A 57,303-nucleotide genomic window follows, 5' to 3' on the forward strand; every position below is an offset into this window, starting at 1 on the left:
ATTACATCGAGATGTTTTACAACCCTAGGCGTCGACACAGTTTCAATAATGGCCTATCGCCAGTAGAGTATGAAAAGCGTTATTTCGAGGGGCTGGCGACTGTCTAGGATAGTAGGGGCGATTCAAAGAGCAATCGCTTCGTAATAACTCATGCCTGTGCCAACTCTAGTAGAAGTACCAAATTCTTGATCTTGGGTTGGTTTAAATAAAACCCAAGCGGAGTAAGTTGATTCAGATTGGCGGTGTAGATTTGGATTCATTTCTCTCCCCTTATTCAATCCCAAGATCATCTTTTATCCAAGATACTGCTATTTCGATCCTCTCTTTCTGGATATCGTCATTGCTAAGTTTGCTTTCAGGTATCCATCTTTCCATACTTGGCTGGCCTGCTTGTATTTCTGACATAATGTATTCAACTAATGTGGCAATTACACCTGCCGCTTTTGGGGAAATGTCTCCGGATGCTTCGAATGATTTTTGAATGATGTAATCTTTATCGATGAAAGTTTGTTCAAGTGTGGTATGAGAGCCTTGACTTTCAGCAATACCAATAATCAGTTTTAGAAGAGCCATACCGTACTCTCCACCATACATTCGTTCTTCCTCATTGAATTTGGCTAAAACTTGGTTTTTCATTAATGGGCCAATTTTGCTTAGAACAAAATTGCGATCAATTAAATCACCTGCTGTAAAATTAGCAGTAGTCATGGCGTGATACTCCTATTCAGTACTGCGTTGTGGTTAGGCTTCGCTGGTGGCTTTCCTAGGGCGTACCAGCGTTGCCGCTAATGCCTGATACCATCAGGCGGCGGTGTTGCTCCTTAGCCTGCTATTTATCGCCATAGTGATGGCGGCAGGCCACAATATTCAATTCAGTCTCCGTGGCTTCGTAAACCAACCTGTTTACATCATCAATACGTCTGGACCAGAAGCCAGACAAATCCCCACGCAATGGTTCTGGCTTGCCTATGCCTTCAAACGGCTCCCTGGCCGCTGCTTCCAGTAAAGCGTTAATGCGCTTGAGCGTTTTCTTATCCTGGGTCTGCCAGTACAGATAGTCCGCCCAGGCGCTCGGGGTAAAAACAAACTTGAGCGCCATTATTCCTTGACCAACTCTCTGGTCTTGCCTTTACCTGCTCGCAGTTCCGCAATGGACTTCGCCAGGTGGGCGGCATTGGCCGGATTCTGCATCAAGTGCAAGGTCTCCATCAGGCTGTTGTAATGGGCCAGCGACATCACTACGGCATCTTCCGCATCACGGCGGTTGATCACCGTGACATCCACATCATTGGTCACGTCATCCAATACCGACTTGAGCGAATTGCGCGCTTCTGAATAACTCACTACTCTCATGACAACCTCCAATACTTGTTCATCTATTTGTACAAGTATATTCCCGTCCAATGCTGTTGCATAGGGTCTAGGCTTTCAGCTGGATAATCTTTGCTCCGGCCTTCAACTCATCCAAATAGTCAGCCCATGCCTGCATCATTTCTTTACGTTGTTCAATGAAGCGGGTCCGGTTATAAGCATTTCCCAAAGCATCAGGCACCTTATGCGCTAGCTGGTGCTCGATGATATGCGGGTCAATGTTCAGGCGCTCATGCAGTAGGGTACGAGCCATTGCCCGAAAGCCATGACCGGTGATCTGTGTCTGTGTGTCATAGCCCATGCGCTTCAATGCGGCATTGATGGCTGCCTCACTCATTGGTTTCTTGGGATCATGTCCACCCATGAATACCCATTCACCATGGCCTGATAGCGGCTGTATGTCTTTCAACAGAGCTACGGCCTGGCTAGAGAGTGGAACAAGATGATCTGTCTTGGTTTTGCTTACCCGGTAGCGCCACTCAGCGGCATCTAAATCAATATCTGCCCAGCGTGCGGTGCGCAATTCACCAGGGCGCACGAAAAGGAGAGGAGCAAGGCGTAGGGCTGTCTGGACAGTCAATGAGCCCGTAAAGCCATCCATGGCGCGCAGTAGTTCCGCTACATCCTTGGGGTCAGTCAGGGATGCCATGTGGGTAACGGTGGAAGAGGGCAGAGCACCTTTCAGGTCTGCAGTTACATCCCGTACTGCCCTGCCAGTTTGCACGGCATATCGGAATACTTGCCCGGCGATCTGCAATGCCTTGTGCGCTGTCTCGAGCTTGTTCTGGTTTTGGATCAGCTTGATAGGCTGCAACACGTCAGGGGCGCTCATATCAGCAATAGGCTTGCTACCCAGCCAGGGAAACAGAAATAGCTCCAAACGTCGCAGTGTGCGCGTTCTGTGCGTTTCTGACTTGTCAGCCATATGCGAGGTTACCCATTCGCGTGCGATCGCTTCAAAGCTGTTGGTGACAAGCTTTTCTCGTGCTGCCTTGGTTGCTTTTCGATTGGCGCTAGGGTCTATGGGTGGGATCTGTGCCAACAGCTTCCTGGCTTCGTCACGACGTTCGCGAGCATTGGCGAGGGTAACGTCTGGATATGTGCCCAGGGATAGCAGTTTTTCCTTGCCGTCGAAACGGTATTTGAATCGCCACCACTTACCCCCGGCTGGGGTAACTTGAATGAATAACCCTGCCTCGTCATAAAGCTTGTAAGCCTTATCTCGTGGCTTGGCATTGCGTAGCGATACGTCTGTGAGTGCCATTTTGGGGTAACCATTTGTGAGGTAAGTGCTGTTACCCCTAAAGTTACCCCTGTTAAATGCTGGATGTCAATAGACGAGTTTGGACGGTATTAAACAAAAAACCCGAAATCACTAGGAGTTATCGGGGTTTTATAGACTTTATTGGACTGTGTTGGAGCACCTTATGGTGTCCCCGTCAGGACTCGAACCTGAAACTGACCCTTAGGAGGGGCCGGTGATATCCGTTTCACCACGAGGACATCCAAGCCCGCTATTCTACCTTTTAAGCAGCTTGAGCGGTACTGTTTCGCTTGGTTTTTGGCCTTGCGTCACAGTACCGCTGCAGTTTAGTGGCGGATCAGGTGCTCGAAAGCGCCTAACGCGGCTTTTGAACCTTCACCCATTGCGATGATGATCTGCTTGAATGGCACAGTGGTGACGTCGCCCGCGGCAAATACGCCAGGTTCCGAGGTCTGGCCTTTGTCATCCACTTCTATCTCGCCGAATTTGCTCAAGGTGATGGTGTCCTTGATCCAGTCGGTGTTGGGTACCAGGCCGATCTGGATGAATACGGCAGCCAGGTCGATGCGGTGCGATTCGCCGGTTTGCCGGTTGGTGTAGGTCAGGCCATTGACCTTTTCGCCGTCGCCGTTGATCTCGGTGGTTTGCGCGCCGGTAATGACGGTGACGTTGGGCAGGCTGAACAGTTTTTTCTGCAACACGGCGTCGGCACGCAATTCGCCGTTGAATTCGATCAAGGTGACGTCCTTGACGATGCCCGCAAGGTCAATCGCGGCTTCGACGCCCGAATTGCCGCCGCCGATCACGGCGACGCTCCTGCCCTTGAACAAGGGGCCGTCGCAGTGCGGACAGTAGGCCACGCCGCGGCCGCGGTATTCCTTTTCGCCGGGAACGTTGATTTCCCTCCAGCGTGCGCCGGTGGCGATGATGACGGACTTGGCCTTGAGCGTGGCGCCACTTTCGAGCCTGACTTCGGTGAAGCCGTCGTTATGCGCCGGCACCAACGCTGCTGCGCGTTGCAGGTTCATGATGTCCACGTCGTAGCTTTTGACATGTTCTTCCAATGCCGCGGCCAGCTTGGGGCCGTCGGTTTCCTTGACCGAGATGAAGTTCTCGATGGCCATGGTGTCCATGACTTGCCCGCCGAAACGCTCTGCGACCACGCCGGTGCGTATGCCTTTGCGGGCCGAGTAGATGGCGGCAGAAGCGCCGGCAGGGCCGCCGCCGACGATCAATACGTCGAAAGGCTCCTTGGCGGAAAGTTTTTCCGCTTCTTTCTTGATCGCGCCGGTGTCGATCTTGTTGAGTATTTCCTGCACGCCCATGCGTCCGTGGCCGAACTCCTGCCCATTCAGGAAGATGGTGGGCACGGCCATGATCTTGCGCTCGTCCACTTCCTTCTGGAACAAGGCGCCGTCGATCATGACGTGGCGGATGTTCGGGTTGATGGCCGCCATCAGGTTGATGGCTTGTACAACTTCAGGACAGTTGTGGCAGCTCAACGAGATGTAGGTCTCGAAATTGAATTCGCCTTCGAGGTTGCGGATTTGCTCGATGACTTCCGGCTCTGCCTTGGGCGGATGCCCGCCGACCTGCAATAGCGCGAGTACGAGCGATGTGAATTCGTGTCCCATGGGCAGCCCGGCAAAGCGGATGCCGAGGTTTTTCCCTGGGCTGTTCAAGCTGAAGGATGGCTTGCGCTGAGTGTCATCATCACTTTGCTGGACGGTGATGCGGGAAGACAGGCTCTTGAGGTCGTCAAGCAATTCCAGCAGCTCGCGCGATTTGTCGCCGCCATCTACAGAGGCGGTGATTTCGATAGGCTGGGTGAGTTTTTCGAAATAAGCCTTTAATTGTGTCTTGATATTTGCGTCCAACATGATGTGCTCTCAATCTGTATTGATATTGCTGCAAAAAATGCCCGGGCAGAAAGGCAGGGAGTTTGCGGTTGCCCGGGCACGGTCCAGCTTGGCTAGCGTTTAGATCTTGCCGACGAGGTCCAGGGATGGAGCCAATGTGGCTTCGCCCTCTTTCCACTTGGCTGGGCAGACTTCACCAGGGTGGCTGGCAACGTATTGCGCGGCCTTGATCTTGCGCACCAGGTCGGAAGCGTCGCGGCCAATGCCTTCTGCGGTGACTTCAATTGCCTGGATCACGCCATTGGGATCGATGATGAAGGTACCGCGGTCGGCCAGGCCCTGGTCTTCGCGCAATACGCCGAAGTTGCGGGTGATGGCGGCGGTCGGGTCGCCGATCATCGGGAACTTGATCTTGCGGATGGTATCCGAAGTATCGTGCCAGGCCTTGTGCGTGAAGTGGGTGTCGGTAGAGACGGAGTACACTTCAACGCCCAACTTTTGCAATTCATCGTAGTTGTCGGCGATGTCGCCCAACTCTGTGGGGCAGACGAAAGTGAAGTCGGCTGGGTAGAACACGACGGCAGTCCATTTGCCTTTCAAGTCTGCATCGGTGACGGTGACGAATTCGCCGTTGTGGAATGCGGTGGCCTTGAATGGCTTGATTTCGGTATTGATAAGGGATGTGGTCATTGCAATCTCCTAGGGTGGTTGAAATAGTGAGAATGCAGTTTAGGGGATTTGGTTGATTAAATAAAATTGATTGTTTAAATTTATATGATAAGTAAATTTTATTGATTGTCGGCTTCGATGCTGTATTGCAGCATGCAATTCCGGCCTGCGGCCTTGGCGGCATATAAGGCGGTATCGGCACGGTGCAGCATGGCTTCCCAGCTTGCAGCCAGGTCAGTGTTCGGGTTCCAGGTATACAGGCCCAGGCTACAGGTGACCTGGCGATTATCGCAGTGTTGATGGTGCAGGTTGCGCATGGCTTCCAGCAGGCGCTCGCCCAAGGCAGTGGCTTCATCCTTGGTCGTGTGCGGGCAAATGATGCATAGCTCCTCGCCGCCATAGCGGCCGATGATATCGGTATTGCGGCAGGTGTTGCTCAAGGTCAGGGCCACGCTTCTCAATACCTTGTCTCCCGCATCGTGGCCATAGGTATCGTTGATCAGCTTGAAGTGATCCAGGTCCAGCATGAAGATGCTGATCGGGCGCTGATAACGGTGCGCCAAGTCGATCTCGCGCCGCCCGAGGTTGACCAATGCCCGCCGGTTGTAAATCTTGGTAAGCTCGTCGTGTGTCGCCAGGTGTTCTTTTTCGTGGATGATGGATTCAAAATACATCAGCAGCAAGCCGAGGGACCCCAGCAGGTTGCACCACATCGGGATCAGGTAAAGCCCGAATACGTTGATGGGGTCATGGCTTTGCGGCGTGAGGTCGATGCCGCCGCTGATGGCGAGGATGCCGCGCAGGATGAAGTCTGCCGCCGCCAATGTATAGGCGATGATGACCAGGCTGTTGGCGAACGATAGCCTGACCCCCCTGGCTAGGACGACCTCGACCACATTGAGGAACGTCAGCAGCGCCAGCATGAGCGAGAAGAACAGGGTGCGGATGCCGACGGCCAGCTGCAGCAGGACGATCAGGCTGTAGCCAATGAAAAAGCCCAGTACCAAATACCAGCCGACATAAGCCGGTCGCTTGCCGAAGAAAGCCTGGGTGCCCCACCATTTGGCCGTCATGGCCGCGATCATCAGGGTGGAGCCGGTAATGAGGGGCAGATGCCCGAACTTTGAAATGCTGAAGGCGGTGAGCGTGGAGCCGAATACGCTGATCAGGCCGGAGAGCGCCCAATAGCGCGTACAGCGCTCCGTGGGCGCGAGGAAATACATCCCGCCCATGATGATCGCGATGCACAGCTGGCTGATCGAATAGGCGATGTTGGCGGTATATGAATTCCAAAAAGAATCCAAGCTATTGTTCCCTCAGGTATTCACAGTGCAATGAGTCATAAGTATTGCAAGGGAGGCATGAGTGATATAGCGCCCACGCAACCTCTGCTCACTCTACGCTAATTTCTGCTTTCCAGTTCTTCCCAGCGCAACATGGCCTGGTCAATTTCCGTGCCGATCTCGTTCAACCTCTGCTGCAGTGCGCGCGCTTGTTCAGCGTTTTCCCGGTAGATGTCCGGGTTCGCAAGCGCCGTATTGATTGAGGTTTGCTCTGCCTCAAGCGCTTCAATCTTGGCGGGCAGGCTTTCCAGCTCACGGTTTTCCTTGAAACTGAGTTTGGCTGTGGGTTTCTTTGCAGGAGCTTCTTGCCGGGGCTTTTCGGCCGGGGTTTTTGCTGCTGTTTTCTCAGCTGCCCGTGCCTGCGTGTGGCGGGACCAGTCATCGTAGCCTCCGCCGAATTCGCTCAATACGCCATCGCCTTCGAAGGCGATGATCTGGGTGACGGTATTTTCCAGGAAGGCGCGGTCGTGGCTGACCAGGAACAAGGTGCCCTCGAACTCCTGCAGCAGGCTTTCGAGCAGTTCCAGCGTTTCGATGTCCAGGTCGTTGGTGGGTTCGTCCAGCACCAACACATTGGCCGGGCGGGCAAACAAGCGGGCCAGCAGCAAGCGGTTGCGCTCGCCGCCGGAAAGCGACTTCACCGGCGACCTCGAGCGCTGTGGCGGGAACAGGAAGTCTTCCAGGTAGCTGATGACATGCTTGCGCTCATTGCCGATCTGCACGAATTCGGAGCCGGGGCTGATGGTGTCGGCCAGGGTGGCCTCTTCATCCAGCTGCTCGCGCATCTGGTCGAAATACGCCACATTGAGGTTGGTGCCGCGCTGGATGCTGCCGCTGTCAGGCTCGAGTTCACCGAGAATCAGCTTGAGCAGGGTGGACTTTCCTGCACCATTGGGACCAACGAGGCCGATGCGGTCGCCGCGCATGATGCGGGTGCTGAAATTCTGGATCAGGAGTTTTTGATCGTATGCCAGCGAGATACGGTCAAGCTCCGCGACCAGCTTGCCGGAGCGTTCTCCGCTATCCAGCGTGAGCTTGACGTTGCCTTGGCGCTCGCGCCGGGCGGCCCGTTCGAGGCGCAGGGCCTCCAGCCTGCGCACCCGGCCCTCGTTACGGGTGCGCCGCGCCTTGATGCCTTGGCGTATCCAGACTTCTTCCTGCGCGAGGAATTTATCGAACTTCGCGGCATGCGTCGCTTCCACTGCCAGCAGTTCTTCCTTCTTCACCTGGTATTGGCTGTAATTGCCGTGGAAATCCGTCAGGCGCCCACGGTCCAGCTCGACGATGCGCGTGGCAAGCCGGTCGAGAAAGCGGCGGTCGTGCGTGATGAATAGCAGGCTACCCTTGAAGTCCAGCAGCAGGTTCTCCAGCCATTCGATGGCGGCAAAGTCCAGGTGGTTGGTGGGTTCGTCGAGCAGCAATACCTCGGGTTCCGCCACGAGGGCGCGGGCGAGGGCGACCCGCTTGCGCCAGCCGCCTGAGAGCGTGGCAATCTTCGCCTCAGGTTCAAGCTGCAGCCGGCTCAATACGGCCTCGACGCGTGCTTGGGATTGCCAGCCCCCTTGCGCCTCGAGGTCGTGTTGCAGGACTTGCATGCGCGCAATCAGGCCGTCAATGTCGGCTCCGGGCTCCGCCATCTGCTGCGAAACTTGATGGTATTCCACCAAGGCCTCGCGCAAGCCGCCTAGGCCTTCGGCCACGGCCTCGAAAATGGTATGTCTGGGCGACAGGGACGGTTCTTGCGGCACATAGACGATGCGGGACTTGGGCGCGCGCCAGAAGGTGCCGTCATCCAGCTTGCTTTCGCCGGCGATGACCTTGAGCAGGCTGGATTTCCCGGCGCCGTTGCGGCCAATCAAGCCGACCCTTTCTCCGGCATCGAGCTGGAAATCGGCATGGTCGAGCAAGGGATAATGTCCATAAGCCAGGCTGGCTTGATCTAGGGAGATATAAGGCATGGGGCGTATTGTATCAGTAGGACTGAGGCTGCTATATGGCCCGTTTGGGCCTAGAGGCGGCCGCTAAACGGGCTTTGCGTTCAATGTCCGGGAACGGCAGGCACAGGTGCTTGCTGTGGCGGTAAGGTCTTGTCGTCTGCAGGCGCTTTGGCCGGTTTTTGCGATGAGTAGGCGTTGAGCGCCTGGCTGCAATTGTAGGCGTTGCTCTTGGAGCCTGTATCCAGGTAAGGCAGGATGGCAGCTAGCGGATTGACGAAGGCGAGCGCCACGCTGCCGAGCAGGCGCGCGGCGATCGGCACGGCTTCAGGGCGTACCTTGGGCTCGACGAAGCTGCCCTGCACCCTGATCGGCGAACGTACCGTCAATGGCGAGAAATTCTTTGGTTTTGCCGCGAGCAGCAAATCCAGCTTCTCCTGGCCGAGGTCGATATTGCCGTCGATCAGCACCAGCGTGATCGGCGTGTCGATGAGCGCGACTTCCGGGCGCACCACGCCATTGGACGCCTTGAGGTCCATGACTGCGCATTGCAGCCGTTGTGAATGGTCTCCGCCCAGCCAGGCACTCACGCTTTGCGCGATATCCAAGCCCAGCAGCTCCATCACCAGCCGCGATATTTCCCCTTGCTCGACGAACAAAGTGGTCTTGCCGTTGAGAGAGCCCAGCAGTTCGGCAGTAGTCGAGCCCTTGCCGCTGAGGTCGGTGCGTCCGTTGAGGGTGCCGGTGATGTAGGCGGGCGGCACGGGCTTGCCTTGCTTCTTAGCCTCTTCCTGCCGTGCCTTGGACACTTGCAGCCACTTGCCGAGATCGATGTCTTTCCAGCCCAATTTGATTTGCCATTGGGGCGGATATTTTTCCTTATCGGTTTCTTTACTTTCCTGGGCGTCGACCGAGAAGCTGCCCGTCAGGGTGCCGTCCGCAGTTTGCGCGAGGATGTCCCCGACCATGAACTTGCCCTTGTCCAGGCTAAGTTGGGCCTTGAACGGGGAAATCGGCAGGGCGAAAACGCTGCCGAGCTCCATGTAGTCCAGTTTGATGGTGATGTCGGCATCCATGCGGTTGAGCGAGGGCAGGTCCAGCGGCCGGTTGGGAATGGCGCGGCCTTCGACCGGCTGCGGCTTGCTGCCGTCCGCCTGCAAGGTGCCGAACGCGGGCGCCAGGTCGGCCAGGTAGAAGCGGCTGCCGTCGATACGGCCGCTCAATACCGGAATGCCGGTGGTTTTGCTGCGCGGATCGTACTTGAACACGGCTGTGAGGCTGCTCCTGCCGATCTTCGCCGAGTCCACGTTGACATCCCAAACGTCGCTATGCTTGCTCAAGCTGGCGCTGAGGCGGAACGGGTCGGTGGTCGGGAATACGCTGCCGACCAGCTCGCCCAGCACTGAAAGCGAGGGGCCGGTGACCACGGCGTTGCCCTCGATGTCCTGCCGGCCGAAGAGGTCGGCTACTTGGCCGTCAAAATCCACCCTGAGCTTGCCGTATTCGAGCCAGCCCTTGGATTTGATCGGCGGGGAGTCCTTGTCTTGCGTGGCGATGGGGAGGAATCCGGGCGTTTCGAGGAAAGCCTTGAGCGGGCGATGCTGGAACTGGCCGTCGACGCTGACTTCCGAGCGCAGCTCTTCCTGACTGGCGCCTTCCTCGGTCTTGAATTTTGCTTCCAGCGCGGTGCTGCTGATTGCGTCGTCGATATGGCTGCTGCCGCTCTTCACGATCAGCGTTTCAATGACAGGGAAGGGAGTGGCAGGCTTGCTCTCATCTGTGGGAAATTCCCACGTAGCGCTGCCATCGGCATGGCGGACGAGTTGGGCGTCGATGTCATCTACCTTGATTTCACGGATGCGCAACTCGCCATGCTTCTTGTAGTGCCAGAGATCGCTATAGCGCAGTTTGATGCTGATGTTGCCGGCATCCACCAGGTGCGGGACATTGAATTTTTCCGGGGCGGAAATATACAGGTGGCCGAGGTCGAGCTGGACTCCTGCCCACAGGTGCAGCCGGAAAGGCTTGTCCAGCTTGATGTCGCGTTCCAGCTGCTTGCTGAGGAAGGACTGGGCGGGCTCGCGCAAGAACGTCCAGCCTTGGATTTCGCAAATGACCAAAGCCAGGACCAGACCCAGGAGCAGCCAGAGCAAGGCTTTGCCGAATTTGATCAAGCCGCGGGCGGGTTGCCCGGCAAATTGTTGCGCCATTGTTCACCTTTGCTTTTGTCCAGCCCAGGCAAAGCTTGCAGGAGCTGATGGTTATAGGTTCTTTTTTCCGTAGTGCTGCATGCTGTACAACGTCAGTAACGCCCCGCATACGGCGACGGCCGCACTTGCCAAAGCGACGGCAGGCAGCCCGAAGCCGAAGTGGATCACCGCACCGCCGAGAAAGGCGCCGCCCGCATTGCCCAGGTTGAATGCGCTCTGGTTGACGGTAGATGCCATCAATGGCGAGTCGCCGGCCTGCGCCATGGCGTTGGTCTGCAGGCCAGGCCCAACGGCAAAGCTCACCATGCCCCAGATGAACGCTGTCGCGATGGCTGCAAGCGTGAACTGCATGCTCCAGGCGAATACGATACCCAGTAAGGCCATGCCTGTTAGTGAGAGGGTAATTGTCGGCAATAGTTTCCAATCCGCCATTTTTCCGCCGATATTGAGCCCGATGGTGGCCGCGATTCCCATGGCGATCAGCATGAAGCTGACGTGGTGGGGCGAGAGCCCGGACATGTCTTCCAGGATCGGCGTGATATAGGTGAAGATGGTGAATACCCCGGCGAAGCCGATGGCGGTGATCGCCATGGCGAGCAGTACGTTAGGCTGGAATACGGCGTGCATCTCGCGGCGAATGTCTGGCCTGGGCATGGCGCCGAGGTCGGGAATGAAGCGCCAGATGGCATATATGGCAACCGCGCCACAGGCCGACACCGTCCAGAATGGGACGCGCCAGCTGGTTTCCTGGCCTAGCAGCGTGCCTAGCGGCACGCCGAGCACGTTCGCCATGGTAAGGCCGGTGAACATCAGTGCCAGGGCGCGGTTGCCTTGGCCGGGAGGAGCCAGGTAGAGCGCGACCACGGCGGCGATGCCGAAAAACGAGCCATGGCTCAATGCGGTGAAGATACGGGCAGCGGCCAGGGTAAAGTAGTTCGGCGCCAGGGCGCACAGCATGTTGCCGAACGTGAAAATCGCCATCAAGCCCAGCAGCGTGGCCTTGCGCGGGCGGTTGATCGTAAGCGCCACCATCAAGGGCCCGCCGACCACCACGCCAAGGGCATACACAGTAACCAGGTTGCCGGTAGCCGGGATGGATACGTCCAGCCCGTGTGCAATGTCGGGCAACAATCCCATGGGGAGAAATTCGGTCATGCCGATGCAGAACGCACCCGCGGCCAGCGCAATCATCCAACTGCCCATACTTGCCTTAGTCAATGTGTAGAGAAATTAAAGCTTGAAAAGAAAATCCTGTGCTTCCGAATGAGCGGAGCGCACGAAAGGAGGGGTCATCTAAGGGCGCTACTTTACCATGCGGCGATGTACTGGATATGAATTTATGACCCGGTCAATATCAGGAACTACTGCCTGTTCCGCCACCTAGCATGGCGCGGATTTGCGCCATGCGCTGGCGCGCATTCTCCTTGTTGGCGGCCGGATCGCTCTGCGGTTGGCCGGAATGGCGCACGTCGTCTTCCGGCAGCTCGGCGATGAAGCGGCTGGGCTCGCAGGATTCATGTTCCCCGGCACGCTTGCGCTTGCGGCACCAGGAAATATGGAGTGATTTCTGCGCGCGCGTGATGCCGACATACATCAGGCGCCGCTCTTCCTCGATCTTGCCCTGGTCCACACTCTCGCGGTGCGGCAGGATGCCTTCCTCGCAGCCGACCAAGAACACATGCCCGTATTCCAGCCCTTTGGAGGCATGCAGGGTGGAAAGCTTGACGGCATCCGGCTCGGCATCCTCCCGGCCTTCCAGCATGCTCATGAGCGAGATCATCTGCGTCAGCGCGAGCAGGTTCTTTTCGTCCTCGTCTCCTTTGCGCGTGAGCCAAGCAACGAAGTCGAGCACGCTCTTCCATTTGTTTTCCGCACTGCGGGGCTCTTCCGTATCGTAGAGGAAGGCCTCGTAGTTGATGGCGTTGAGCAGGTCGTTCAATACCTCGCCTGCAGGGTCTTTCTCGGCGCGTTCCTGGATACGGTTGATGAATTGGCAGAAGGTCAGCAAGTCTTCCAATTGCCGGTTGGCCATGGTACGTTGGAAATCTCCCTCGAACGCGGCCTCGAACAACGACATCTTGTGTGCGCTGGCATATTCGCCCAGGCGTTCCAGCGTGGTGTTGCCTATGCCTTTCTTCGGCGTGGTCGCGGCGCGGATGAACGCGGGATCGTCATCTTCGTTGGCAATCAGCCGCAGGTAGCTGACGAGGTCCTTGATTTCAGCTTTGTCGAAGAAGGATTGCCCGCCCGATATGGTGTAGGGGATCTTGTGCTGGCGCAGCTGCTGCTCGAAAATGCGCGCCTGGTGGTTGCCGCGGTAGAGGATGGCGTAATCGAGGAACTTGGTACGGTGCTCGAACTTGTGCGCGAGCAGCTTCATCACCACGGATTCTGCCTCATGGTCTTCATCCTTGGCGGCGCTGACCTGGATCAGGTCGCCCGTACCGAGTTCGCTCCAGAGCTTTTTCTCGAACAGCTTGGGATTGTTGGCGATCACCTGGTTGGCGGCGCGTAGGATGCGCACGGTGGAGCGGTAGTTCTGTTCCAGCTTGATGACTTTGAGTCGGCTGAAATCCTCGGTGAGCTGGCGCAGGTTTTCCACATCGGCGCCGCGCCAGCCGTAAATCGCCTGGTCGTCATCGCCCACGGCGGTGAAGCGGCCCTCCACGCCAGTGAGCATCTTCACCAGCTTGTACTGGCAGGCATTGGTGTCCTGGTACTCGTCGATCAACAGGTATTTCAGCTTGTGCTGCCATTTGCGCAATGCATCGGGATGCTGCTCGAACAATTCCACCGGCAGTTTGATCAAGTCGTCGAAATCCACCGCCTGGTAGGCTTTCAGGGTCTGTTGGTAAACCTGGTAGACCTTGGCTGCGGCATGGCTAAGCTCTTCGTCCGCGGTCGCAGCGGCCTGGTCCGGGTTGATGAAGGCATTCTTCCAGCTGGAAATCTGCCATTGCGTCTTGCGCAGCAGCTGTTTGTCCGTGGTGGCCAGCGCATCGGAAAGGATCTTGAAACTGTCGGAGGAGTCGAGGATGGAGAATTGCGGCTTGTAGCCCAGCAGCTCGGCTTCCTGGCGCAGCATCTGCAAGCCGAGCGAGTGGAACGTGGCGATGGTGAGCCCCTTGGTATTGCTGCCTTGCAACAAGTGGCCCACGCGCTCCTGCATTTCGCGCGCGGCCTTGTTGGTGAAGGTGATCGCGGCAATTTCCTTGGGGGAATAGCCGCATTGCTCGATCAGGTAGGTGATTTTCTGTGTGATGACGCGGGTCTTGCCGCTGCCTGCGCCAGCCAGCACCAGCAGGGGGCCATCAAGGTATTTCACAGCTTCGCGCTGCTGCGGGTTCATGGAATTCAGCATGTTGATCTGCCTGCGGCTCTATAGATGAATCTTGGGAAAAGCTGCTACAAGCATGTAACAACATCGGCCCTGATTTTATCTTGAGCCGGGTTTTGAAGCTAGCCAATACAGTTCATGGCAAGCATAAAAAAAAGCCCCGTCATATCGGACGGGGCTATGGAAGTAGTGTGTTGTTATCAGTCGTAAAGCTGGTGGCTGCGGCGGCGCGCGGCAAACCCGACCAGGCCGAGGCCAAGCGCCAGCATAGCATAGGATTCTGGTTCAGGTACTGCAGTAACGCTGTAAAGCGTAAAGTCGGACTTTTCAGCGTGAGAGGTCAGCACGAAGGATTTGACGGCAGCATCGCCAAACGGGTTGTCGATACTCCAAACGCCTCCCAAGCCATTGATTGCTGGACTTATGTTGCTCACGCTGCCGTCGCCAGTCCATAGTGCAATGGTTTCCCCTTGGGCTTGCAGTTTGAACTCTTGGGTGGAGTTGTCAAAGAAAGTTACAGTAAAAAAAGCTTTTTCTTTGCTGTCGTTATATTCTGGACCGTCGAACAACAAACCCAGTGTCACGTTACTGATAACTCGGGCATCATTGAACTCGGCAAAGATCCATTCATTCTTGTCAATTTCCCCCACTGTTGTGTCGCTGCCTTTAACGGGAGAAACACCTACACCTTGATAACCGTCTTGAGCAGGCTTGTAGCTAAATACGCCATCAATCAGTTTGTTTTTGTTGTTGCCAGTCTTGGCGGAAAACGTTACATCAGTGCCATTAATGGAACTGGTATAAGTAGAGCCGTTGCCAAAGTCTTTGCCATACACCGTATCAGTTGCATTGGCTTGCAATGAAGCAGCAAAGGCTAGCCCGGTGGCAGTGGAAGCGACTAATTTGAAGATTCCCATGTGTATGCTCCTCATATTCTGAAAATATTATAAATCTTTGAGTCGGGTGTTTTTTCGACGGTGCAATCTTAACTTCACTATTTGAAGTTGCTCAATAGTCTATTTGGGCTGGTCCATTTGGACTAATTAAATCAAGTTTTACAATAGGTTCTATCGGTATCTAGCTAATCCAATTAGTTATTTTACTTGGAATGAATCCAGTTTTTTGGTCTATCCCTCGGTTGTATCCTGGTGCTCGTCATTCGAATGTTGCTGTTCGAGTGCGCTTGCCGACGCTGCCACCATGGCGGCACGCGACTCAGGAGTTTCCAGGCTGATACGGCCAAGGGTGCCGGAACGGTAATCGACAAGGAACGCCATCGCAGTCTTCTCCATATCCAGTTCGCCGCCCTTGAGCAGGTAGCCGCGGCGTTTGCCGACTGCCTCGAGCAGGTCGATTGCGTCCATATTGCTCACATCGGTCTTGTAGCGCGCCTGCAGCAGGGCAGGGTAGCGTTGCAGCAGGATGCCGGCGAGAAACTCGGCGACTTCTTCGTCAATCACGGCATTGCGGCCGATGGCATGGCTGGCGGCGAGCATGTAGCCGTCCGAGTCGTACTGGATTTTCGGCCACATCATGCCCGGGGTGTCGGTAATTGTGAGCTGGGGGCTGAGCTCGAAACGCTGCTGGCTTTTGGTCACGGCAGGCTCGTCGCCGACCTTGGCGATGCGCCGGTTTAAGAGCGCGTTCATGAGCGTGGATTTCCCGACGTTGGGGATGCCCATGATCATCATGCGCAAAGGTTTGAGGTTGGTGCCCCTATGCGGTGCGAGGCTACGGCAGAGGCCGGGGATTTTTTTCGCATCACCAGGCTTCTTGCACGAAAGCGCTGCGGCCTTGACGCCTTCCTGTCGGTTGAAATGATTGAGCCACGCCTGGGTGACGGCTGGGTCGGCCAGGTCGGCCTTGTTGAGAATTTTGAGACTGGGACGCTGCCGGAAAAGGCGAAGGTCTTTAATCATGGGGTTATGGCTGGCTTCCGGCACGCGCGCATCCAGCACTTCGATCACCACATCGGTGAACTCCATGGTTTCTTCCGCCTTCTTGCGCGCGGAAGTCATGTGTCCGGGGAACCATTGAATTGCCATGATGAACTGCTCTATGTGAATGCGTTGATGAAAAAAGATCGGGCTTTTTGTGTGCTGCTTGCGGCCAAGCCTGTCATGGCTGTCATTTTAGCATCCCGGCTGCTATTCCGGCCCCGTTTTGCATCTTTGTTGCAGAAATGAAGGGCTACGCATGCCATGGACTAGTCCATTAGGACTATTTTGCATCCATATATCTAACACAAGCGCTTCCTAGTATGGCTCCCGAACCGTTTTCTACTCTCACTCTTTTAAAGGGGAATCACCATGAAGTTACAAAAACATGGCGTAGCGCTGGCCTTGGCCGGCTCCGTGCTGTTCGCTGTTCCTGCATTCGCGCAGGAAGTTATCGTCAACGGCGGCTTTGAAGCCGACGCTGCCGAAAGCTACAACCCGCAAGGCTGGCAAGTGGCCGAGCAAGGCATTGCCGGCTCCGTTCTTGCGACAGATGCTACCGAGTCCTACGCCAGCGGCTACAAGACCGTCGGCGCCGCCAGCGGCCAGTTCTACGGCTTCCTGGATTCTTCCTACGCCAGCAGCCAAGTGCTGTACCAGAACTTCTCGATCAGCGCCGTGACTTCCGCCGTGCTGTCTTTCCAGATGTTCGTGAACGACCAGAGCGACAACGGCATCGTCTACATCAACCAGGCTGGCCTGGATGCCACTACCGGCGGCAGCTACGAGGCCAACCAGCACGTCCGCGTCGATATCCTGCGCGCCGATGCCGATCCGTTCTCCATTCATGCTACTGACATCATCGGCACTTATTATCTGGGCGGAGCAAACGGCCGCCGTTTCGATGGCGATGACAACGTGAACAACTATGTAGATTACAGCTTTGACATCAGCGACGTACTCGCTGCAGGCGGGGATTACACCCTGCGCTTCGCCGCAGTGAGTAACCAGGGCGCCTTGCAGGTCGGCCTGGACAACATCAGCCTGAACGTCACGCCTGTGCCTGAAGCCGATACCTACGCCATGCTGCTGGCCGGCCTGGGCGTGCTTGGCCTGGCATTGCGCCGCCGTAAAACAGTTTAACCACAATGGGAGTGCATAAAATGAAAAAGGCAACAATGAAGGTTTCCGCCCTGGCGGTGATGATGGCCCTGTGTGGCCAGGCCATGGCGGAAGACGCCAACACCTGGTACCAGGACGGCCAGGAGGCCTTGGCAGCCGCCAAGAAGCTTTACCCCAACAACCGCAAGGCCAAGAACGTGATCCTGTTCGTGGGCGACGGCATGGGCGTATCCACCGTGACGGCCGCCCGCATCCTCGAAGGCCAATTGCAAGGCCGTGACGGCGAGCGCAACAAGCTGGCATTCGAGAAGCTGCCTTACCTGGCTTTGTCCAAGACTTATTCCGCCAACCAGCAGACTTCCGACTCCGCGCCTACCATGACCGCCATGGTGACCGGCGTGAAGACCAATGACGGCGTCATTTCTGTCGACCAACGCGTATTGAACGGCGACAAGGACAACAGCAAGGTGCAGGCTGCCAAGCTTGCGACCATCCTTGAGCTGGCCGAGCAGAACGGCCGTGCCACCGGCGTGGTTTCCACCGCCCGCATCACGCACGCTACCCCTGCAGCGACCTATGCGCACACTTCCGCGCGTGACTGGGAATCCGACAACAATGTGCCCGCGGATGCGGACGTGAAGGATATCGCTTCCCAGTTGATCGACAACTTCGGCGCCGGTGCGATTGGCGACGGTATTGAAGTGGTATTGGGCGGCGGCCGCAGCCGCTTTCTGCCCAACACCGTGGACGATCCTGAAAACGCAGGCCGCAAGGGCGACCGCCGCGACGGCCGCAACCTGGCGCAGGAATACGTGAACAAGTTCGGCGGCAAGTTCGTCTGGAACCAGGCGCAATTCGATGCCATCAACCCGGCCAACACCAACCGCCTGCTGGGCTTGTTCGAGCGCTCCCACATGCAATACGAGCATGACCGCCCGAACGACACAGGCAAGGAGCCGTCCCTGGCCGACATGACCGGCAAGGCGATCGACATCCTGCAGAAGAACCCCAAGGGCTTCTTCCTGATGGTGGAAGCCGGCCGTATCGACCATGGTCACCACGCCAACAACGCCTACCGTGCGTTGACCGATACCATTGCCTTGTCTGACGCAGTGAAGAAGGCGCTGGAAAAAGTGGACCTCAACGACACCCTGGTGATCGTGACTGCCGACCACAGCCACACCATGACGATTGGCGGCTACCCTGAGCGCGGCAATCCTATCCTCGGCAAAGTGACGGTGGACGGCCAGTTGACCAAGGCGACTGACGGCAATCCATACACCACGATTTCATACGCCAACGGCAAGGGTTACTACCCCAACGTCCCAGGCGAGGATGTCTATGGCTTCCCTGCACGTAGCGGCCGTATCGAGGACATGACCAATGTCGACACCAGCGACCCTGACTTCCACCAGGAAGTGACCGTGCCTCTCGATTCCGAGACCCATGCGGCTGAAGAAGTGGAAATCTTCGCAGGCGGCCCCAAGGCCCACCTGTTCCAGGGCGTGCAAGAGCAGCACTACATCTTCCACGTCATGAAGGATGCCTTCGGCTTCTAATGCAGCGCTTGATGTTGTGTGACTGAGACGGATGGGGTGGCGCAGGCCATCCCATCCATTTTGTTTTTGAGTTTGTGAGAGTATGAACATGCAAAACAACATGAAATATGCCGGAGCATTGTTGCTCGCCCTGTTGCCCAACCTGGCCGCCGCCGAGGCATTGCCCAGTCTGGATGCCCGTTTCGAGACATCGCAATGCGCGGTGCCCTGCCAAAAGCCGGTCAAGCGCGAGTGGCTCATGCTGCGCGGGGCCAACCAGGTCGAATTGCGCGACTTCAACGCCAAGCACAGCGACCTTTGGCAGTGGCAGGACGGCACCCTGGATTACGTTTACCTGATGCATGATGCAAAACGCGCGATCGACTATACCTCCATCGATCTGCGTTTGCTGGGCATTGGCGCCAGTGAAGATAAATGGCAGGCATTGGCGCAATTGGTGAAGACCAGCGAACTCGCCAGCCTGCAGAAGAAGCCGGGCCAGCCCTATGAAAAGATGGCGACCGAGATTTACCAAGGCAAACTGAACGGCGTGGACACCGAGATTACCTGGATTCCTGCATTGCAGATCCCATTGCAGGTGGAATACCGCTACCCCAAGCATCACGTGACCGTGAAGCTGGTGGAGCGCTATCAGGGCAAGCCGCCGGTGGAAAGAACCACCAGCCAGGTGCTGCAGGCATACCAGCATGTGGATTTTGTCGATATCGGCGACATGGAGCATGACAAGCAAGCCGTGGCCTGGCTATCCGCAGCCAAGGGTGCGCCTGGCGTGCATGTGCATCGCCATGACCATGACGAGCCCCACGACCATCAACACCAGCACTGAAGCATGCGTGAATCCTGCTTGCCAGCGCATTTGTTTATTTAGCATGATGCGCTGGTGAATAGGTTGGAAGGGCGATGCTAAAATAGCGGCATGACGCTCATCCCGGAAATCAAGCCCCAGCAATCCGTCGAACTCCTCAAGGAGCTGCACATCCTCACGCGGGAAGGCAAGCTCAACCAGGATACGCGGCGCAAACTCAAGCAGGTATACCACCTCTACCACTTCATCGAGCCGCTGCTGCTCGAAGTGATGGAAAACAATGCCAATCCCATCCTGGTCGACCATGGAGCGGGCAAGTCTTATCTGGGGTTCATCCTCTATGATTTGTTCGTCAAGCAGCAGGCGGCAGGGCGCATCGCCGGGATAGAAACCCGCGGCGAACTGGTGGAAAAATCCAAGTCGCTCGCGGAAAAGCTGGGTTTCGAGCGCATGGATTTCCTGCACTTGAGCGTGGAAGAAGCGATTACTTCGCCTGCCTTGCCCGAGCAGGTGGATATCGTCACCGCATTGCATGCCTGCAACACGGCGACCGACGACGCGATCCGTTTCGGATTGGAGAAAAAAGCCCAGTTCATGGTGCTGGTGCCTTGCTGCCAGGCCGAGGTGGCGGAAGTGCTGCGGCGCCACAAGAGCGATTCGTTCGGCAAGACGCCGTTATCCGAGATCTGGCGCCATCCGATTCACACGCGCGAATTCGGCAGCCAGATCACCAACGTGCTGCGCTGCCTGCAGCTGGAGGCGCATGGCTACCAGGTGACGGTGACGGAGCTGGTGGGTTGGGAGCATTCGATGAAGAACGAACTCATCATCGCCCGCTATAAAAACAGCCCGCGGCGCAACGCCCAATCCAGGCTGGAACAGATCCTCGAGCAGCTTAACCTCCAGGACCTGCATCACCGCTTTGTCTATTGATGCTCGATACTGCAGCCTAGTGCCTTACTTGCGGGGAATCCTGTCCGCCGGAATGTCGCGCAGGCTGCCGAACGTAAGCGCATATTGCCGCGTGATTTCAGCGCCGAAGAAGAAAATCTGCGCGGAGTAATACACCCAGAGCAGCAGGGCGATCAAGGAGCCTGCGGCGCCAAAGCTTGATGCTACCGCGCTGTTGCCCAGGTATATCCCGATCAGGTATTTGCCCAGGCTGAACAGGATGGCGGTGAACGCGGCGCCGACCCAGACATCGGACCACGGCAGCTTGACGTCCGGCAGCATCTTGAAGATGACGGCAAACATCGAGGTGATCACGCCGAAACTCACCAGTGCGGAAATATGCTTGAATATGCCGATCGCAGTGATGAAGCGGCCAACGAATTCCGCGAAGAACTGTTCCACCAGCGCCAGGCCGGCATTTACCAGCAACGAGGTCAGCAGCAGGAAGGCGAGCGAGAGGATAATGCTGAACGAGAGCAGCCGGGTCTTGATCAGGTTGCCGATCGCCTGCCTGCCTCCCTGGGCTTTTTCCTTGGTGGTTTCCCAGACTTCATCGAGGCTGGCTTTCAGCTCGGCGAATACCGTTGTCGCACCGACGAACAGCAGGGCGGAGGCGACCAGTGTCGCAATGATGCCGGACTTGGGATTGCTCGACCTCGCCAGCATGTTCTGGATCACCTGCGCGCCGCTTTCGCCCACCAGGTCCGACATTTGCGCGACGATTTCGCCATGCGCGGCACGCTCGCCGAGGAAGTACCCGGCAATCGCAATCACCAGCACCAGGATGGGCGTGAGCGAGAACATGGTATAGAAGGCCAGCGCGGCTCCCTTGCTGGTGGCGCGGTGGGAAAACCAGGACAGCACCGACTGGATCAACAGCTGGCGCAGGCATTTGAGCCGGTGCAGGGCTTGCTGGCTGAGGCCTTGTATTATTTTTGCAACCAAAGCGTTCTCCTGTTTATGACGGCGGCAGGCGGGATTAATGGGCGTGATGTTCCATGCCCTGGTGGGCGACGGCGCGACCGTTGAACACGACGTCTACGCTCTCACGCGCGGCTTTCTTGTCTTCAAACACCAGGGTGAGCGGAATGGCGTCGCCTGCCTTGACTGCATTCTTGATCCCGACCAGCATCAGGTGCAAGCCGCCGGGCTTCAATTCCACCGGCGTGTTCGCCTTCAGCTCCAGTTGCTTGAGCGGGCGCATCCTCATGATGCCGTCATCCATCTGCATCTCATGGACTTCGACCTTGTCGGCAAAGCTTGAGTTCGCCGAGACCAGGGCGACATCCTTGTCCGATACGATGCGCACATAGCCTGCCGCCACCTTTTGCCCAGGCGCGGTGGTGCGTACCCATGGCTCGACGACGGTGACTCCGGCTTGCGCCTGCAGGCTGCACAGCAATAGCAGGCTTAAGAGCCTATTCATGGTTGTTCTCCTATGGTAAGCGGCTCAGCGTAGGCGCTGATGCCGGGCAGGGCGAATGCGGTTGGCCCCAGCGTCAATGCCTGCGAGACGAGCTGGTGCGAAAGCGCCACGCACGCAATGCATGGCGTGAGGGGCTTGGTGCCGGAAGCAGGGGTAACAATGCAGAGTTCGCCAAAGAAATCCGCATCGGCAGGGCCGTCGCCCATGGTCGCGGTCTGCAGCAATAACCAGCAGCCGAATCCAAACAGCAGGAAAAAAGCGCTCAGCCCGCCTACCAGCTTCAATTGATCAAATTCCATGCCGCTATCTTATCACGCAGGCTGGAACTGCTTATGCGGCATGTTGCCGCGGATGCTCCAACGGTGCTTAAAAGCCTTCCAGTACGATTTTGCCTATCGTATTTCCTGCTTCCAGTTGGGCGTGGGCTTGCCTGAGATTGGCGGCATTGATGGGCGACAGTACCTGGTTGACCGTGGTTTTCAAAATGCCTTGGTCCACCAGTTGCGCGACTTCGTTAAGCAGGTGATGCTGCCTCACCATGTCCTCGGTCTGGTACATCGCGCGCGTGAACATCATCTCCCAGCAGAACCGCGCGCTCTTGTTCTTGAGCGGAGCGATATCGAGCAGGTTCGCATTTTCCACGATGCTGCATATTGCGCCTTGCGGCGCCACCAGTTCCACCGCCGCTGGCAGGTGCTGGTCGGTGTTGTTGAGGATCAGCACATAGTCCACGAACTTGTAGCCAAGCCCTTGTACCTGGCCGGCCAGATCGCCGTTATGGTCTGCAATATCATGGGCGCCCAGCTCCCGGCACCAGGCGGAGGATTCGGGGCGCGAAGCAGTCGCGATGACATGTAAACCAGCTACCTTTGCCGCCAACTGGATCGCGATCGAGCCAACGCCGCCTGCACCGCCAATGATCAGGATCGTCTTACGGCGCCCGGGTTGCGGCGGCATTGCCACCATCAACCGATCAAACAAGGATTCCCACGCCGTGATGGCGGTCAACGGCAGGGCGGCGGCCCCGCTAGGCGTCAGGGATTTCGGCCTGTGGCCGACAATCCGCTCATCTACCACCTGAAATTCGCTGTTGCAACCTTGGCGCGTGATGTCGCCGGCGTAATATACCGAATCGCCGACCTGGAACAGCGATACCTCGCTGCCAATCCCGACCACCGTGCCGGCCGCATCCCAGCCCAGTATGCGCGGTTCCTTCTCGATCTTGTCCTTGGGCGCGCGCACCTTGGTATCGACCGGATTGACCGCGATCGCGTCTATCCTCACCAGCAGGTCGCGCGGTCCGGGAACCGGGACAGGGAGGTTGATATCCTGCAGGGATTCGGGATGGTAAATCGGCAAATAGCGGGTCAGGGCGACGGCTTTCACGGGCAGTCCTTAAATGAATGAGCGAATGATGTGATCATTTTAGCCGCGCATGCAGGACTGGCAAGTACGCACAATTTCTGTATATAGTGCATAAATCGATACTAATGTGACTGGATGTGACCACCATGGCAAAACACCAATCCTTCGACTGCGTGGCAGGGTGCCCGGTCGAGGCTACCCTGGAACTGATTGGCGGAAAATGGAAAGGCCTGTTGCTCTACCACTTGCTTGACGGCACCAAGCGTTTCAATGCGCTGAAGCGGATGCTGCCCAATATCACCCAGCGCATGCTCACCAATCAATTGCGGGAACTCGAGGCCGCAGGGTTGGTGCACAGGCAGGTGTATGCCGAAGTGCCGCCGCGTGTGGAATACAGCCTGACCGAACAGGGAAGGAGCCTGGAGCCGGTGCTGCATGCATTGAAGCAGTGGGGAGAGCGCTATATAGGAAGCCAGCAAGGACTGCACGAGCCGGGCCTTTTGTGAAAGCACGATTGGCACGGGCAGCCATGCTAAAATCCACGCCTATCTATGAGTACACCCAATCCCGTTTCCGAGCGCCAGATGCTGCAGCGATTGCAGGCGCAGCTTCCCGAATGCATGTTGCAGGACCAGTTTCTGTTAAGGCGGCGCTTGCAACAGCTGAATGCCTTGTTGCAGCAGAAAAAGCCTATTGACCAGTCCTTGGCGGATGTGGCTGCCAAGATTCAGGCTTCCGCACAGCGGCGCAAATCCCGCCTCGAGCAGTTGCCCAGGCCCGAATATCCCGCCGAGCTGCCGGTCAGCAACCGTAAGGACGAGATTGCCGAGGCGATCAGCAAGCACCAGGTGGTGATAGTGAGCGGCGAGACCGGCTCAGGCAAGACGACGCAATTGCCCAAAATCTGCTTGGAATTGGGGCGTGGTGTCACTGGATTGATTGGGCATACCCAACCGCGGCGGATTGCGGCGCGCTCGGTGGCGTCGAGGATTGCGCAGGAATTGAAGTCCCCGCTGGGAGAGGCCGTGGGTTACAAGGTGCGCTTCAATGACCGTCTTTCGGAAACAACGTATATCAAGCTGATGACGGACGGCATCCTGCTTGCGGAAACGCAGGGCGACCGCTTCCTCAATGCCTACGACACCATCATCATCGACGAGGCGCACGAGCGCAGCCTGAACATCGACTTCCTGCTCGGCTATCTCAAGCAATTATTGCCGCGCCGGCCCGACCTCAAGGTGATCGTCACCTCGGCGACCATCGATGCCGAGCGCTTCTCGCGCCATTTCAACGGTGCGCCGGTGATCGAGGTTTCCGGGCGGACTTATCCGGTGGAAATCCGCTACCGTCCCTTGGGCAGCCGCCGTATGGCGATCGCGGCGCCGGCGCCAGTCGCTGCACCTGTTCCCGTAGTGAAACGGGGAGAAGAGGCGCCGCAAGAAGATATCATTGACATCGGCATCAAGCGCAAGGCGGGCAACATCGACCCCTCCATCCGCAAATGGCTGGATGACGACGATGATGTGGAGTTGCTCGGCCAGGACATCATGGGCATCCAGCGCAAGCCGCGCGCAGAGGCCAAGTGGCTGGAAGAGGATGATGCCGAGGAGGCGATGGAAGAGGCGATCCTCGATTCAGTGGAGCAGCTTTCCCGGCTCGGCGGCGGCGATATCCTGGTGTTTCTGCCGGGCGAGCGCGAGATTCGCGATACGGCGGATTACCTCAGCAAGCACCTGCGCCATGTCGAGATATTGCCCTTGTTCGCGCGCCTCTCCATAGAAGACCAGCAGAAAGTATTCCGCTCCAGCGGCGGGCGGCGCGTGGTGCTCGCAACCAATGTTGCCGAAACTTCGCTCACCGTGCCGGGTATCAAGTACGTCATTGATACCGGCTTGGCGCGGGTCAACCGCTACAGCGCGCGCGCCAAGGTCGAGCAATTGCAGGTGGAGAAAATCTCTCAGGCGGCGGCACGCCAGCGCGCGGGCCGGTGCGGGCGCGTGTCCAACGGCATCTGCATCCGGCTTTACGACGAGGCGGATTTCAACAACCGGCCCGAGTTCACCGACCCGGAAATCCTCCGTTCCTCGCTGGCCGCCGTGATCCTGCGCATGGCCGCGCTCAAGTTAGGCAACGTGCAGGAGTTCCCCTTCATCGAGGCGCCCAGCTCGCGCTACATTGCCGACGGCTACCAGCTATTGCAGGAGCTGGGCGCGGTGGATGCGGAGCAGAACATCACCGAAACCGGCAGGCAATTGGCCCGGCTGCCGCTGGATCCGCGCGTCTCGCGCATGATCCTGGAAGGCAAGAAGCAGGGCTGCGTGCGTGAAATTCTCATCATCGCCAGCGCGCTGGCGATCCAAGACCCGCGCGAGCGCCCCATGGACAAGCGCGAAGCAGCCGACCAGGCGCATGCCAAGTTTAAGGTCGAGCATTCCGATTTTCTCGGCTTTATCAAGCTGTGGGAGTGGTATGAGGACGCGTTCAAGACCAAGAAGTCGAACAAGGACTTGCTCAACAAGTGCCACAGCAATTTCCTCTCGTTCCTGCGGCTCAAGGAATGGCGTGAGCTGTACCAACAGCTCAGGGAAATCTCTGACGAGCTGGAACTCAAGCTCAATGAGCAGCCCGCTTCCTATGAACAGGTGCATCGCGCCTTGCTTGCCGGGTTGCTAGGCAATATCGGTTTCAAGGATGGCGAGGCGGACAATTATCTCGGCGCGCGCGGTATCCGCTTCCATGTCGCGCCTGGTTCCACCTTGAAGAAAGCCCGCCCGAAATGGGTGATGGCGGCGGAACTGATGGAAACCACCAAGCTGTATGCGCGTTGCGTGGCAAAAATAGAACCGGACTGGATAGAGCCGCTGGCGCGCGGCCTGACGCAGAGCCACTACAGCGACCCGCGCTGGGACCGCAAGCCGGCGCAAGTGGCGGCCTGGGAGCGCGTGAGCTTGTATGGCCTTACCGTGGTGCCGCGTCGCCGCGTGCATTACGGCCCGATCAACCCCAAGGAATCGCGCGAGATTTTCATCCGCGAGGCGCTGGCGAACATGGAGTTCGATACCCGCGCGCCGTTCTTTGCCGCCAACCGCCGCCTCATTGCCGAGATCGAGGAGCTGGAGCACAAGGCGCGGCGGCAGGATGTGCTGGTGGACGAGCATACGCTGTTTGCGTTCTACGACGCGGTTGTTCCCGAAGGCATCGTCAACGGCGCCGGGTTCGAGAAATGGCGCGAGGACGCGGAAAAGGACAATCCGAAAATCCTCTATCTCACGCGCGACCACCTGATGCGCCACGGCGCGGCGGGCATTACCGAGGTACAGTTCCCAGAAAGCCTGGAGCTGGACGGCGTCAAACTGCCGCTCAAGTACCGTTTCGAGCCTGGGCATCCCTTGGATGGCGTGACGGCGACCGTGCCGCTGGCATTGCTCAACCAGCTCAACCCGGTGGAGACAGAATGGCTGGTGCCGGGCATGATTCGCGACAAGGTGACGGCGTTGATCAAGGCGCTGCCCAAGACGCTGCGCCGCGTCTGCGTGCCGGTGCCGGATTTCGTGACCGGCTTCCTGGAAACAGCATCCAAAAAAGACGGGGCATTGCTGCCCGCATTGGCAGGCTATATCCAGCAGCGCACCGGCTTGAAGCTAGGCGCGGGCGAATGGCAGGCCAATGCGCTGGATGCGCACCTTTACATGAATTTCCGCGTGGTGGACGAGAAAAACCGCGAGCTTGGCAGCGGCCGCGACTGGCATGCGCTCAAGGCGCAGCTGGGCCAGGCGGCGCAGCTGACCTTCCGCAGCAGTTCGCCCGGCATCGAGAAGTCCGGACTCAAGCAGTGGGATTTCGGCGACTTGCCGCCGACCCTGAGCTTCAGCCGCGACGGACGCCAGTTGACCGGCTACCCGGCGTTGGAGGACAACGCCGACAGCGTCGCCATCAAGCTGTTCGATACCGAGCTGGCCGCTCGGCTATCGCATCGCGCCGGGGTGCGCCGCCTGATGCGCTTCGAGCTCAAGGAGCAGATGAAGCAACTGGAAAAAGGCCTGCCCGGCTTCAACCAATATGCCTTGCAGTTGCGCAACATCATGAATCCGGACGAGTTGCGCGAGGACATGCTGGTCGCGATCAGCGACCGGGCCTTCATCGGCGAGGATGAGCTGCCGCGCAGCAACCAGGACTTCATGGCATTGAAGACCCGTGCGCGAACGCGCCTGCCGGCGGTGGTCGAGGGTGCGGGCAGGCTGGCGACGGCAATTGCCGCGGAATACACGCAACTCACACAAAAGTTGAACGCTGCTCCTGCCAGCCTGTCCAGAATCAAGAAGGAGCTGGAAGGCCAGCTCGCGCGCTTGCTGCCCAAGCGTTTTTTCAGCGTGACACCGTGGGAAACCCTGCAGCACTTGCCGCGCTATATCAAGGCCATGCGCCTGCGCCTGGAGAAGTATCCAGGCGCGGTAGAGCGCGATACGCGCAGCGGCCAGTCCGTGCAGCAAGTGTGGGAGCGTTGGGAGTCGCACGTGCTGGGCTTGCGCAAGGCCAACCATGAGGTGCCGCCTGCCGTGCTGGATTATCGCTGGCTGATCGAGGAGCTTCGCGTTTCCCTGTTTGCGCAGGAGTTGAAGACACCGTTTCCGGTATCGGTGAAGCGCTTGGATAAGGCCTGGGAAGACATGGTTCGCGCTTAGATCAGCTAACAAAACCCTTTTGGCGTCGTTGCTCTGCCTTGCCGTACTTGGTGTACTGTCTGCGGCAGAACGCCTAGCCGAAATCGCTTCGCTGGGTTTTGTTAGCGGCTCTTAATACGCATTGTCGCCAGCTAGCGCCTAATTTAATGATGCGTTAAAGCATTGCAGCAATATTAAGGAGGAAGCGTTGTTCAAATTGCGCCGTTCGCTAGCTTGTATATTGGCTTGCAGCTTGTTCTACACCATGCTGTCGCATGCAGACGGGCAAAGCTTTGACGAATGGGTGCAGGATTTCAGCCGCGATGCGCAGGCGCAAGGGATTTCAGCTGCGACGTTGCAGGCTGCCCTGGCGGATGCCCAGCCGATAGACCGCGTGGTCGAGTTGGACCACGCGCAGCCTGAGTTCGTGCAAACCTTCCTCGGCTATCTCGGCCGCCGCGTGACGCCGAAGCAGATCGCGCGCGGGCAGGGCTTGCTGCAGGAGCAAGCGCCTGTGCTGCAGGCGGTGGAACAGAAGTACGGCGTGCCCGCCGCTGTATTGCTGGCCTTCTGGGGGCTGGAAACCAATTACGGGCAGACGCTTGGCAGCTTTTCCACACCCAAGGCGTTGGCGACGCTCGCTTACGAGGGGCGGCGCCATGCGTTCTTCCGCAGCCAGCTGCTGGATGCCTTGCGCATCATCGATGCGGGCCATATCGAGGCCGGCAATATGGTGGGGTCATGGGCGGGCGCGGTCGGGCACATGCAATTCATGCCCTCGACTTTCCTGGTCTATGCCGAGGACGGCGACGGGGACGGCAGGATCAACGTCTGGCAATCCATCCCCGATGCCATGGCTTCCGCGGGACATTACTTGAGCTCGATAGGCTGGAAGCGCAACGAGCCTATCGCCGTCGAGGTGGCGCTGCCCGAGGATTTTGCCTGGCAGCAGGCCGCCATCAACCAAAAGCGCAGCGTGGAGCAATGGCAGGCCATTGGCGTGCAGGCGGCGGACCAGACCGCGCTGCCAGCCGGCCTCAATGCGGCGATTGTCCTGCCGCAAGGCTGGCGTGGCCCGGCCTTCATGGTGTTCGATAATTTCAACGTGGTGATGCAATGGAACCGTTCCACCAGCTATGCGCTGACCGTGGCGCACCTAGCCAGCCGACTGCAGGGGGGGCCTGCCTTGGTTGGCGGCGCCGGGGCCGAGCAGGAGGCGGTGAGCGTCGATGCTGTCAAGCGCCTGCAGCGGCAATTGACGGACCTGGGCTTTGATACCGGCGGCAGCGACGGCTTGCCCGGCCCCAAGACCCAGGCGGCAATCCGCGGCTATCAACTGGCCTATGCCCTGCCGGCGGACGGTTACGCATCGCCCAACCTGATGCAGCACGTCGCCACCACGCTTGCCAGCCAGACGGTGGATACCGAATTGATCCCAGGCTTTCCCAGTACGCAGCCTTGACCAAGCTTGCTGACAAAATTTCAAACAGTGAAATATTCAAACAATAGTTAAAGGAGAACCGCACATGAGTCAGGATCGCGTGAGTCAAGATCGAAAGCTGCGCTGGGGCATACTGGGCGCGGCCCGCGTCAACGAGCGCCTGTTGCCCGCCATCGTCGATGCGGCCAATGCCGAGCTGGTGGCGATTGCCAGCCGCCGTCCGGGTGCCGCCGCTGCAACCGTGCAAAAGCATGCGCCCCAGGCGGCAAGCGCGGTGAAAAGTTATGACGAGCCGGAAGCGCTGCTCGACGACGACAATGTCGAGGCCGTCTACCTGCCGATGTCCAACCACGAGCATACGGAATGGGCGTTGAAGGCGATCGCGAAAGGCAAGCACGTGCTGATCGAGAAACCGCTGGCGCTGACCGTGGCCGACGTGGATGCCATTGCCAGCGCGGCAAAGCAGCAGGGCGTGACCGTCATGGAAGGCTTCATGTACGTTTTCCACCCGCAGTTCGCGCGCGTGCAGGAATTGCTGCGTTCCGGCGTCATCGGCGACGTGAAGTTCGTGCGCGCCAGCTACTCCTTCATCATGAAGCCCGCGCGGCTCTACCGCCTGGAAAAAGACGTGGACCATGGCGGCGGCGCGATGTGGGATATCGGGCCCTATGCCATCCATTCGTTGCGCAGTTGTTTCGGCACCGAGCCCAAGAGCGTCGTGACGATAGCGCAATACACTGAAAGCGGGGCGGACATCGCCACCAGCGGCGTATTCGATTTCGGCGAAGGCAGGCAAGGGCAGTTCGATATCGGCTTCGAATGCTCGCGCCGCTCCGAATACCAGGTGACGGGCAGCAAGGGCGGCCTGAAATGCCACACCGTCTGGCAGCAGGCGGGCGACGTGCCGGTCATCACCTGGTGGACCGAGGATGGCCGCTTCTGGGAGGAACGCCTGCCCGCGAGTAGCCATTTCATCCTCGAAATCGAGCATTTCAGCGATTGCGTGCTCAACGGCAAGCCGCCGTTCCTCAGCCTAGCGGATGCGCGTGGCAATGCAAAGGCGATCGTGGCGGCGATGCAGTCCGCCGCGGAAGGCAGGCGCGTGGGGATTTCCCAGGATTGAGCCGGGAACGTCAGGCTGCCAACGGCCCTGCCGTTATACGGTCTACGGGTCTTTCCTGCCGGGTAGCTGAGGCAGGATTGCTCGACCCTGTCCTGCAGCAGGCCCAGGCCGCCTTCCGTGCCGCCGCCTGGCCAGGCTTGCCGGCCGATATAATTCCTGCTCCAATTTTCCAAGTTTGCTTTTTGAAAGGGATGTAATGAATCAGGTAATGCTCGTGGCCTTGGGCGGCGCAATTGGCTCAGTTGCACGCTTCAAGCTTTCAGGCTTGGTTTTGCGCTACAGCCTGGATTGGCGGTTCCCGTTCCCCACTTTCACCGTCAACATCATTGGTTGCCTCGTCATCGGCATCCTGGCCGGGCTTGCCTCGAGGGAGGGATTCATTTCAGCCGATATGCGCGTCCTGCTTTTTACCGGGTTGGTGGGCGGGTTCACCACGTTTTCCGCCTTCGGACTGGAAACCATGGTATTGCTGCGCGAAGGCCATGTCGGCATTGCTGCCGCGTACGTCGTTGCAAGCATCGTCGTTGGGCTGGCGGTGATGTGGCTCGGTTTCGAGCTGGCCAAGATTGCGATGCAGGCTTGAACGCATTGTCCGGCTGAAGCGCGGCTGGCAAGGTTCAAAGCAGCCTGATGTCGCCCAGCCTTTCCGCGCAGGTGTCGCGGATGATGCGTGCAAGGTCGTGCGTGTAGGGCCTTGCCATGACGTCCGGCATGCCGAGCGCATGCAGCTCGGACCAAAGCCCCTTGCGGCCGATGGGCTTCGCAATCACGTACTCATGCTCCACGTAGCTTTGTATGCCCCAGTTGGGCAGAGCGGCAATGCCGCGGCGGCTGGCGACCAGTTGCATGATGGCGATGGTGAGCTCGCTGGTGCGGCGGCTGAATTCGATATTGGCAGGCTTGAGCACCTGGCGGATGACGTCGATGCGCTCTTCCGGCACGGGGTAGGTGATCAGGGTTTGTCCCGCGAAGTCTTCCGCCATCAGGCGCGGCTTGTTGCGCAGCTCGTGCTCGGGCGGCAACACCCCCATGATCTCGAACTTGAATAGCGGAATCGCGCCGAGTTCGCGCTGTTTCTCCGGCAGGCTGCCGATCACGAGATCGGCCTTGCCGTCGTGCAGCAAGTGCCAGGGATCGCTATGGAAACCGGCCACCAAATCCAGCTCGACTTCCGGCCAGGCGCGGCGGAAGGCGTCCATTACCGGGGTGAGCCAGTCGAAGCAGGTGTGGCACTCCAGCACGATCCTCAACTCCCCCGATTGGTCGCTCTTGAGGCGGATCAGGTCGCGCTCGGCCTTTTCCTGTGCCTCCAGCACTTCCCTTGCCAATGCCAGCAACCGTTCCCCTGCGGGCGTGAAGCGGATGCCGTGCGCGGTGCGCTGGAACAGGGTGGTGTCGTAATGTTTCTCCAACACGCGGATCTGGTGCGAGAGCGCGGATTGCGTGAGGAAGACCCGCTCTGCGGCATGGGCCAGTTTTCCAGTGTCGGCAATCGCGATCAAGGATTTCAGGTGGCGGATTTCCAGCATAAGAAGCTTGGATAGATATGAAATGAATTCAATTTTACCAAAAAAACTTTCGCTTTTTTAAATTGCTTGCCTGCCGGAAAATTCGCGGTTTCGTTAAAAATTCAAGCAAGGCATTGGGTATGGCAAGCGCACATATTCTCGGGTATCCGCGCATCGGTGAAAGACGTGCGCTCAAATACGCCCTGGAGGCATTCTGGAAGGGCGACCTGACCGCGGCAGGATTGCAGGAAATAGGCAAGGGCCTGCGGGAGCAGCATTGGAGCAAGCAAAAGCGGCTGGACTTCATTACTGCAGGGGATTTCTCATCCTACGACCACGTGCTCGACCATGCGGTGATGTTCGGCGCTATCCCTAGAAGGTTTGGCTTGCAGGGTGCTTTATCCGAACATGACTATTTCGCGCTGGCGCGCGGCAATGCCGTCCAGCCGGCCATGAAAACCGCCAGATGGTTCGATACCGACTATCACTATATCGTGCCGGAGCTCGATGCGGATACCGGCTTCACGATCAACGCCCATGAGTTCCTGAGCCAGCTCGACGAAGCGCAGGCGCGTTCCAGGCCGGTCAAGGCGGCGTTGCTGGGGCCTGTCAGCCTGCTGTATTTGAGCGGCGCGGATGGCTGCGACCGCTTGCAGCTGCTGGATAGGCTGGCGGAACAGTATGCGCATTTGCTGAAGGAGCTGTACCACCGCAAGATTGCCTGCCTGCAGCTTGAAGAGCCCATTCTAGCCTTGGACCTGGATAATGCATGGCTGGGCGCTTTCGAACGCGCATATGCCTGGTTCCGCACGCAGCGGCCGGCAATATTGCTCGGCACCTATTTCGGCAATGTCGCCCGCTATCAAGGATTCGTCACTCATTTGCCAGTGGACGGCATTCATCTCGACCTGGTCAGTGCGCCTGAGCAATTGGCGCCATGGCTCAATGCCTTGCCTGGGCATTGGATATTGTCCGCCGGCATCGTGGACGGCCGTGGCATTTTGCGCAATGACCTGAGGCAGAGTCTCGGCCTGTTGCAGCCATTGGCGCATAAGCTCGGTGACAGGCTTTGGGTAGCCCCCAGCTGTTCCTTGCTGCATGTGCCGGCGACGCTGGCGCATGAGCAGGCGATGGATGCGGCAACCAAGTCCTGCCTGGCCTTCGCCGATGAAAAGATTGCCGAGGTGGTCGCGCTGGCGCGCGGCCTGAATGAAGGCGAGGCCAGTATTGCCGAAGATTTGCTGGTCTCCGACGCCGCAGTGCGGTTGCGTCACGCTTGTTGCGTGAAGGCCGATGACAATCTGACTGTCCTGGTAGCCCGTAAACCGGTGGCTTGAAAAGGGTGTAGCGCTGGATTGTTAGGATGAAGGCAAGTGCGCCTGCAGCAGTGCCGAGATGTTTTCCCGGCTTTCCGGGCGCACCACGCGCCCGACTTCCGTCCCATCCCGCAACAGGATCAAGGTAGGCCATAACTTCACCTTGAAGCTGCGGCCCAGCCGCCTGCCTCTGCCGTCCTCGATGCGCTCGTGACGCAGGGCGGGGAATTGCCGTAATGCCGCGCTGAGCGAAGGCTGCGCCGCCTGGCAAAAGCCGCACCAATTGGCGCCGAACTCCAGCAACAACCATCCCGGCGTTGCATCGATATCGTCGCGGCTTGGTTCTGGATTCAGGGCTGGTTTCATTATCTGGCTTGGCGGAATTTGCGTTTCATGATAGGGGATTGTGGCATGGTGGCCGTGTCCATGAATGACCAAAATCCGAGTAAAAAATTCGCAAAAAAATTCCCCTTAAAAATCCTGCATATATCTCAAAAAAACAATATCTAGTGTTTTTGAGTGTACACAAGCACATTTTATTGCGCTATAGTCCATCCCATCTACGGTGTTCGACGGTTGTTCGATTGAGTCGGAAAAAGGGAATGCGGTCGCAGGGCAGTGCCTTGCCAAGCCGCAGCTGCCCCCGCAACTGTAACCAGTGAGTGGCATGCCAACAAGGGTCACTGGGCCTGAAAGTGTGAGGCCCGGGAAGACAGGCCGGTCATGTGGACCTGGGAGCCAGGAAACCTGCCGTAGATCATTTTCATAACGTTTGAGGCGGGGTGTCCTCGGCCGGATAGGGATTGCGCTGATGCGTCGGCGCCTTGCCCGTCATGCTGCTTTGTGATTGTTGCTCGGTTGCCTCGGCAATCGATGCGTGGTCATGAGGATGCCTTGCTTCCTGACAGGGAGCCTTAGATGACAAAGTATGAATCCATGAATGCCACCAAGCGGGATGGTCGCCGGGAACCGATCAACCTGGACAAGATCCATCGCGTGATCGATTGGGCGGCGCAGGGACTGGACAACGTATCGGTATCGCAGGTCGAGCTGAAATCGCATATCCAGTTCTACGACGGGATTCGTACCGACGTCATCCATGAAACCATCATCAAGTCCGCCGCGGACTTAATCTCCGAGGATACGCCGGATTACCAGTACCTGGCGGCCCGCTTGTCGATTTTCCACCTGCGCAAGATTGCCTACGGCCAGTTCGAGCCGCCGCACTTGTTCGACCATGTCACCAAGCTCACCGAGATGGGCAAGTATGACCAGCATCTCCTCGCCGACTATAGCCGTGAAGAGTTCAACGAGCTCAACGACCATATCGACCACTGGCGCGACATGAATTTCTCCTACGCCGCCGTGAAGCAGCTGGAAGGCAAATACCTGGTGCAGAACCGGGTGACCAAGAAAATCTACGAGAGCCCGCAGTTCCTCTATATCCTGGTGGCGATGAGCCTGTTCGCCAAGTACGAGGGCAAGGCGCGCCTGGAATACATCAAGCGTTTCTACGATGCGGTGTCCACTTTCAAGATTTCCCTGCCTACGCCCATCATGTCCGGCGTGCGCACGCCGACGCGCCAGTTCAGCTCCTGCGTGCTGATCGAGTGCGACGACAGCCTGGACAGCATCAACGCCACCACCAGCGCGATCGTGAAATACGTCTCGCAACGCGCGGGGATCGGCGTCAACGCGGGCCGCATCCGCGCGCTGGGCAGCGAAATCCGCGGCGGCGAGGCGCAGCATACCGGCTGCCTGCCGTTCTACAAATTGTTCCAGGCGGCGGTGAAATCCTGCTCGCAGGGCGGCGTGCGCGGAGGCGCGGCGACCTTGTTCTATCCCTTGTGGCACCTGGAAGTCGAATCGCTGCTGGTGCTCAAGAACAACCGCGGCGTCGAGGAAAACCGCGTGCGCCACCTCGACTACGGCGTGCAGATCAACCGCCTGCTGTACCAGCGCCTGATCAAGGGTGGCGACATCACGCTGTTCTCGCCGCACGACGTGCCCGGCCTCTATGACGCCTTCTTCGCCGACCAGGACGAGTTCGAGCGCCTGTATACGCAATACGAGGCGGACGACAGCCTCCGCAAGCGCACCCTGCCGGCAGTGGACCTGTTCTCGCTCCTGATGCAGGAGCGGGCAGGCACGGGCCGCATCTACATCCAGAACGTCGACCATTGCAACACGCACAGCCCGTTCAACCCCAAGCTGGCTCCTGTGCGCCAATCCAACCTGTGCATGGAAATCGCGCTGCCGACGCATCCGCTCGAGGATATCAACGACGAGAACGGCGAGATCGCATTGTGCACTTTGTCCGCGTTCAACCTCGGCGCGCTTGAAAGCCTCGACGAACTGGAAGGGCTGGCCGATCTCGTCGTGCGTGCATTGGACGCCTTGCTCGAATACCAGGATTACCCGGTCAAGGCCGCGCTCAACGCTACCGACAAGCGCCGCTCGCTGGGCGTGGGCGTGATCAACTACGCCTATTACCTCGCCAAGAACGGCACCGGCTACACCGACGATGCGGCGCTGGGGCTGACCCACCGCACCTTCGAGGCGATCCAGTACTACCTGTTGAAGGCCTCGGTGCAGCTCGCGCGCGAGTTCGGCCCTTGCGGCGCGTTCAATGAAACCACTTATTCGCAAGGCCTGCTGCCCATCGACACCTACAAGAAGGACCTCGATGCGGTGTGCCAGGAAGCCTTGCAACTGGACTGGGAGCAGCTGCGCAAGGACATCGTCGCGCACGGCCTGCGTAATTCTACCCTGACCGCGCTGATGCCTTCCGAGACTTCCAGCCAGATCGCCAACGCCACCAACGGCATCGAGCCGCCGCGCGGCCTGGTGTCGGTCAAGCAGTCCAAGGACGGCATCCTGCGCCAGGTGGTGCCTGAGATCGAGCGCCTGCGCAACCAGTACCAATTGCTGTGGTCGCTGCCCAACAACGATGGTTACCTCAAGCTGGTGGGCATCATGCAGAAATTCGTCGATCAGTCGATTTCCTCCAACACCAATTACGACCCCAAGCGCTTCGAAGGCGGCAAGGTGCCGATGAAGCAATTGCTCAAGGACCTGCTGCAAGCCTACAAGCTGGGCGTGAAGACCCTGTACTACCACAACACCCGCGACGGCGCGAGCGAAGGCGGCGAGACCGGGGACGACGGCTGCGAAAGCGGCGCGTGCAAGATCTAGGCAACGGGACTAAGAACGGCTAACAAAACCAAGCGAAGCGCTCCTGGCTAGGCTCTCTGCCGCAGGCAGTACAATGAGTACGACAAGGCAGGGCAACAAAGCCAGGAGAGTTTTGGTAGCCATTCTAAATAGAGTAGGGCGGTCATGCGCCGCCCTGACGGGATATATCGGGACAAGTCATGGCATACAGCATTTTTTCCAAGGTCGACAACGAACAACTGAAGGAACCGATGTTCTTCGGGCAGCCGGTCAACGTGGCGCGTTACGACCAGCAGAAATATCCGGTATTCGAGAAACTGATCGAGAAGCAGCTTTCCTTCTTCTGGCGTCCGGAAGAGGTGGATGTATCGCAGGACCGCATCGACTACCAGGGCCTGCCCGACCATGAGAAGCATATTTTCATCAGCAACTTGAAATACCAGACATTGCTGGATTCCATCCAGGGCCGTAGCCCCAACGTGGCCTTGCTGCCGCTGGTGTCGCTGCCCGAGCTGGAAACTTGGGTCGAGACCTGGGCGTTCTCGGAAACCATCCATTCGCGCTCCTACACTCACATCATCCGCAATATCGTTTCCGATCCGGCGCTGATCTTCGACGATATCGTGCGCAACGAGAACATCGTGGCGCGGGCGAGCGATATTTCCGCCTATTACGACGACCTGATTCATTACACCATGCTGTATTCGCAGCTGGGCGAGGGCGACCACGTCATCAACGGCGAGACCAAGACGGTCAACCTGCGTGAGCTGAAGAAGCTGCTGTACCTGTGCCTGATGAGCGTCAATATTCTGGAGGCAATCCGCTTCTATGTCAGCTTTGCCTGCTCTTTTGCATTCGCCGAGCGCAAAGTGATGGAAGGCAATGCCAAGATCATCCGCCTGATCGCGCGCGACGAGGCGCTGCACCTCACCGGCACCCAGCATATGCTCAATATCATGCGCAGCGGGCAGGACGACCCCGAGTTCGCCGGTATCGCCAGCGAACTGCAGGACGAGTGCTTCGAGATGTTCAGGCGCGCGGCGGAGCAGGAGAAGAAATGGGCCGACTACCTGTTCAAGGACGGCTCCATGATCGGCCTCAACCGCGACATCCTCTGCCAGTACGTGGAATACATCACGAACAACCGCATGGCCTCGGTCGGTTTGCCTGCCGCGTTCCCCAATGCCAAGAGCAACCCCATCCCCTGGATCAATACCTGGCTGGCGTCCGATACGGTGCAGGTCGCACCGCAGGAAGTGGAGCTGAGCTCCTACCTCATCGGCCAGATCGATTCCGAGGTTAGCTCCGACGATCTCGGCGACTTCGAGCTTTGAGCACGGTCCGCACTCAGCACACCAGCTTTAGCCTCATCCCCCAAGAAACCCTGCTCGACGGCCTCGAGCGTACCGGCCACGAAGTGGAGTACCAGTGCAGGGGAGGCTATTGCGGCATGTGCCGGGTGCGCCTGCTGGACGGCGAGGTGCAATACCTCGAGCAACCATTGGCATTCGTTGCCGCCGACGAAATCCTGCCGTGCTGTTGCGTGCCCCGGTCGGATGTCAGGGTGGATTGCGAACTCAGGCCCGAACTGCGGGGTTGGCAAGGGCAGGAAGACATGTTCCCCGTGCAGCAGCCGCTTTTCGCCGATGCGTTGCCTCTACCGGAGCAGCCTCCTGCGAAGAAAACGCGTAGAAAAAGAACCACCAAATCCGCTGCATCGGCAAGCAATTTATCTTTATTCTAAAAATTGTTGTTTTTTTGCCGAACTCATCAGTACAAAAGTGTAAATAAAATGTAACAATTATTATTTCCCAATGCTGTTGAGAATTATTTTTAATAAAATCGCTGCTTTTCTTTCGTCAGGGAAAAGCAATGAAGCAAACTCCAATACTGGCAGTCCAGAAGCCAAAGCTTGTGTATCTCATGGTCGGCGCATTGTTCGCAATGCCTGCCATCGCAGCGGATAGCGATAGTTCGGTATTGCCAGAAGTGGCCGTCGTCGGCGCCAAGGCTGGCGATGAAAGCGGCAGCTATGTCGCCAAGAAGACCAAAAGTTCAACCAAGACCGATACGCCCGTCGTAGAAACGCCGCAATCCATTTCGATTGTCGATCGCAAGGAACTGGACGACCGTAATGCGCAGACCTTGAACGAGGCAGTTGCATACACTGCAGGCGTGAGATCCGAGGTCGGCGGTATGGATAGCCGAGCCGACAGTTATTCCATTCGCGGTATCAAGGGCGGTATGGAAGCCGATGCCGGCATTTCCAACCTATTCCAGGACGGCCTCAAAGTACCCGCTGGCGGTATGTGGAACCGCGCTAGCTTCGACAACTTTGGTTTGGAGCGCATAGAGGTGCTGAAGGGGCCTTCTGCAGCAGTGTATGGTCAGATCACCCCTGGCGGTATGATCAACCTTGTCAGCAAACGGCCAACGGCAAACCAGGTCAACGAAGTGCGTTTGCAAGGCGGCAGCTTCGATCAATACAAAGCAGCATTCGATATCGGCGGCAGCCTCGCTGACGATCAGTCGGTTTTGTTCAGGCTGGTGGGTTCGTTCAATGATGGTGGTTCCCAGATCAAACATAACGATTTGCAACGGACCTACTTCGCACCAAGTCTGCTCTGGCAGATTTCGGACAAGACTAGCCTGACATTGTTGGCACAGTATCAACGTGACAAGGGAGGAGCAACTTTCCAGTTCCTGCCATATTACGGCACGGTGGCATTCAACTCTGCGATTGGCGGCCGTCTCGATCGCGATACGTTCTATGGTGACAAGGACTGGAATACCTATGATCGTGAACAGTCTACGGTAGGTTGGGAGTTCGACCACCGTTTCAACGATACATGGCAGTTCCGCCAGAATTTGCGATATACAAGTATTGAGAATACCTATAAGTCGGTAATTGGTGGAAGAAATGATGGCTCTAATGGATTACTTCAGCGTCGGTCTACTTTGGGTGAAGGTAAGTCTGATGGCGTAGCGGTTGATAATCAGTTGCAAGCCGATTTTGCGACCGGAGAATTGCAGCACACGGTGTTACTCGGATTGGATGCGCAACGGTTCAGTTGGAAGAATGAACGTTCTAATGGTACTGCAACTGATATTTCCCTGTTGAATCCAAGATATACCAGTGCGGGTGACTATGCGATGACATTGGGTTGGTCTCAGGATGTAGATCAAAAGCAAACAGGCGCTTATATTCAAGAGCAGGCTGCATTGGGCAACTGGCGCTTCAGTCTGGGCGGTCGCTACGACTACTTCGACAATACGATGTTCAATGCCGTCAATGGTCGTCGATTTGCTTATAACGATCATGCGTTTACATGGCGTACTGGCGCAGTTTATCAATTCGATAATGGTATTGCTCCGTTCATCAGTTACTCCACCTCGTTCGATCCAGGCATGTTAGGCGTTGCCATGCTGAACGATGCAGATGTGAAGCCTGTAAAGGGCAAGCAGTACGAAGCAGGCGTGAAATACCAGCCACCAGGCAGCAATAGCCTGATTACTGCTTCTGTATATGAGTTGACGCAGGATAATCGGGTGGTGACGGCTGGTGTGCCTAATACAATTGTTTGCCCAGACGCTACCGGGAATACGTGTTATACGCAGGTCGATGCGAGGATACGTGGTTTCGAGCTGGAAGGTAAAGCTGCTGTTACCGATAATCTGAGCTTGCTCGCTAGCTATACCTATATGGATAGTGAAATTACCAGTAACAACAGCTTGACCGAAAGCAAAGGCGCGGCTATTCCTCAAGTTGCCAAGCACATGTCTTCATTGTGGGCAAATTACGCTTTTACTACTGGTTATTTGGATGGTTTAAGCGTAGGGCTAGGCGCCCGTTACATTGGTGGGAGTTATGGTGTCGCCCGTGCTGCAGGGCCAGCAGATAATCTTTATCTGCATACCGATGCATATACGACTTATGATGCCGCACTACGATATAACCTGAAGTCATTGGGATATGCTGGCGCCGAGTTTGCAATCAATGCCAGCAACTTGACGGATAGGTTGTATGTGACTACTTGTACAGGCTCAACTGCTTGCTACTACGGTTCAGGCCGTGTAGTCAACGCTACCCTGAAGTACAACTGGTAATGTGATCCAGGGCGATTGTCCGCGATGAGCGGGCAATCGCTTTTTTATGGATGAATAATGTGAAGCTGAATCCGATTTTATTTACAGGCCTCTTGTATTTATGGGCAATGCAGCCTGGTGCCAGTATTGCGGAAGAGAATAGCACCTGGCGGGAAGCGACTTTGCCGATAGCCCAGCAGCAGGATATCCGTTCGGCAGCGACAGGCAAGACTTACCGTATTTTTATTTCCAAGCCCATGTCTGAACCGCCTGCCGGCGGCTTCCCTGTCATTTATGTGCTGGATGGGAATGTATTATTTTATCCGGTTTCCATGCTGGTACATGGGCAGTCTCAACGGCGCGATGCGACCGGCATAGTGCCGGCAGTGGTGGTGGGAATCGGTTACCCGACGCAGGCAATGCTGGATGAGGTATCCCGCGCCGAGGATTTGACGCCGCCAGCACCCGACTTATCCAATACCGGCGACCAGCGTGCTCCCAGGCAGGGAGGGGCAGACCGTTTTCTGGATTTTGTCGAGCACGAGTTGAAGCCTATGATTGCCAAGGAAGTCAATATCGATCCGAAGCAACAGGCCTTGTTTGGACATTCCTACGGCGGCTTGTTTGCCCTGCATGCATTATTCACACGCCCCCAGGCTTTCCAGGTTTACATCGCTTCCAGCCCTTCCATTTGGTGGAACAAGCAATTCATCCTCGAGGAGCAGAAACGATTCTCGACGCATTCGTCTATTGACCTGGGACAATCTCGCTTGCTGCTGATGGTGGGTGGTCTGGAGCAACGGCCGCTGGCCGGCTCCGCTTCACAATCGCCCAGAATGGCGCATATGCAGCAGAGGCGCATGGTGGATGCCACGCGCGAGTTGGCTGAAGAGTTGCAGCATAGCCGTCCGCATGGGTTGAATACTTTCTTCCGGTTGCAGGAAGGTGAGAACCATGGCACCGCCATGCTGACTGGCAGCATCCGGGCAGTGGAGTTTTTCTTGGGCAGGCATGAGCAATTCAATGCGGGAACATTAGGTCAATGAAACCGTCTCGCGATATCGGCTTGAGAGTGCTGGCCGCGTTTGTCGGCGGTTATATCCTGACGGCCTTGTTCAACTTGGTTTGGGTGCTGTGGTGGCCCGGTCATCGTGCGGATGCGGTCTATTACGGCACCTTGTTGCCGTGGACGGTATATTGCGCGGTGATGATATGGGCATTTTCCGCGCGCAGCGCCTGGCGCGCCTGGGGCTGGATTGTCCTGGTCGCGCTTGTGCTTGCTATATTGTGGGGACTGGCCCGGTTCGTAAAATGAAGAAGACGTTTTCCTTATCGATGGCCTGGCTGCACACCTGGTTTGGCTTGTACCTGGGATGGCTGCTGTTTGCGGTATTCCTGACCGGCACCATGGCGGTATTCGAGCACAGCATTACGCACTGGATGCAGCCCGAGGCCAGCATTGACCGCTCTGCTCCGCTGCCTTCCTTTGAAAAGCAGCTTGAGGTAGGCCAGGCTTACCTGGAACAGCATGCGCTGAGGGAGAAAGGCAGCCTTTGGAGAATCATCCCGGCAGGGGAGCGTCATCCCACTTTGGACGTCGGATGGCGTGACAAGGGAAAGAACCATGAAGTGGCCCTTGATCCCTATTCCGGCCAAGAGATTGATATACGTGAAACCGAAGGCGGGGAAATGCTCACCCATTTCCATTACACCCTGTTGGCCGGTATCCCCGGCACCATCATTGTCGGGCTGGCTGCGGTCGTGATGTTGGTAGGGCTGATTAGCGGCATTGTGATCCACAAACGCATATTCAAAGACTTTTTCACATTTCGCAAGCAATCATCTTCACAGCGCTCATGGCTAGACGCCCACAACGTAGCAGGGGTCATGATGCTGCCATTTCTCTTGATGATTACCTATACAGGATTGGTAATGCAGCCGCTGGTTTTCCTGCCTTTGGGTATCAAGGCCGCGTATGAGGACCCTCGGGGACTTCGTGCAGACGCGGTGCAGTCTTTCGACCTGCCTTACGTCGGCGAAGAGGCAGCATTGCTCAATATATCTTCATTGCTACCACGGGCGAGGGAATCACTTGATGTCGTGGAGTGGGTGGTCATCAAGAACGGCGGCGACGCTTCCGCGGTAGTCGAATTCTACGAGAGCATCAATCACAAGATTTCGGCCGTGGCTAATCATGCCGCATTCAATGGCGTCAACGGGGAGCTGATCGGGGCGCAGACAGAATGGCGCGACTCCACCTACATTTTCCGCGCTTTTGTCGGCACGCATGTGGCGGTGTTCGGCGGCTGGACGGTCTCTTGGCTTTATTTCATTGGCGGCATCGTGAGTTGCGGCTTGATTGCCACAGGGCTGGTGCTGTTCACCATCAAGCGCCGCAAGCGTCCTGAAAATGAGTTCGGCGCTGCCAGTGGCTGCGTCTACCGGTTGATCGAGGCGCTTAATGTGGCAGCCGTGATGGGCAGCATCAATGCCATATTGATCTATTTCTGGGCGAATCGCGTATTGCCGGCTGACCTGGCAGGGCGCTCCGACTGGGAGGTGCGCGCCTTCTTGTTCACATGGCTGGCAAGCCTTGCGCATGCCTTGGTACGCAAGCCATTGGCTGGCTGGCGCGACCAGCTTGTCTTTGCCGTTGCGCTGTGTTGGCTGTTGCCGGTGTATTCGTGGCTGAGCGGCCAGCCCAACTTGCTGTCTTTCTTGCAAAGAGGCGACGGCGTAGCGTTAGGCGTTGAAAGCACGATCGTGGCATTCGGCGTGTTGCTTGCCGTCGCGGTTCCCAAGGTTTCCGGCGCGATGCGGGGCGTGCCTGCCAGGCGGAAAGGCTAGCGCTTTTTTATTCCTTGATTGCTGAAGTGCGATTGTTCTGGTTTGGCACTGCGCCAGCTGATCCTGCTAAGAATACGGGTTGATTTGATGGGTAATACTTCTTTGTTGGCTGCTTGCTTTGTGACGTATGCCCTGGCTTATGCGGGCATGACTGCATTGTGCCTGGCCATGGAAAAACATTATGGCCAGGCAATGCGGGGAGCCGATCTGCCTGCGGGCAGGAAAAAGTGCTTGAAGGTGATGGGCTGGAGTCTTCTCGCCCTAGGGATATTGTCCAGCATCCATGGATGGAATCCGACCATAGGCATCGTGGTTTGGAGCGGCTTCGTGTCGGTGGCCGCAATCAGCGTGGTGCTGGTGCTTTCCTATTTCCCTACCCAGGTTGTCCAAATAGGTGCAAGCGCTTTGGTTATGGGCTTGCTCAGCCTGCTGGCTCTCCTGCTCGGCTAAGCGCCGCGAACTAAATCCTTAGGCGTCGTTGCTCTGCTTGCCGTACTGTGTTTACTGCCTCGGCAGGGAGGCTCGCCAGAATCGCCGCACTGAATTTATTCGGGGCTTTCAAGGCCATTGTTGACGACTTAATCGGGCCTAATTCTTGTCAATGACGCGCGAGCTGGCAAAAATATCCCACATGGTGATGAACAGGGCGGCGATCAGCGGCCCGATCACGAAGCCGTTGAGGCCGAACACCGCCATGCCGCCCAGCGTGGAGATCAGCACTACGTAGTCGGGCAGCTTGGTATCCTTGCCGACCAGGATGGGGCGCAGGATATTGTCTACCAGGCCGATCACGAAGACCCCGAATGCAATGAGGATGACGCCTTGCCAGATAGCGCCTGTCGCGAGGAAATAGACCGCAACCGGCGCCCAGATCAAGCTGGCGCCCACCGCGGGCAGCAATGAGAGGAACGCCATGATCACGGCCCATAGCAGCGCCGCCTGGATGCCGAGGATCCAGAAAATCAGCCCGCCCAGCGCGCCCTGGGTAATCGCGACGAGAATATTGCCCTTGACCGTGGCGCGGATGACGGTGGTGAACTTGTTGAACAGGTGGCGCTTGTGTTCGGCACTGAGCGGAATGGCTTGCTTCACGCGCATGGAAAGCGAGGTGCCGTCCCTCAGCAGGAAGAACATCAGGTAAAGCATGACGGCAAAGCCGACCACGAACTGGAAGGTGTTCTGCCCAATACTGAGCGCCTTGGTCGCCAACAGTTGGCTGCCCTGCATGGCAAGCTGCGAAAGCCTGTCCTGGAAGCTCCTGACGTCGGTCAGGCCGACGCGTTCCAAAACCCGGTGTACGGGAGCCGGCGCGGCATCCAGTATTTCCTGCGTATACACGGCAGGGTTGATCTCCCCCGTCTTGAGTTTCTGGAACAGCATAGCGCCCTCATGCACCAGGGAGCTGGCAATGATGACGACCGGCACGATGACGATGACGATGCAGGTGCTCAGCGTGCCGAGCGCCGCGAGGTTACGGCGGTTTTTCGTGGCTGCAAGCAGGCGCCGGTACAGCGGCGTGAACAGGATGGAGAGAATCACGCCCCAGAATACCGCGCCGTAAAAAGGCAGCAGAATGATGATGAGCCCGGCGGAAACCAGCAGGAGCAGGAAGATGAAGGACTTATGATGAAAATCGGCACTGTTCATGAGGCGGGAGTCTACTGGTTAAACACGCTGGCGCACAGCTTATTTCCACATCACGTCGCTTTGGTTCTGAATCGCGGATTGCAGCAGCTCTATCAATGGCAGGGCCCTTTTCTTCAGGCTGACATGGACGGCTTCGTCCTCAGTGTCCGGCGATTCGGGACTGTCGGGCGCGGCAGCGCCTTCGAGACCTTGCTGCAAATGTTGCAATGCCCGCGGCACGTCGGCGGCGAGGATCGCTCCGGGAATCGTGCCGCTATGGCCCATGAGTTGGAGCAGTTGCTTGGCGACGTCGCCAAACAGCATGATGTCGCTATAACGGGCGGTGGAAAAGGTGACGAGCATGGTGGCGGCCTTGAGCTTGGATATGTGGGCAGGCCATCTGGCAAACGCAAGACAGCCCGCGGTGGGGGTTAGTCGGTTTTGCTGCCCGGGCCGGCCAGGTACCAGACGATCAGGCCAAGCACGGGGAAGACCAATACGCCAAGAATCCAGAGGATTTTCTTTACCGTGTCTGCCGAGCTCTGGATAATCTTGATAATCGCATAAATGTCTGCAATGAGGATCAATATACCGATGACGCTTTGCATGATGTTTTCCTTTTTCTTGGTGGTGGAAGAGACGGCAGAGACTCCCTGCTGCAGTTCGGATAGGAGCGTACGCTGCACATGCAATCCGTAATATCAGACTACACTGAATTACAAGTAGGACTTTACCGACTCGCCGCAGGGCTTGGCAAGCGGAGATTGAATGCCTTGACGGGGCAAATGCGTGGCTGACAGGATGCGTTTGCCAGTCACGGTGCTGACCGGGTTTCTCGGCGCCGGCAAGACCACATTGCTCAACCAGTGGCTGCGGCATCCGCAGGCGCAGGATACCTTGATCATCGTCAATGAGTTCGGCGAGACCGGCCTCGACCACCTGTTGGTGGCGCACCAGCAGGAGCAGCCCATGGTGGTGGAGCTGAGCAATGGCTGCTTGTGCTGCCGGCTGCGTACCGACCTCAAGCAGACGTTGAAGGACATCCATTGGCGCTTTTCCCGCAACGGCGTGCGGCAATTCCAACGCGTGGCGATCGAGACCAGCGGCCTGGCCGATCCCGCCCCTGTCCTGCACACCCTGATGACCGACGCCTATGTTGCATCAGCCTACCAGCTGGATGGCGTGGTTACGGTGGTCGATGGGCTGTTGGGGAGGGCAACCTTGGAGCGCCATCCGGAGGCAATGAAGCAAGTGCAGCTGGCAGACCGTCTGTTGGTTTCGAAGACCGATCTGGCCGGCAGCGACGTATTGCATCGACTCGAGGCATGCCTGCACCAACTGAATCCTCTAGCGACGCTAACCAGGCTGGATCCAGCCCGGCCTGACACATCAGGATTCTCACTCTTATTTGGGACGCCGCCAGCCGCAGGTTTCCCGCATTGGTTATCGGCGCTGGCGACGCCGGCCTTGCATGGCGGCGAGGCAACCACCTTGAGCCTGTCGCTGGACAAGCCTGTTCCCAGGGCGGATTTCGAGCGCTGGCTAGAGATACTGCGCGATGACGACAGCCCGGGACTGTTGCGCCTCAAAGGCGTGTTCCATATTGAGGGAGAGGCCGACCCGATAGCGGTGCACCGCGTACAGCACGTATTGCATGCGCCCGAGCCCTTGCCGCATTGGCAGGGCCGGGACCGACGCAGCCGACTGGTGCTGATTACCCAGTCGGGAATCGGCAATGACGAGAGGCAGCTGTTGCAGCCGCTTGCCAGGTTTATGGATTAAGTTTGGCAGCTCAAACCCGTGGTTGCCTTCTTGAGCAACTCATACTGCCCGCAATCAAAGCTTCCACAGGCACTATATCTGCATCAACGCATCGCGGATCCTGATTTCATCCAGCCCCTTGCCGATCAGGACAATCCGGGTAATCGGCTCGTCTTCATCCCAGCCTTGCAGCAGGTTGGGCGGGTAAAGCGTGTGGTGCACTGCATGCACCGCCAGCGGGGCCGGCTGGTCCTCGGCATGGATGATACCCTTCATGCGCAGCAGGTTTTCGCCATGCGTGGCGCAAAGCCATTGCAATACGGGTTCGAGCTGCAGCCAGGTTAGCGGCTTGGGCATGGTCACGGTAAAGCTGCCGATTTCGTCTTCATGCACCGCTTGCGGCAGCATGCCGCGCCTGGCCTTGGAGCGCGACGGCGCACGCAGCCAGCGCTGCGGTTGCGCCTGCGTGCCGCCGGGGTTGAACAGGCCCGCGTCAATCACCGCGGAGGGATCTATCTCTCCATGGCTGATGCGGTATTGGGTGGCGCCGGGGTTGAGCTCCTGCAGCGTAGCGGAGAGCGCGTCCAGGCTTTCCGCCGACGCCAGGTCGGTCTTGGTGATGAGCAGCACATCCGCCACGGCAGCCTGTTTGCGCGCCTCGCCGTGCCCTGCGATCTGCTGCAGGCCGTAGGTGCTGTCTATGGTGACCACTACCGCATCCAGGCGATAGGTGGAGGAAATCACCGGCTCGTTGAGCAGGTTGGCCATGATGGGGCCGGGGTCCGCCATGCCGGTGGTTTCGATCACCAGGCGGGAAAAAGCCGGGATCGCCTCCAGCTGGCGCTTGAAGAACAGGTCGCGCATGGTGTCTGCCAGCTCGTTGCTCAGGGTACAGCACAGGCAGCCGGATTCCAGCAGCACGGTGTTGTCGGCAATATGATGGCTCTCGACGGTACGGGCGAGGATATGGTCCAGCCCGGCGCTGCCGAGCTCGTTGATGATGACGGCGGTGTCCTTCATGCCGGGGTGGTTGAGCAGCTTGTTGAGGAGCGTGGTTTTGCCGCTGCCGAGAAAACCGGTCAGCAACGTCACCGGGATACGATGGTCCAGCGTCATTGAAAAATTCCTTGAGTCCCTTGGGTATGTTGTGAGGATGGCAGGATGCCGCATCGGGTTGCGGTATTCGCATTTTAAACGAGAATGAGCGTGCCTAGCGTGTCGGCGGCAGTCACGCGGCGCTTTCTTCCGGCTGACGATCCCAGATGGGGAAGGGGTCGTCGAAATCAGCCCAGGCCTGCATGCCGAGCATGAGTTCGGCATCCGTCAACAGGCAGTGGTCGAATTCCCGCCTCAGGTCGGCTTCGTCCATCTTGCTTCCGATCAGCACAATCTCCTGCTGGCGGTCGCCGAATTCGCCGGAAAAGCGCGAGCGGATGATGCTGAGCGATTCCATGTCCTCGGGCCAGTAGGCCTTGGGCGTGGCGGCCCACCAGTATCCGGCCGGTCCGTGCCGGGTGATGGAACCGGCCTGCGACCAGCTGCCGCAGTATGCAGGTCGGCTGGCAATCCAGAAATGTCCCTTGGAGCGGACGACGTTCGGCCACTCGCGCGAGAACCATCGCCACAGCCGTTCCGGGTGGAAAGGTCGGCGCGCGCGGTAAACGAAGCTCGTGATGCCGTATTGCTCGGTTTCCGGCGTGTGCTCGCCGCGCAATTCCCTGAGCCAGCCCGGGGCGGCCTGGGCTTCGGCAAAATCGAACAGCCCGGTGTCGAGCACCTGGTCGAGCGGCACGCGGCCGAATTCGCTTTCCACGATCCGGGCGCGCGGATTCAGGCTTTTCAGGATGCCGTGCAATTGCTGCAATGCCTCCTGGCCGACCAGGTCGGTCTTGTTCAGCACGATGACGTCGCAGAACTCCACCTGCTCGATCAACAGGTCGACGACGGTGCGCTCGTCGCCTTCGCCCATCGAGGAGCCGCGTTCCGCCAGCATGTCGTGCGAGGCATAGTCGCGCAGGAAATTGAAGGCATCCACCACGGTGACCATGGTGTCGAGCCGTGCGATGTCGGAAAGGCTGGCGCCGTTTTCATCACGGAAAGTAAAGGTTTCGGCGACGGGAAGCGGCTCGGAAATGCCGGTGGATTCGATCAGCAAGTAGTCGAAGCGTCCGGCTTCCGCCAGGCGCTTGATCTCGACCAGCAGGTCTTCGCGCAAGGTGCAGCAGATGCAGCCATTGCTCATTTCCACCAGTTTCTCTTCCGAGCGCGACAAGTCGGCCCCGCCCTCGCGGACGAGTTGCGCATCGATATTGACCTCCGACATGTCGTTGACGATGACGGCGACGCGCTTGTCCTCGCGGTTGTTCAGGATGTGGTTGAGCAAGGTGGTCTTGCCGGCGCCGAGAAAGCCGGACAGCACGGTGACGGGGAGTTTGCGGATGGTTTGCATAGTGGTTCCTGGAGTTTGATGATTCTTAAAGGGTGGCTGACAAAACTCTCCTGGCGTTGTTGTCCTGCCTTGCCGTACTGCTTTTACTGCCTGCGGCAGAGCGCCTGGCCAGGAACGCTTCGCTGAAGTTTGTTAGCCGCTCTTAATGGCTGTATTGGCGTTCGCGCCTTTCATGCCGCTCCTGCGCCTCCAGCGAAAGGGTGGCGGTAGGGCGGGCGAGCAGTCGTTGCAGGCCGATAGGCTCGCCGGACTCTTCGCAATAGCCGTATTCGCCATCGCGGATGCGCTGCAATGCCGCGTTGATTTTCTTTTCCAGCTTGCGCTCGCGGTCGCGCGTACGCAGTTCCAGCGTATGCAGTTCTTCCTGCGTGGCGCGGTCGGCCGGGTCGGGAAATTCTTCGTGTTCCCTCAGGTGCTTGCTGGTCTCGGCGGCGTTGTCGCGGATATGGGCGAGCTGCTGCTCGAGCAGGCGTTGGAAGAAGGCAAGCTGCTGCGGGTTCATGTAATGTTCTTCAGGCATGGAAAGCAATTCTTCAATGCTGACGACGTCTGGATTCGGCATGGTTTTGAATAATAAATGCAACAAAGTTGCATTTTAGGGTGTGGCGTCTTGATGTGCAACTGTGTTGCAATTAATTTTATCTTAAGGGGAGGTTGATGCCTAGGATGCGTAAAGGCCGGCCAGCGCCTTAAAGAAAGCCTGGCCTAGAGGGATCAGTTTCTTGCGGAATTACAGTGGTCGCATTGACCTTTTATATTGAGTTCGACCGACTCGACGGTAAAATGGGAGGGTACGCTATTGGGAATGCGCGGCTTGACTTCGTCCAGGCAGAATATCTTGCCGCAGGAGGAGCATTCGAAATGCGCATGGTGGTGCTTGGCGTTGCGCTGGGTCAGCTGGAAGCGCCTGGCGCGGTCGTCGCCCATGATGGGATGCACAAGGTTGCACTCCACCAGCCAGTCGAGAACGCGATACAGGGTGACGCGGTCGAAGGGCGCTTCCTTGGTCAGGGTTTGCAGTAATTCATGATGCGTGAGCGGGAATTCCGACTCCATCAGGACATTCAATACAGCAACACGTGAGGAGGTCGGGCGCTGCCCAATCTCATGTATCATTCGTTCGGCGTTATGCATAGGCGCTAAATTACAGACAATTATCACGTGCCGTCAACAGGGCACGTCCAAAAAGCAGGATTATGAACGTATTTTTTGAAGAAGAGGGCAGTTTCAAGGTTGCCTCGGTCATGACGGAAAACCCCAGCTCTCTCCAAGTGGAGGCCATTTCCGGCAAGCGCTCCAAGATCAAGTCCGCCAACGTATTGCTGCGCTTCGAGGGCGCATTGTCGGGATTCATGGAAAACGCCAGCACGGAGGCCGAGGGCCTCGATGTCCCATTCCTTTGGGAATGCTGCGGAGAGCCCGAGTTCGGTTTCGAGGAGCTTGCCGAGGAGTATTACGGCGGCAAGCCGACCTCCATCCAGGCGGCTGCCGTCGCCATCCGGCTGCATAGCGCGCCCATGTATTTTTACCGCAAGGGCAAGGGACGCTACAAGGCCGCTCCCGAGGAAACCCTGCAGGCCGCGCTGGCCGGGCTGGAAAAGAAGCGCCTGCAAGCCGAGAAGGTGGCGCAGTATGTCGAGCAGCTCAAGGCGGGGCAGTTGCCGGCAGAGTTTGATGGCAAGGTGATCGACGCCTTGCTCTACCAACCCGACAAGAACAGCCTGGAATGGAAGGCGCTGGAGCAGGCGGCGGGAGAAACCAACCAGCATGTCGTGCGGGTGCTGGCGTCGTGCGGCGCGATTGCATCCGTGCATGACTACCACCTCGGCGCGTTCCTGCGGGAATACTTCGCCGAAGGGCAGGGTTTCCCCGACATGGATACTCCCGTATTGCCGGCGGATCTGCCGCGTGCTGAGGCCGAGGCATTCAGCATCGACGACAGTACGACCACCGAGATCGACGATGCCTTCACCCTGGTGTCGCTGGCCGACGGCGTGACCAGGGTGGGCATCCATATTGCCGCACCTGCGCTCGGCATCCTGCCGGGCAGCCAGCTGGACCAGGTTGTCATGCAGCGGCTTTCCACCGTCTATATGCCCGGCAACAAGATCACCATGCTGCCGGAAGACGTGGTGACGCCGTTCAGCTTGAACCAGGGCGAGTGGCGGCCGGCGCTTTCGCTTTACCTGGACGTGGCGCCCGACTTGAGCATCATAAAGCGGGAAAGCCGCGTCGAGCAGGTCAAAGTGGCCGAGAACCTGCGCCATGACACGCTGGAGCCTTTCTTCAACGAGAACACGCTGGAGCAGGATACGGGCCATCCCTATTGGCAGCGCCTGCTGTTCCTGTTCCGGCTGGCCGAGTCGCTGGAAAAGGCACGCGGCAAATACGATCCCACACGCCCGGTCCAGCTCGACTACAACTTCTACGTAGACGACGGCCGGGTGCGCATCGTCGGACGCCGCCGCGGCGCGCCGATCGACAAGCTGGTGGCTGAGCTGATGATCGAGGCAAACAGCCATTGGGGCGGCCTGCTGTCCGAGCACAATGTGCCGGGCATCTACCGGGCCCAGAACGGCGGCAAGGTCTACATGACGGTCAAGGCCGAGCCGCACCAGGGGCTGGGCGTGAACCAGTATAGCTGGAGCACTTCGCCATTGCGCCGCGCGGTGGACCTGGTCAACCAGCGCCAGATCGTTGCGGTGGTGCAGGGGCAGGAGCCTGTTTATCCGCCAGGTAGCGACGAGCTGGCGGTAGTGATGCGCAACTTCGACCTGACCTACAACGCCTATAACGAATTCCAGACGCGCATGGAGCGCTACTGGTGCCTGCAATACCTGTTGCAGGAAGATATCCATGAGATAGGCGCCGCTGTCTGGCGCGAGAGCCTGGTGCGCCTCGACGGTATGCCGCTGATCGCCAAGGTGCACGGCATGCCCGAGCTGGCGCCCGGCAGCCGCGTGATCATTGAAATCCAGAAGGTCGATACCTTGCTGATCGAGCTCGAAAGCCGCTTCAAGTCGGTGGAGCATGCCGAACCCGCGGCAGAAAGCGAGGCGGCCTGATGTTCAGGGTAGGGCGCAAGATCGCGCGCAGCATACACAAGGCCATTACCAGCGAAGACAGCGTCGATGTGAGCGAGCTCGACGGCGTGCGCTCCCTGCACCTGGGGTCGGACACCATTCAGAGCTCGATGCGCATCAAGGACCCGTACGCGCTGGAGCTGCGCTACTCGCGCGGCATGATGGTGTACCTGCTGTTCCAGAAGCAGCCGCGCGACCTAGTGGTGCTGGGTCTGGGCGGCGGCTCGATTCCCAAATACGTTTACCACCACATGCCGCAGGTGAAGACGCGGGTGGTGGAAATCAATCCGCGCATCATCGAGGTGGCGCGCAGCCACTTCTTCACCCCGGAAGACGACGAGCGTTTCGAGATCATCGAGGGCGATGCCGCCGCTTTCCTGCGCGACAACCCGGGCACGACTTCCATGCTCATGATGGATGCCTTCGGCAGCAACGGCTTGCCGCCCGACCTATGCTCGCAGGATTTCTTCGATTCCTGTTTCGAGGCGCTGACGCTGGACGGCATGTGCGCGATCAACCTCTGGGGCAGCGACAAGAATTACGACGTCTACTTGCAGCGTATCGAGACCAGCTTCCATGGCCGCATCCTGGTGATGCCTACAGGCAGGCCCGGCAATGTGGTCGTGTTCGGCTTCAAGCGGGCGCCGAACGACCTGCGCTGGAGCACGCTGCGCGTTCGCGCCAAGGCGCTCGAAGCAGAGCACAAGGTCGAGTTCCTTGAGTTCGTCGAGCGCTTGCGCGAGCACAACCCGAGTACCAGCAACCGCTTGTTGCTGGAATCCTAACAGCCTTCAGGATACCGCATGCATTATCAGTTTTTTGCCACTTGTCCACGCGGACTGGAATCCCTGCTCGAAGACGAGCTGAAAAGCCTCCATGCGCGGCAAATCAAGCCGACCGACGGGGGCGTGGGTTTTGCCGGGGACATGCTGCTCTGCTACCGCGCCAACCTCGAGAGCCGCATCGCCACGCGCATCCTGCTGCAAGTCGGCAAGGGGCGCTACAGCAACGAGGACGAGCTCTACCAGGGCGCATACAAGATAGACTGGGCGCAATGGTTCGATGTGGAGCAGGATTTCATGGTCAAGGTGACCGGCGTGAAATGCCCGCTCAAGAGCCTGGAATTCGCGACGCTGCGCATCAAGGACGCCATCTGCGACCGCTTCCGCGAGGAAGTCGGCAGCCGGCCCTCCATCGACACACGCGAACCGGACGTGCGTGTGCACGCCTACCTGGGCGCGGAGGAGTACCAGCTTTACGTGGATACTTCCGGCAATGCCTTATATCAGCGCGGCCTGCGCCGCGCCAGTATCGAGGCGCCGCTGCGCGAAAACCTGGCCGCAGGCATCCTCAAGCTTTCCGGCTGGCAGCCCGGCACGCCCTTGCTCGACCCGATGTGCGGCAGCGGTACTTTCCTGCTGGAGGCGGCAATGATTTCCCTGGATATCGCGCCCGGAAGCAACCGCAGCTTCGGTTTCGAGCGCTTGAAGAATTTCAATGCCGGCTCATGGCAATCCCTGCTCAAGCAGGCGAAGAACCGGGCCAAGCCCGTGGCGTTCCAGGGCATCTACGGCAGCGACGCGGACCTGCGCGCGGTGAGGGTGACTCGCAAGAACCTGGAGCAGGCCGGATTGCTGGAAGCGGTGCAAGTCGCGCATCGCGATTTCACCGAGGCGGCTCCTCCTGCGGCCGCGGGCATCCTGGTCGCCAACCCGCCGTACGGCGTACGGATCGGCGAGGATGAGGAACTGGCGGCGCTCTATCCCAAAATGGGCGAGGCGCTGAAAAAGAAGTTCGCCGGCTGGAACGCCTATTTCCTCACCAACGACATGCGCCTGCCCAAGCTGATGCGGTTATCGCCCACCAAGCGCACGCCCTTGTTCAACGGTCCGCTGGAATGCCGCGTGTTCGAAATCAAGATGGTGGCCGGCTCCAACCGCAAGGAGAAAAGCAATGACTGACGACAGCACCCGGCCGGATTCCCTGGAAAACCTGCGCGCGAGGATCAACCACTTTGTCGCCGAGCGCGAGTGGGACCAGTTCCATACGCCCAAGAACCTGGCCATGGCGATGATCGTGGAAGCGGCGGAAGTGGTGGAGCATTTCCAGTGGGACAGCCCGGCCGAAAGCGCCACGCTGACCGATGAACGCAAGACCGAGGTCGGCCACGAGCTCGCCGATACCTTCGTTTACCTGCTGCGTATTGCCGAGGTGTGCGGCATCGACCTGATTGCGGCAGCCAATGCCAAGATAGACCTCAACGCGAAGAAATATCCCGCCGACAAGGCGCGCGGCAGCAACGCCAAATACACCGCATACCAGGAGCAGTGACAGTCGGTGACGAATGCCTGTCCTTGCGTCATGGCGACGAACGACATGCCACGGACAGGATCTCTTGCTACTATTGAGTCCATCCAACCCCAAATCCAGCCAGGAAGAAACGCCATCCATGTTCCCAGATACCGAAGCCGCGCCAAAAACCATCTACCTCAAGGACTACAAGCCTGCGCCTTACCTCACCTCGCACATCGCGCTCAAGTTCGAATTGTTCGAGGACAAGACCATTGTCAGGTCGGAAGTCGCCTATGTGAAGAACCCGGCGGCGGCCTCGAACCGACTGGTATTGAACGGGCAAGATCAGATTGTCCGGGCCGTGGAGTTGGACGGGGCGCCGTTCGACGGCTATGTGCTGGATGGCGACAAGCTCGTCATCGAGGATGCGGCCGAGACATTCACGCTTGCAATCACGACCGAGATACACCCAGAAACCAATACCGCGCTCGAAGGGTTGTACAAGTCCCAAGGCACCTTCTGCACGCAGTGCGAGGCGGAAGGGTTCCGACGCATTACCTACTTCCAGGACAGGCCCGACGTCCTGAGCATCTTCTCGGTGCGCATCGAGGCGGATAAGGCGCATTACCCCGTGCTGTTGTCGAACGGCAACCTGGTGGCTGCGGGCGATCTGGAGCAAGGCCGCCATTTTACCGAATGGCACGACCCATTCCCCAAGCCTTGCTATTTATTCGCCCTGGTGGCCGGCGACCTCGTGCGTATCGCCGATAGCTTCCAGACCAGGTCCGGTCGCAATGTCGATCTGCATATTTACGTGCGCCAGGGGGATGAAGGGCAATGCGGCCATGCCATGGCATCGCTCAAGAAGGCCATGAAATGGGATGAGGACAAGTACGGGCGCGAATACGAGCTTGACCTGTTCAACATCGTGGCGGTCAGCGACTTCAACATGGGGGCGATGGAAAATACTTCGCTCAACATCTTCAATACCAAGCTGGTGCTGGCGCACCAGGAAACCGCGACCGATGCCGACTTCATCAGCGTCGAGGCGGTGATCGCGCACGAGTATTTCCATAACTGGACCGGCAACCGCGTGACTTGCCGTGATTGGTTCCAACTGTCATTGAAAGAAGGCCTGACCGTGTTCCGCGACCAGGAGTTCAGCGCGGACATGAACTCGCGCGCGGTTCAGCGCATCGACGACGTCGACCAATTGCGCAGGCTGCAGTTTCCCGAGGATGCGAGCCCGCTGGCGCATTCCGTGCAGCCCGACCAATTCATCGAGATCAGCAACTTCTACACCATGACCATCTATGAAAAAGGGTCGGAGCTGATCCGCATGCAGCATACCCTGCTTGGCGAGGAGAAGTACCGACAGGCCACCGATCTCTATTTCCAGCGCTACGATGGCCACGCGGTCACCATCAACGATTTCGTCCAGTGCATGGCGGACGCCTCAGGGCGCGATATGTCGCAGTTTTTCCGCTGGTACAAGCAGGCTGGCACGCCGAGCCTGCAGGCGAGCGGCCGTTACAACCCGGAAGCCGGGCAATATACGCTGACCCTCAAGCAATCCCAGCCGGACACGCCAGGACAGAGTGCCAAGCAGCCGTTGCTGATCCCGGTCGCGGTGGGGTTGCTCAATGAAGCGGGCGAGGAGACGCATGCCACGCGGATACTGGAAATGACCGAATCCGAGCAAAGCTTCACATTCGACAACGTGACGTCGCGTCCCGTGCCTTCCATCCTGCGCGGTTTTTCCGCGCCGGTGAAATTGTCCACCGACCTCAGCGACGACGACCTGCGCCTGTTGCAGCTCAAGGATACGGACGGTTTCAATAAATGGGAGGCCGGCCAGACCATTGCGTTGCGCACCATTCAGCGGGTCATGGCCGACAGTGAAGCGGATATCGCGCAATTCATCGCCGATTTCGGCGTCCTGCTGGAGCAAGGCTTGAGAGAGGACACAGACAAGGCCTTGTTGGCGCGCGCCTTGTCGCTGCCCTCCATCGCGGTCATCGCACAGGCGCAGGACGTGGTCGACCCAGCCGCGATCGACCAGGCGCGCAGCGCCATCCTCAATGCCATCAAGCGCGCGCATAAGGATACGCTGGCCTCGCTGTACGAGCATCACCGCGGCGCGGGAGAGTTCTCCATTTCGCCGGCGGCGATGGGCCGCCGCGCGCTGCGCAACGCCTTGCTGGATTTGCTGACCGTAACCAATGGCACCGGGTGCGCCGCGCGCGGCAAGGCGCATTATGATCAGGCCGACAATATGACAGACCGTGTGGCCGCCTTGTCCAGCCTGGCGGACAGCAACAAGCCGGAGCGCGATGAGGTGTTTGCGGATTTCTACGAGCGCTTCAAGGGCTACCAGCTCGTGGTGGACAAGTGGTTCTCCCTGCAGGCGATTGCCAACCGGGAAAGCGTTTTCGAGGACTTTGCCCGGCTGCGCCAGCATCCCGAATTCAATATCCGCAATCCGAACCGCGTCAGGGCGCTCTATTCGGCGTTTGCCGTGAACAACCCGGTGAAGTTCCACGACCCCAGCGGGCAGGGCTACGCCTTGCTCCGGGACGCGGTCATCGAATTGAACGCGATCAACCCGCAGATCGCCGCGCGCCAAGTAACGCCTTTCCGCGAATGGAAACGCTACACGCCTGTGCTGCAATCCCAGATGCAGGAAGCCCTGCGCGCCATCATGGACACTCCCAACCTCTCGAATGACGTATTCGAGGTGGTGAGCAAGTGCCTGCAGGCATAGGCATGCCCCCCGTAGAGGCT

Annotated in this window: 51 protein-coding genes, 1 tRNA gene and 1 riboswitch; of the genes, 24 read left to right on the forward strand and 28 right to left on the reverse strand. The window is 58.1% G+C overall.

The window, feature by feature from the left end; all coding sequences use genetic code 11:
* Positions 1–122: 122 nt before the first annotated feature.
* The 15 genes from ACKF11_RS06420 to ylqF all read right to left on the reverse strand — a co-directional run bounded on the left by ACKF11_RS06420 (position 123) and on the right by ylqF (position 16,032).
* Positions 123–260, reverse strand: coding sequence for a hypothetical protein (locus ACKF11_RS06420; RefSeq protein ID WP_407996399.1), 138 nt, complete (start codon positions 258–260; stop codon positions 123–125).
* Between the two features lie 10 nt (positions 261–270).
* Positions 271–708, reverse strand: coding sequence for a hypothetical protein (locus tag ACKF11_RS06425; RefSeq protein ID WP_407996400.1), 438 nt, complete (start codon positions 706–708; stop codon positions 271–273).
* Between the two features lie 121 nt (positions 709–829).
* Positions 830–1,099 carry a Txe/YoeB family addiction module toxin gene (locus tag ACKF11_RS06430; protein ID WP_510338913.1) on the reverse strand — a complete coding sequence of 90 codons (270 nt, stop codon included), beginning with the start codon at positions 1,097–1,099 and terminating at the stop codon, positions 830–832.
* Complete coding sequence (locus ACKF11_RS06435; protein WP_407996401.1) at positions 1,099–1,353, reverse strand: type II toxin-antitoxin system Phd/YefM family antitoxin; 255 nt, start codon at positions 1,351–1,353, stop codon at positions 1,099–1,101. Before ACKF11_RS06435 ends, ACKF11_RS06430 begins: the two co-directional genes overlap by 1 nt.
* A gap of 67 nt (positions 1,354–1,420) precedes the next feature.
* Positions 1,421–2,635 carry a tyrosine-type recombinase/integrase gene (locus tag ACKF11_RS06440; protein ID WP_407996402.1) on the reverse strand — a complete coding sequence of 405 codons (1,215 nt, stop codon included), beginning with the start codon at positions 2,633–2,635 and terminating at the stop codon, positions 1,421–1,423.
* A 164-nt stretch (positions 2,636–2,799) separates the two neighbouring features.
* Positions 2,800–2,874 (reverse strand) — tRNA-Arg (locus ACKF11_RS06445).
* An 87-nt stretch (positions 2,875–2,961) separates the two neighbouring features.
* A complete protein-coding gene (ahpF, locus tag ACKF11_RS06450; protein ID WP_407996403.1) occupies positions 2,962–4,515 on the reverse strand; it encodes an alkyl hydroperoxide reductase subunit F in 1,554 nt (517 codons plus the stop codon).
* Positions 4,516–4,614: 99 nt separating this feature from the next.
* Positions 4,615–5,184 (reverse strand): alkyl hydroperoxide reductase subunit C, encoded by a 570-nt coding sequence (gene ahpC, locus ACKF11_RS06455; RefSeq protein WP_309564982.1) that lies wholly within the window; start codon positions 5,182–5,184, stop codon positions 4,615–4,617.
* A gap of 98 nt (positions 5,185–5,282) precedes the next feature.
* Positions 5,283–6,467 carry a GGDEF domain-containing protein gene (locus tag ACKF11_RS06460; protein ID WP_309564983.1) on the reverse strand — a complete coding sequence of 395 codons (1,185 nt, stop codon included), beginning with the start codon at positions 6,465–6,467 and terminating at the stop codon, positions 5,283–5,285.
* A 98-nt stretch (positions 6,468–6,565) separates the two neighbouring features.
* The gene (locus ACKF11_RS06465; protein WP_407996404.1) at positions 6,566–8,464 is read right to left on the reverse strand and encodes an ATP-binding cassette domain-containing protein; all 1,899 of its coding nucleotides are present in this window, start codon (positions 8,462–8,464) and stop codon (positions 6,566–6,568) included.
* Between the two features lie 80 nt (positions 8,465–8,544).
* Positions 8,545–10,650, reverse strand: a complete 2,106-nt coding sequence (locus ACKF11_RS06470) for an AsmA family protein (protein ID WP_407996405.1) — start codon at positions 10,648–10,650, stop codon at positions 8,545–8,547.
* A gap of 51 nt (positions 10,651–10,701) precedes the next feature.
* On the reverse strand, positions 10,702–11,853 hold the full coding sequence (locus ACKF11_RS06475) for an MFS transporter (protein WP_309564985.1): 1,152 nt from the start codon (positions 11,851–11,853) through the stop codon (positions 10,702–10,704).
* 151 nt (positions 11,854–12,004) lie between these two features.
* A complete protein-coding gene (locus tag ACKF11_RS06480; protein WP_407996406.1) occupies positions 12,005–14,011 on the reverse strand; it encodes a UvrD-helicase domain-containing protein in 2,007 nt (668 codons plus the stop codon).
* 176 nt (positions 14,012–14,187) lie between these two features.
* A complete protein-coding gene (locus ACKF11_RS06485; RefSeq protein WP_407996407.1) occupies positions 14,188–14,904 on the reverse strand; it encodes a PEP-CTERM sorting domain-containing protein in 717 nt (238 codons plus the stop codon).
* A gap of 210 nt (positions 14,905–15,114) precedes the next feature.
* Positions 15,115–16,032: a ribosome biogenesis GTPase YlqF gene (ylqF, locus tag ACKF11_RS06490; RefSeq protein WP_407996408.1), complete on the reverse strand. Its 918-nt coding sequence runs from the start codon at positions 16,030–16,032 to the stop codon at positions 15,115–15,117.
* A gap of 264 nt (positions 16,033–16,296) precedes the next feature.
* On the opposite strand from ylqF, the gene ACKF11_RS06495 reads away from it, so the two are divergent.
* The 4 genes from ACKF11_RS06495 (at position 16,297) to ACKF11_RS06510 (ending at position 20,343) form a co-directional block, all read left to right on the forward strand.
* Positions 16,297–17,067, forward strand: coding sequence for a PEP-CTERM sorting domain-containing protein (locus tag ACKF11_RS06495; RefSeq protein ID WP_407996409.1), 771 nt, complete (start codon positions 16,297–16,299; stop codon positions 17,065–17,067).
* A gap of 20 nt (positions 17,068–17,087) precedes the next feature.
* Positions 17,088–18,605: an alkaline phosphatase gene (locus tag ACKF11_RS06500; protein ID WP_309564990.1), complete on the forward strand. Its 1,518-nt coding sequence runs from the start codon at positions 17,088–17,090 to the stop codon at positions 18,603–18,605.
* A gap of 100 nt (positions 18,606–18,705) precedes the next feature.
* Positions 18,706–19,431: a hypothetical protein gene (locus ACKF11_RS06505; protein ID WP_407996410.1), complete on the forward strand. Its 726-nt coding sequence runs from the start codon at positions 18,706–18,708 to the stop codon at positions 19,429–19,431.
* Between the two features lie 90 nt (positions 19,432–19,521).
* The gene (locus ACKF11_RS06510) at positions 19,522–20,343 is read left to right on the forward strand and encodes a class I SAM-dependent methyltransferase (RefSeq protein WP_309564992.1); all 822 of its coding nucleotides are present in this window, start codon (positions 19,522–19,524) and stop codon (positions 20,341–20,343) included.
* Positions 20,344–20,367: 24 nt separating this feature from the next.
* Here the strand turns inward: ACKF11_RS06510 and ACKF11_RS06515 are convergent, their stop codons facing one another.
* The 4 genes from ACKF11_RS06515 to ACKF11_RS06530 all read right to left on the reverse strand — a co-directional run bounded on the left by ACKF11_RS06515 (position 20,368) and on the right by ACKF11_RS06530 (position 23,173).
* Positions 20,368–21,306, reverse strand: a complete 939-nt coding sequence (locus ACKF11_RS06515) for a YihY/virulence factor BrkB family protein (protein ID WP_407996411.1) — start codon at positions 21,304–21,306, stop codon at positions 20,368–20,370.
* 34 nt (positions 21,307–21,340) lie between these two features.
* Positions 21,341–21,787 (reverse strand): copper chaperone PCu(A)C, encoded by a 447-nt coding sequence (locus tag ACKF11_RS06520; protein WP_309564994.1) that lies wholly within the window; start codon positions 21,785–21,787, stop codon positions 21,341–21,343.
* Positions 21,784–22,086, reverse strand: coding sequence for a hypothetical protein (locus tag ACKF11_RS06525; protein ID WP_407996412.1), 303 nt, complete (start codon positions 22,084–22,086; stop codon positions 21,784–21,786). The genes ACKF11_RS06520 and ACKF11_RS06525 overlap by 4 nt, the downstream gene beginning before the upstream one ends.
* Before the next feature lie 67 nt (positions 22,087–22,153).
* Positions 22,154–23,173 (reverse strand): zinc-binding alcohol dehydrogenase family protein, encoded by a 1,020-nt coding sequence (locus tag ACKF11_RS06530; RefSeq protein WP_407996413.1) that lies wholly within the window; start codon positions 23,171–23,173, stop codon positions 22,154–22,156.
* Positions 23,174–23,298: 125 nt separating this feature from the next.
* Here ACKF11_RS06530 and ACKF11_RS06535 point away from each other — a divergent pair, with 125 nt between their 5' ends.
* From ACKF11_RS06535 to crcB, 5 genes are all read left to right on the forward strand, one after another.
* Positions 23,299–23,658 (forward strand): winged helix-turn-helix transcriptional regulator, encoded by a 360-nt coding sequence (locus ACKF11_RS06535; RefSeq protein ID WP_407996414.1) that lies wholly within the window; start codon positions 23,299–23,301, stop codon positions 23,656–23,658.
* A gap of 114 nt (positions 23,659–23,772) precedes the next feature.
* A complete protein-coding gene (hrpA, locus tag ACKF11_RS06540; protein ID WP_407996788.1) occupies positions 23,773–27,834 on the forward strand; it encodes an ATP-dependent RNA helicase HrpA in 4,062 nt (1,353 codons plus the stop codon).
* Positions 27,835–28,021: 187 nt separating this feature from the next.
* A complete protein-coding gene (locus ACKF11_RS06545) occupies positions 28,022–29,275 on the forward strand; it encodes a lytic murein transglycosylase (RefSeq protein WP_407996415.1) in 1,254 nt (417 codons plus the stop codon).
* A gap of 64 nt (positions 29,276–29,339) precedes the next feature.
* Positions 29,340–30,377 carry a Gfo/Idh/MocA family protein gene (locus tag ACKF11_RS06550; protein ID WP_407996416.1) on the forward strand — a complete coding sequence of 346 codons (1,038 nt, stop codon included), beginning with the start codon at positions 29,340–29,342 and terminating at the stop codon, positions 30,375–30,377.
* Positions 30,378–30,573: 196 nt separating this feature from the next.
* Positions 30,574–30,960, forward strand: a complete 387-nt coding sequence (crcB, locus tag ACKF11_RS06555; RefSeq protein ID WP_407996417.1) for a fluoride efflux transporter CrcB — start codon at positions 30,574–30,576, stop codon at positions 30,958–30,960.
* 34 nt (positions 30,961–30,994) lie between these two features.
* On the opposite strand, the gene ACKF11_RS06560 is transcribed toward crcB, so the two are convergent.
* Positions 30,995–31,906: a LysR family transcriptional regulator gene (locus ACKF11_RS06560; RefSeq protein WP_407996418.1), complete on the reverse strand. Its 912-nt coding sequence runs from the start codon at positions 31,904–31,906 to the stop codon at positions 30,995–30,997.
* A 119-nt stretch (positions 31,907–32,025) separates the two neighbouring features.
* Here ACKF11_RS06560 and ACKF11_RS06565 point away from each other — a divergent pair, with 119 nt between their 5' ends.
* Complete coding sequence (locus ACKF11_RS06565) at positions 32,026–33,222, forward strand: hypothetical protein (protein ID WP_407996419.1); 1,197 nt, start codon at positions 32,026–32,028, stop codon at positions 33,220–33,222.
* A 21-nt stretch (positions 33,223–33,243) separates the two neighbouring features.
* On the opposite strand, the gene ACKF11_RS06570 is transcribed toward ACKF11_RS06565, so the two are convergent.
* Entirely contained in the window at positions 33,244–33,567 is a 324-nt protein-coding gene (locus tag ACKF11_RS06570) for a thioredoxin family protein (RefSeq protein ID WP_407996420.1), read from the reverse strand.
* Positions 33,568–33,757: 190 nt separating this feature from the next.
* Positions 33,758–33,970, forward strand: a riboswitch (cobalamin riboswitch).
* A gap of 149 nt (positions 33,971–34,119) precedes the next feature.
* On the opposite strand from ACKF11_RS06570, the gene nrdA reads away from it, so the two are divergent.
* The 8 genes from nrdA (at position 34,120) to ACKF11_RS06610 (ending at position 43,758) form a co-directional block, all read left to right on the forward strand.
* Positions 34,120–36,396: a class 1a ribonucleoside-diphosphate reductase subunit alpha gene (nrdA, locus tag ACKF11_RS06575; protein WP_407996421.1), complete on the forward strand. Its 2,277-nt coding sequence runs from the start codon at positions 34,120–34,122 to the stop codon at positions 36,394–36,396.
* A gap of 179 nt (positions 36,397–36,575) precedes the next feature.
* A complete protein-coding gene (gene nrdB / locus ACKF11_RS06580; protein WP_407996422.1) occupies positions 36,576–37,709 on the forward strand; it encodes a class Ia ribonucleoside-diphosphate reductase subunit beta in 1,134 nt (377 codons plus the stop codon).
* Positions 37,706–38,119 carry a class I ribonucleotide reductase maintenance protein YfaE gene (yfaE, locus tag ACKF11_RS06585; protein WP_309565006.1) on the forward strand — a complete coding sequence of 138 codons (414 nt, stop codon included), beginning with the start codon at positions 37,706–37,708 and terminating at the stop codon, positions 38,117–38,119. Before nrdB ends, yfaE begins: the two co-directional genes overlap by 4 nt.
* A 128-nt stretch (positions 38,120–38,247) precedes the next feature.
* The gene (locus ACKF11_RS06590) at positions 38,248–40,482 is read left to right on the forward strand and encodes a TonB-dependent siderophore receptor (protein WP_407996423.1); all 2,235 of its coding nucleotides are present in this window, start codon (positions 38,248–38,250) and stop codon (positions 40,480–40,482) included.
* A 107-nt stretch (positions 40,483–40,589) separates the two neighbouring features.
* The gene (locus tag ACKF11_RS06595) at positions 40,590–41,507 is read left to right on the forward strand and encodes an alpha/beta hydrolase (protein WP_407996424.1); all 918 of its coding nucleotides are present in this window, start codon (positions 40,590–40,592) and stop codon (positions 41,505–41,507) included.
* Positions 41,504–41,776: an iron transporter gene (locus ACKF11_RS06600; RefSeq protein ID WP_309565009.1), complete on the forward strand. Its 273-nt coding sequence runs from the start codon at positions 41,504–41,506 to the stop codon at positions 41,774–41,776. The genes ACKF11_RS06595 and ACKF11_RS06600 overlap by 4 nt, the downstream gene beginning before the upstream one ends.
* Positions 41,773–43,308 (forward strand): PepSY-associated TM helix domain-containing protein, encoded by a 1,536-nt coding sequence (locus ACKF11_RS06605; protein WP_407996425.1) that lies wholly within the window; start codon positions 41,773–41,775, stop codon positions 43,306–43,308. The genes ACKF11_RS06600 and ACKF11_RS06605 overlap by 4 nt, the downstream gene beginning before the upstream one ends.
* A 42-nt stretch (positions 43,309–43,350) precedes the next feature.
* Entirely contained in the window at positions 43,351–43,758 is a 408-nt protein-coding gene (locus tag ACKF11_RS06610) for a DUF3325 domain-containing protein (RefSeq protein WP_407996426.1), read from the forward strand.
* Positions 43,759–43,896: 138 nt separating this feature from the next.
* Here ACKF11_RS06610 and ACKF11_RS06615 read toward each other — a convergent pair whose 3' ends face one another.
* From ACKF11_RS06615 to ACKF11_RS06625, 3 genes are all read right to left on the reverse strand, one after another.
* The gene (locus tag ACKF11_RS06615) at positions 43,897–44,955 is read right to left on the reverse strand and encodes an AI-2E family transporter (RefSeq protein WP_407996427.1); all 1,059 of its coding nucleotides are present in this window, start codon (positions 44,953–44,955) and stop codon (positions 43,897–43,899) included.
* A 39-nt stretch (positions 44,956–44,994) separates the two neighbouring features.
* Positions 44,995–45,297, reverse strand: a complete 303-nt coding sequence (locus ACKF11_RS06620; protein ID WP_407996428.1) for a DUF1840 domain-containing protein — start codon at positions 45,295–45,297, stop codon at positions 44,995–44,997.
* 68 nt (positions 45,298–45,365) lie between these two features.
* On the reverse strand, positions 45,366–45,620 hold the full coding sequence (locus ACKF11_RS06625; RefSeq protein WP_309565013.1) for a PLD nuclease N-terminal domain-containing protein: 255 nt from the start codon (positions 45,618–45,620) through the stop codon (positions 45,366–45,368).
* A gap of 115 nt (positions 45,621–45,735) precedes the next feature.
* Here ACKF11_RS06625 and ACKF11_RS06630 point away from each other — a divergent pair, with 115 nt between their 5' ends.
* Entirely contained in the window at positions 45,736–46,716 is a 981-nt protein-coding gene (locus tag ACKF11_RS06630; protein WP_407996429.1) for a CobW family GTP-binding protein, read from the forward strand.
* A 72-nt stretch (positions 46,717–46,788) separates the two neighbouring features.
* On the opposite strand, the gene ACKF11_RS06635 is transcribed toward ACKF11_RS06630, so the two are convergent.
* The 4 genes from ACKF11_RS06635 to ACKF11_RS06650 all read right to left on the reverse strand — a co-directional run bounded on the left by ACKF11_RS06635 (position 46,789) and on the right by ACKF11_RS06650 (position 50,260).
* Positions 46,789–47,811, reverse strand: a complete 1,023-nt coding sequence (locus ACKF11_RS06635) for a CobW family GTP-binding protein (protein ID WP_407996430.1) — start codon at positions 47,809–47,811, stop codon at positions 46,789–46,791.
* A 112-nt stretch (positions 47,812–47,923) separates the two neighbouring features.
* Entirely contained in the window at positions 47,924–49,135 is a 1,212-nt protein-coding gene (gene zigA / locus ACKF11_RS06640; RefSeq protein ID WP_510338915.1) for a zinc metallochaperone GTPase ZigA, read from the reverse strand.
* A 151-nt stretch (positions 49,136–49,286) separates the two neighbouring features.
* Positions 49,287–49,706: an RNA polymerase-binding protein DksA gene (dksA, locus tag ACKF11_RS06645; protein ID WP_287110365.1), complete on the reverse strand. Its 420-nt coding sequence runs from the start codon at positions 49,704–49,706 to the stop codon at positions 49,287–49,289.
* A gap of 152 nt (positions 49,707–49,858) precedes the next feature.
* Positions 49,859–50,260: a Fur family transcriptional regulator gene (locus ACKF11_RS06650; protein WP_287110364.1), complete on the reverse strand. Its 402-nt coding sequence runs from the start codon at positions 50,258–50,260 to the stop codon at positions 49,859–49,861.
* Between the two features lie 80 nt (positions 50,261–50,340).
* Here ACKF11_RS06650 and ACKF11_RS06655 point away from each other — a divergent pair, with 80 nt between their 5' ends.
* The 5 genes from ACKF11_RS06655 to pepN all read left to right on the forward strand — a co-directional run bounded on the left by ACKF11_RS06655 (position 50,341) and on the right by pepN (position 57,283).
* Positions 50,341–52,209 (forward strand): ribonuclease catalytic domain-containing protein, encoded by a 1,869-nt coding sequence (locus ACKF11_RS06655; protein ID WP_407996432.1) that lies wholly within the window; start codon positions 50,341–50,343, stop codon positions 52,207–52,209.
* Entirely contained in the window at positions 52,209–53,012 is an 804-nt protein-coding gene (locus ACKF11_RS06660) for a polyamine aminopropyltransferase (protein ID WP_407996433.1), read from the forward strand. The genes ACKF11_RS06655 and ACKF11_RS06660 overlap by 1 nt, the downstream gene beginning before the upstream one ends.
* An 18-nt stretch (positions 53,013–53,030) precedes the next feature.
* Positions 53,031–54,188 carry a THUMP domain-containing class I SAM-dependent RNA methyltransferase gene (locus ACKF11_RS06665; protein WP_407996434.1) on the forward strand — a complete coding sequence of 386 codons (1,158 nt, stop codon included), beginning with the start codon at positions 53,031–53,033 and terminating at the stop codon, positions 54,186–54,188.
* Positions 54,181–54,558, forward strand: a complete 378-nt coding sequence (locus ACKF11_RS06670) for a nucleotide pyrophosphohydrolase (RefSeq protein ID WP_407996435.1) — start codon at positions 54,181–54,183, stop codon at positions 54,556–54,558. Before ACKF11_RS06665 ends, ACKF11_RS06670 begins: the two co-directional genes overlap by 8 nt.
* Before the next feature lie 118 nt (positions 54,559–54,676).
* Positions 54,677–57,283, forward strand: a complete 2,607-nt coding sequence (pepN, locus tag ACKF11_RS06675) for an aminopeptidase N (RefSeq protein WP_407996789.1) — start codon at positions 54,677–54,679, stop codon at positions 57,281–57,283.
* The last annotated feature ends 20 nt before the right edge of the window (positions 57,284–57,303 follow it).

It is taken from the genome of Methylobacillus draconifructus, from assembly GCF_045984385.1.
Taxonomy (GTDB): domain Bacteria; phylum Pseudomonadota; class Gammaproteobacteria; order Burkholderiales; family Methylophilaceae; genus Methylobacillus; species Methylobacillus flagellatus_A.

What these genes read in the sequence shown, in the direction of transcription:
- ACKF11_RS06420 (WP_407996399.1), bottom strand. Translation starts at nt 260, where the DNA reads ATGAATCCAAATCTACACCGCCAATCTGAATCAACTTACTCCGCTTGG.
- ACKF11_RS06425 (WP_407996400.1), bottom strand. Translation starts at nt 708, where the DNA reads ATGACTACTGCTAATTTTACAGCAGGTGATTTAATTGATCGCAATTTT.
- ACKF11_RS06430 (WP_510338913.1), bottom strand. Translation starts at nt 1,099, where the DNA reads ATGGCGCTCAAGTTTGTTTTTACCCCGAGCGCCTGGGCGGACTATCTG.
- ACKF11_RS06435 (WP_407996401.1), bottom strand. Translation starts at nt 1,353, where the DNA reads ATGAGAGTAGTGAGTTATTCAGAAGCGCGCAATTCGCTCAAGTCGGTA.
- ACKF11_RS06440 (WP_407996402.1), bottom strand. Translation starts at nt 2,635, where the DNA reads ATGGCACTCACAGACGTATCGCTACGCAATGCCAAGCCACGAGATAAG.
- ahpF (WP_407996403.1), bottom strand. Translation starts at nt 4,515, where the DNA reads ATGTTGGACGCAAATATCAAGACACAATTAAAGGCTTATTTCGAAAAA.
- ahpC (WP_309564982.1), bottom strand. Translation starts at nt 5,184, where the DNA reads ATGACCACATCCCTTATCAATACCGAAATCAAGCCATTCAAGGCCACC.
- ACKF11_RS06465 (WP_407996404.1), bottom strand. Translation starts at nt 8,464, where the DNA reads ATGCCTTATATCTCCCTAGATCAAGCCAGCCTGGCTTATGGACATTAT.
- ACKF11_RS06470 (WP_407996405.1), bottom strand. Translation starts at nt 10,650, where the DNA reads ATGGCGCAACAATTTGCCGGGCAACCCGCCCGCGGCTTGATCAAATTC.
- ACKF11_RS06475 (WP_309564985.1), bottom strand. Translation starts at nt 11,853, where the DNA reads ATGGGCAGTTGGATGATTGCGCTGGCCGCGGGTGCGTTCTGCATCGGC.
- ACKF11_RS06480 (WP_407996406.1), bottom strand. Translation starts at nt 14,011, where the DNA reads ATGCTGAATTCCATGAACCCGCAGCAGCGCGAAGCTGTGAAATACCTT.
- ACKF11_RS06485 (WP_407996407.1), bottom strand. Translation starts at nt 14,904, where the DNA reads ATGGGAATCTTCAAATTAGTCGCTTCCACTGCCACCGGGCTAGCCTTT.
- ylqF (WP_407996408.1), bottom strand. Translation starts at nt 16,032, where the DNA reads ATGGCAATTCAATGGTTCCCCGGACACATGACTTCCGCGCGCAAGAAG.
- ACKF11_RS06495 (WP_407996409.1), top strand. Translation starts at nt 16,297, where the DNA reads ATGAAGTTACAAAAACATGGCGTAGCGCTGGCCTTGGCCGGCTCCGTG.
- ACKF11_RS06500 (WP_309564990.1), top strand. Translation starts at nt 17,088, where the DNA reads ATGAAAAAGGCAACAATGAAGGTTTCCGCCCTGGCGGTGATGATGGCC.
- ACKF11_RS06505 (WP_407996410.1), top strand. Translation starts at nt 18,706, where the DNA reads ATGAAATATGCCGGAGCATTGTTGCTCGCCCTGTTGCCCAACCTGGCC.
- ACKF11_RS06510 (WP_309564992.1), top strand. Translation starts at nt 19,522, where the DNA reads ATGACGCTCATCCCGGAAATCAAGCCCCAGCAATCCGTCGAACTCCTC.
- ACKF11_RS06520 (WP_309564994.1), bottom strand. Translation starts at nt 21,787, where the DNA reads ATGAATAGGCTCTTAAGCCTGCTATTGCTGTGCAGCCTGCAGGCGCAA.
- ACKF11_RS06525 (WP_407996412.1), bottom strand. Translation starts at nt 22,086, where the DNA reads ATGGAATTTGATCAATTGAAGCTGGTAGGCGGGCTGAGCGCTTTTTTC.
- ACKF11_RS06535 (WP_407996414.1), top strand. Translation starts at nt 23,299, where the DNA reads ATGGCAAAACACCAATCCTTCGACTGCGTGGCAGGGTGCCCGGTCGAG.
- hrpA (WP_407996788.1), top strand. Translation starts at nt 23,773, where the DNA reads ATGTTGCAGGACCAGTTTCTGTTAAGGCGGCGCTTGCAACAGCTGAAT.
- ACKF11_RS06550 (WP_407996416.1), top strand. Translation starts at nt 29,340, where the DNA reads ATGAGTCAGGATCGCGTGAGTCAAGATCGAAAGCTGCGCTGGGGCATA.
- crcB (WP_407996417.1), top strand. Translation starts at nt 30,574, where the DNA reads ATGAATCAGGTAATGCTCGTGGCCTTGGGCGGCGCAATTGGCTCAGTT.
- ACKF11_RS06560 (WP_407996418.1), bottom strand. Translation starts at nt 31,906, where the DNA reads ATGCTGGAAATCCGCCACCTGAAATCCTTGATCGCGATTGCCGACACT.
- ACKF11_RS06565 (WP_407996419.1), top strand. Translation starts at nt 32,026, where the DNA reads ATGGCAAGCGCACATATTCTCGGGTATCCGCGCATCGGTGAAAGACGT.
- ACKF11_RS06570 (WP_407996420.1), bottom strand. Translation starts at nt 33,567, where the DNA reads ATGAAACCAGCCCTGAATCCAGAACCAAGCCGCGACGATATCGATGCA.
- nrdA (WP_407996421.1), top strand. Translation starts at nt 34,120, where the DNA reads ATGACAAAGTATGAATCCATGAATGCCACCAAGCGGGATGGTCGCCGG.
- nrdB (WP_407996422.1), top strand. Translation starts at nt 36,576, where the DNA reads ATGGCATACAGCATTTTTTCCAAGGTCGACAACGAACAACTGAAGGAA.
- ACKF11_RS06590 (WP_407996423.1), top strand. Translation starts at nt 38,248, where the DNA reads ATGAAGCAAACTCCAATACTGGCAGTCCAGAAGCCAAAGCTTGTGTAT.
- ACKF11_RS06595 (WP_407996424.1), top strand. Translation starts at nt 40,590, where the DNA reads ATGCAGCCTGGTGCCAGTATTGCGGAAGAGAATAGCACCTGGCGGGAA.
- ACKF11_RS06600 (WP_309565009.1), top strand. Translation starts at nt 41,504, where the DNA reads ATGAAACCGTCTCGCGATATCGGCTTGAGAGTGCTGGCCGCGTTTGTC.
- ACKF11_RS06605 (WP_407996425.1), top strand. Translation starts at nt 41,773, where the DNA reads ATGAAGAAGACGTTTTCCTTATCGATGGCCTGGCTGCACACCTGGTTT.
- ACKF11_RS06615 (WP_407996427.1), bottom strand. Translation starts at nt 44,955, where the DNA reads ATGAACAGTGCCGATTTTCATCATAAGTCCTTCATCTTCCTGCTCCTG.
- ACKF11_RS06620 (WP_407996428.1), bottom strand. Translation starts at nt 45,297, where the DNA reads ATGCTCGTCACCTTTTCCACCGCCCGTTATAGCGACATCATGCTGTTT.
- ACKF11_RS06630 (WP_407996429.1), top strand. Translation starts at nt 45,736, where the DNA reads ATGCGTTTGCCAGTCACGGTGCTGACCGGGTTTCTCGGCGCCGGCAAG.
- ACKF11_RS06635 (WP_407996430.1), bottom strand. Translation starts at nt 47,811, where the DNA reads ATGACGCTGGACCATCGTATCCCGGTGACGTTGCTGACCGGTTTTCTC.
- dksA (WP_287110365.1), bottom strand. Translation starts at nt 49,706, where the DNA reads ATGCCGAATCCAGACGTCGTCAGCATTGAAGAATTGCTTTCCATGCCT.
- ACKF11_RS06650 (WP_287110364.1), bottom strand. Translation starts at nt 50,260, where the DNA reads ATGATACATGAGATTGGGCAGCGCCCGACCTCCTCACGTGTTGCTGTA.
- ACKF11_RS06655 (WP_407996432.1), top strand. Translation starts at nt 50,341, where the DNA reads ATGAACGTATTTTTTGAAGAAGAGGGCAGTTTCAAGGTTGCCTCGGTC.
- ACKF11_RS06660 (WP_407996433.1), top strand. Translation starts at nt 52,209, where the DNA reads ATGTTCAGGGTAGGGCGCAAGATCGCGCGCAGCATACACAAGGCCATT.
- ACKF11_RS06665 (WP_407996434.1), top strand. Translation starts at nt 53,031, where the DNA reads ATGCATTATCAGTTTTTTGCCACTTGTCCACGCGGACTGGAATCCCTG.
- ACKF11_RS06670 (WP_407996435.1), top strand. Translation starts at nt 54,181, where the DNA reads ATGACTGACGACAGCACCCGGCCGGATTCCCTGGAAAACCTGCGCGCG.
- pepN (WP_407996789.1), top strand. Translation starts at nt 54,677, where the DNA reads ATGTTCCCAGATACCGAAGCCGCGCCAAAAACCATCTACCTCAAGGAC.